General features: G+C 38.4%; 49 protein-coding genes and 1 pseudogene (1 of these 50 running past the window's edge). 36 read left to right on the top strand and 14 right to left on the bottom strand.

Annotation, left to right across the window (positions count from 1 at the left end):
- From ACJ004_RS09400 to ACJ004_RS09390, 3 genes are all read left to right on the top strand, one after another.
- Positions 1–241: hypothetical protein (locus ACJ004_RS09400; protein ID WP_410892640.1), on the top strand; the 241-nt coding region annotated here is incomplete at its 5' end.
- A 366-nt stretch (positions 242–607) separates the two neighbouring features.
- Positions 608–1477, top strand: coding sequence for an Hsp33 family molecular chaperone HslO (locus tag ACJ004_RS09395; protein ID WP_410892639.1), 870 nt, complete (start codon positions 608–610; stop codon positions 1475–1477).
- Positions 1478–1522: 45 nt separating this feature from the next.
- Positions 1523–2245, top strand: a complete 723-nt coding sequence (locus ACJ004_RS09390) for a MerR family transcriptional regulator (RefSeq protein WP_410892638.1) — start codon at positions 1523–1525, stop codon at positions 2243–2245.
- A 335-nt stretch (positions 2246–2580) separates the two neighbouring features.
- Here the strand turns inward: ACJ004_RS09390 and ACJ004_RS09385 are convergent, their stop codons facing one another.
- Complete coding sequence (locus ACJ004_RS09385; RefSeq protein ID WP_410892637.1) at positions 2581–3303, bottom strand: DUF421 domain-containing protein; 723 nt, start codon at positions 3301–3303, stop codon at positions 2581–2583.
- A gap of 263 nt (positions 3304–3566) precedes the next feature.
- On the opposite strand from ACJ004_RS09385, the gene ACJ004_RS09380 reads away from it, so the two are divergent.
- The 12 genes from ACJ004_RS09380 to ACJ004_RS09325 all read left to right on the top strand — a co-directional run bounded on the left by ACJ004_RS09380 (position 3567) and on the right by ACJ004_RS09325 (position 15658).
- Complete coding sequence (locus ACJ004_RS09380; RefSeq protein WP_410892636.1) at positions 3567–3944, top strand: Gp49 family protein; 378 nt, start codon at positions 3567–3569, stop codon at positions 3942–3944.
- 327 nt (positions 3945–4271) lie between these two features.
- Positions 4272–5096 carry a M55 family metallopeptidase gene (locus tag ACJ004_RS09375; protein ID WP_410892635.1) on the top strand — a complete coding sequence of 275 codons (825 nt, stop codon included), beginning with the start codon at positions 4272–4274 and terminating at the stop codon, positions 5094–5096.
- A 13-nt stretch (positions 5097–5109) separates the two neighbouring features.
- Positions 5110–6042, top strand: a complete 933-nt coding sequence (locus ACJ004_RS09370; RefSeq protein ID WP_410892634.1) for an ABC transporter permease — start codon at positions 5110–5112, stop codon at positions 6040–6042.
- The gene (locus tag ACJ004_RS09365; RefSeq protein WP_410892633.1) at positions 6043–6996 is read left to right on the top strand and encodes an ABC transporter permease; all 954 of its coding nucleotides are present in this window, start codon (positions 6043–6045) and stop codon (positions 6994–6996) included. It abuts the gene before it with no gap.
- Between the two features lie 4 nt (positions 6997–7000).
- Positions 7001–7999: an ABC transporter ATP-binding protein gene (locus ACJ004_RS09360; protein ID WP_410892632.1), complete on the top strand. Its 999-nt coding sequence runs from the start codon at positions 7001–7003 to the stop codon at positions 7997–7999.
- 26 nt (positions 8000–8025) lie between these two features.
- Positions 8026–9660 (top strand): peptide ABC transporter substrate-binding protein, encoded by a 1635-nt coding sequence (locus ACJ004_RS09355; RefSeq protein WP_410892631.1) that lies wholly within the window; start codon positions 8026–8028, stop codon positions 9658–9660.
- 125 nt (positions 9661–9785) lie between these two features.
- Entirely contained in the window at positions 9786–10709 is a 924-nt protein-coding gene (locus ACJ004_RS09350) for a S66 peptidase family protein (RefSeq protein ID WP_410892630.1), read from the top strand.
- Positions 10710–10723: 14 nt separating this feature from the next.
- Positions 10724–11824, top strand: coding sequence for a dipeptide epimerase (locus tag ACJ004_RS09345; RefSeq protein ID WP_410892629.1), 1101 nt, complete (start codon positions 10724–10726; stop codon positions 11822–11824).
- A complete protein-coding gene (locus tag ACJ004_RS09340) occupies positions 11817–12731 on the top strand; it encodes a C40 family peptidase (protein WP_410892628.1) in 915 nt (304 codons plus the stop codon). Before ACJ004_RS09345 ends, ACJ004_RS09340 begins: the two co-directional genes overlap by 8 nt.
- Before the next feature lie 2 nt (positions 12732–12733).
- The gene (locus ACJ004_RS09335) at positions 12734–13738 is read left to right on the top strand and encodes an ABC transporter ATP-binding protein (protein WP_410892627.1); all 1005 of its coding nucleotides are present in this window, start codon (positions 12734–12736) and stop codon (positions 13736–13738) included.
- 3 nt (positions 13739–13741) lie between these two features.
- On the top strand, positions 13742–14518 hold the full coding sequence (locus ACJ004_RS09330; protein ID WP_410892626.1) for a serine hydrolase: 777 nt from the start codon (positions 13742–13744) through the stop codon (positions 14516–14518).
- A gap of 186 nt (positions 14519–14704) precedes the next feature.
- Positions 14705–15658 carry a glycine-rich domain-containing protein gene (locus ACJ004_RS09325; protein WP_410892625.1) on the top strand — a complete coding sequence of 318 codons (954 nt, stop codon included), beginning with the start codon at positions 14705–14707 and terminating at the stop codon, positions 15656–15658.
- Between the two features lie 324 nt (positions 15659–15982).
- Here the strand turns inward: ACJ004_RS09325 and ACJ004_RS09320 are convergent, their stop codons facing one another.
- Entirely contained in the window at positions 15983–16864 is an 882-nt protein-coding gene (locus ACJ004_RS09320) for a LysR family transcriptional regulator (RefSeq protein ID WP_410892624.1), read from the bottom strand.
- 102 nt (positions 16865–16966) lie between these two features.
- Here ACJ004_RS09320 and ACJ004_RS09315 point away from each other — a divergent pair, with 102 nt between their 5' ends.
- The 9 genes and pseudogenes from ACJ004_RS09315 (at position 16967) to ACJ004_RS09275 (ending at position 22850) form a co-directional block, all read left to right on the top strand.
- Positions 16967–17557 (top strand): DJ-1/PfpI family protein, encoded by a 591-nt coding sequence (locus tag ACJ004_RS09315; protein WP_410892623.1) that lies wholly within the window; start codon positions 16967–16969, stop codon positions 17555–17557.
- 32 nt (positions 17558–17589) lie between these two features.
- The gene (locus tag ACJ004_RS09310) at positions 17590–18150 is read left to right on the top strand and encodes a cysteine hydrolase family protein (RefSeq protein ID WP_410892622.1); all 561 of its coding nucleotides are present in this window, start codon (positions 17590–17592) and stop codon (positions 18148–18150) included.
- 80 nt (positions 18151–18230) lie between these two features.
- Positions 18231–18311: pseudogene (locus ACJ004_RS09305) on the top strand (sigma-70 family RNA polymerase sigma factor); the annotation flags it as partial.
- 116 nt (positions 18312–18427) lie between these two features.
- A complete protein-coding gene (locus tag ACJ004_RS09300) occupies positions 18428–19009 on the top strand; it encodes a TetR/AcrR family transcriptional regulator (protein WP_410892621.1) in 582 nt (193 codons plus the stop codon).
- Between the two features lie 88 nt (positions 19010–19097).
- On the top strand, positions 19098–19541 hold the full coding sequence (locus ACJ004_RS09295) for a PaaI family thioesterase (protein ID WP_410892620.1): 444 nt from the start codon (positions 19098–19100) through the stop codon (positions 19539–19541).
- Positions 19542–19565: 24 nt separating this feature from the next.
- Entirely contained in the window at positions 19566–20822 is a 1257-nt protein-coding gene (gene fabF / locus ACJ004_RS09290) for a beta-ketoacyl-ACP synthase II (RefSeq protein WP_410892619.1), read from the top strand.
- 208 nt (positions 20823–21030) lie between these two features.
- Positions 21031–21621: a molybdopterin-dependent oxidoreductase gene (locus ACJ004_RS09285; RefSeq protein WP_410892618.1), complete on the top strand. Its 591-nt coding sequence runs from the start codon at positions 21031–21033 to the stop codon at positions 21619–21621.
- Positions 21622–21659: 38 nt separating this feature from the next.
- Positions 21660–21935: a hypothetical protein gene (locus ACJ004_RS09280; RefSeq protein WP_410892617.1), complete on the top strand. Its 276-nt coding sequence runs from the start codon at positions 21660–21662 to the stop codon at positions 21933–21935.
- Positions 21936–22022: 87 nt separating this feature from the next.
- Entirely contained in the window at positions 22023–22850 is an 828-nt protein-coding gene (locus ACJ004_RS09275; RefSeq protein ID WP_410892616.1) for a DUF2935 domain-containing protein, read from the top strand.
- Between the two features lie 101 nt (positions 22851–22951).
- On the opposite strand, the gene ACJ004_RS09270 is transcribed toward ACJ004_RS09275, so the two are convergent.
- The 3 genes from ACJ004_RS09270 to ACJ004_RS09260 all read right to left on the bottom strand — a co-directional run bounded on the left by ACJ004_RS09270 (position 22952) and on the right by ACJ004_RS09260 (position 26011).
- Positions 22952–23863 (bottom strand): EamA family transporter, encoded by a 912-nt coding sequence (locus tag ACJ004_RS09270; RefSeq protein WP_410892615.1) that lies wholly within the window; start codon positions 23861–23863, stop codon positions 22952–22954.
- A 262-nt stretch (positions 23864–24125) separates the two neighbouring features.
- Complete coding sequence (locus ACJ004_RS09265) at positions 24126–24857, bottom strand: GTP cyclohydrolase II (protein ID WP_410892614.1); 732 nt, start codon at positions 24855–24857, stop codon at positions 24126–24128.
- Positions 24858–24910: 53 nt separating this feature from the next.
- On the bottom strand, positions 24911–26011 hold the full coding sequence (locus ACJ004_RS09260) for an FAD-dependent monooxygenase (RefSeq protein WP_410892613.1): 1101 nt from the start codon (positions 26009–26011) through the stop codon (positions 24911–24913).
- A gap of 203 nt (positions 26012–26214) precedes the next feature.
- On the opposite strand from ACJ004_RS09260, the gene ACJ004_RS09255 reads away from it, so the two are divergent.
- Positions 26215–26529 (top strand): winged helix-turn-helix transcriptional regulator, encoded by a 315-nt coding sequence (locus ACJ004_RS09255; RefSeq protein WP_410892612.1) that lies wholly within the window; start codon positions 26215–26217, stop codon positions 26527–26529.
- Between the two features lie 81 nt (positions 26530–26610).
- Here ACJ004_RS09255 and ACJ004_RS09250 read toward each other — a convergent pair whose 3' ends face one another.
- On the bottom strand, positions 26611–26769 hold the full coding sequence (locus ACJ004_RS09250; RefSeq protein WP_410892611.1) for a hypothetical protein: 159 nt from the start codon (positions 26767–26769) through the stop codon (positions 26611–26613).
- 206 nt (positions 26770–26975) lie between these two features.
- Here ACJ004_RS09250 and ACJ004_RS09245 point away from each other — a divergent pair, with 206 nt between their 5' ends.
- From ACJ004_RS09245 to ACJ004_RS09230, 4 genes are all read left to right on the top strand, one after another.
- Positions 26976–27101 carry a hypothetical protein gene (locus tag ACJ004_RS09245; protein WP_410892610.1) on the top strand — a complete coding sequence of 42 codons (126 nt, stop codon included), beginning with the start codon at positions 26976–26978 and terminating at the stop codon, positions 27099–27101.
- Positions 27102–27297: 196 nt separating this feature from the next.
- The gene (locus ACJ004_RS09240) at positions 27298–27723 is read left to right on the top strand and encodes a DMT family transporter (RefSeq protein WP_410892609.1); all 426 of its coding nucleotides are present in this window, start codon (positions 27298–27300) and stop codon (positions 27721–27723) included.
- A 50-nt stretch (positions 27724–27773) separates the two neighbouring features.
- Positions 27774–28469 carry a Crp/Fnr family transcriptional regulator gene (locus ACJ004_RS09235; RefSeq protein ID WP_410892608.1) on the top strand — a complete coding sequence of 232 codons (696 nt, stop codon included), beginning with the start codon at positions 27774–27776 and terminating at the stop codon, positions 28467–28469.
- Between the two features lie 35 nt (positions 28470–28504).
- Positions 28505–29017 carry a DMT family transporter gene (locus ACJ004_RS09230; RefSeq protein WP_410892607.1) on the top strand — a complete coding sequence of 171 codons (513 nt, stop codon included), beginning with the start codon at positions 28505–28507 and terminating at the stop codon, positions 29015–29017.
- 196 nt (positions 29018–29213) lie between these two features.
- On the opposite strand, the gene ACJ004_RS09225 is transcribed toward ACJ004_RS09230, so the two are convergent.
- The 6 genes from ACJ004_RS09225 to ACJ004_RS09200 form a co-directional block, all read right to left on the bottom strand.
- Positions 29214–30179, bottom strand: a complete 966-nt coding sequence (locus ACJ004_RS09225) for a nuclease-related domain-containing protein (protein ID WP_410892660.1) — start codon at positions 30177–30179, stop codon at positions 29214–29216.
- A gap of 575 nt (positions 30180–30754) precedes the next feature.
- Positions 30755–31738, bottom strand: a complete 984-nt coding sequence (gene guaC / locus ACJ004_RS09220; protein ID WP_410892606.1) for a GMP reductase — start codon at positions 31736–31738, stop codon at positions 30755–30757.
- 183 nt (positions 31739–31921) lie between these two features.
- The gene (locus tag ACJ004_RS09215; protein ID WP_410892605.1) at positions 31922–32971 is read right to left on the bottom strand and encodes a sensor histidine kinase; all 1050 of its coding nucleotides are present in this window, start codon (positions 32969–32971) and stop codon (positions 31922–31924) included.
- A 13-nt stretch (positions 32972–32984) separates the two neighbouring features.
- Positions 32985–33668 carry a response regulator transcription factor gene (locus tag ACJ004_RS09210; RefSeq protein WP_410892604.1) on the bottom strand — a complete coding sequence of 228 codons (684 nt, stop codon included), beginning with the start codon at positions 33666–33668 and terminating at the stop codon, positions 32985–32987.
- A gap of 18 nt (positions 33669–33686) precedes the next feature.
- The gene (locus tag ACJ004_RS09205; protein WP_410892603.1) at positions 33687–34253 is read right to left on the bottom strand and encodes a class I SAM-dependent methyltransferase; all 567 of its coding nucleotides are present in this window, start codon (positions 34251–34253) and stop codon (positions 33687–33689) included.
- 45 nt (positions 34254–34298) lie between these two features.
- Positions 34299–34913 (bottom strand): DedA family protein, encoded by a 615-nt coding sequence (locus tag ACJ004_RS09200; protein WP_410892602.1) that lies wholly within the window; start codon positions 34911–34913, stop codon positions 34299–34301.
- A gap of 589 nt (positions 34914–35502) precedes the next feature.
- Between ACJ004_RS09200 and ACJ004_RS09195 the strand changes: the two genes are divergently transcribed.
- From ACJ004_RS09195 to ACJ004_RS09180, 4 genes are all read left to right on the top strand, one after another.
- Positions 35503–36963 (top strand): HAMP domain-containing sensor histidine kinase, encoded by a 1461-nt coding sequence (locus ACJ004_RS09195; protein WP_410892601.1) that lies wholly within the window; start codon positions 35503–35505, stop codon positions 36961–36963.
- Complete coding sequence (locus tag ACJ004_RS09190; protein ID WP_410892600.1) at positions 36960–37652, top strand: response regulator transcription factor; 693 nt, start codon at positions 36960–36962, stop codon at positions 37650–37652. The genes ACJ004_RS09195 and ACJ004_RS09190 overlap by 4 nt, the downstream gene beginning before the upstream one ends.
- A 174-nt stretch (positions 37653–37826) precedes the next feature.
- Complete coding sequence (locus ACJ004_RS09185; RefSeq protein WP_410892599.1) at positions 37827–38348, top strand: hypothetical protein; 522 nt, start codon at positions 37827–37829, stop codon at positions 38346–38348.
- An 82-nt stretch (positions 38349–38430) separates the two neighbouring features.
- Positions 38431–39096, top strand: coding sequence for a DUF2306 domain-containing protein (locus ACJ004_RS09180; RefSeq protein WP_410892598.1), 666 nt, complete (start codon positions 38431–38433; stop codon positions 39094–39096).
- A gap of 41 nt (positions 39097–39137) precedes the next feature.
- On the opposite strand, the gene modB is transcribed toward ACJ004_RS09180, so the two are convergent.
- Positions 39138–39794 (bottom strand): molybdate ABC transporter permease subunit, encoded by a 657-nt coding sequence (gene modB, locus ACJ004_RS09175; protein WP_410892597.1) that lies wholly within the window; start codon positions 39792–39794, stop codon positions 39138–39140.
- Positions 39795–39799: 5 nt separating this feature from the next.
- On the bottom strand, positions 39800–40609 hold the full coding sequence (gene modA, locus ACJ004_RS09170; RefSeq protein WP_410892596.1) for a molybdate ABC transporter substrate-binding protein: 810 nt from the start codon (positions 40607–40609) through the stop codon (positions 39800–39802).
- Between the two features lie 156 nt (positions 40610–40765).
- On the opposite strand from modA, the gene ACJ004_RS09165 reads away from it, so the two are divergent.
- From ACJ004_RS09165 to ACJ004_RS09155, 3 genes are all read left to right on the top strand, one after another.
- Positions 40766–41701: a substrate-binding domain-containing protein gene (locus tag ACJ004_RS09165; protein ID WP_410892595.1), complete on the top strand. Its 936-nt coding sequence runs from the start codon at positions 40766–40768 to the stop codon at positions 41699–41701.
- Positions 41702–42072: 371 nt separating this feature from the next.
- Positions 42073–42861: an aliphatic sulfonate ABC transporter permease SsuC gene (gene ssuC, locus ACJ004_RS09160; RefSeq protein WP_410892594.1), complete on the top strand. Its 789-nt coding sequence runs from the start codon at positions 42073–42075 to the stop codon at positions 42859–42861.
- Between the two features lie 35 nt (positions 42862–42896).
- Positions 42897–43664: the 5' portion of an ATP-binding cassette domain-containing protein gene (locus ACJ004_RS09155; protein WP_410892593.1), read on the top strand. 6 nt of this gene lie beyond the right edge of the window; only the first 768 of its 774 coding nucleotides appear in the window; its start codon is at positions 42897–42899; its stop codon lies beyond the right edge, outside the window.

Genomic DNA, 43664 nt, shown 5'->3' with positions numbered 1-43664 from the left:
CATGGGCATGGGTGGCTCTCCTGGCATGGGCATGGGAGGTTCCCCTGGCATGGGCATGGGCAGTTTCCCTGGAATGAGTATGGGAGGTTCCCCTGGCATGGGCATGGGAGGTTCCCCTGGCATGGGCATGGGCAGTTTCCCTGGAATGGGTATGGGAGGTTCCCCTGGAATGAGTATGACAGGTTCCCCTGGCATGGGCATGGGTGGTACTCCTAGAATGGATTTTCCAGGTTATCTATAACATCGATTAACAATACTTTAGTAATATTATTGAACTAACAGATGCGAGAATTTAATACAGCAACGCTTTTTCGAAGCGTTGCTTTTTATCGTGTTACCAGGGGAATATCCTAAAACAATTATCAACCTTTAGTTATGTTTGAATCAATTAAATTAACTTAATAAATACCAAACGATTACTCTTTTTAAAATTGGGTATTCGGATTATCGTTTAGAAAACTACAATAATTAATTTAATGTTAAAAACATATAAATCGGATAATCATGTGGAAATCGATCAAACAAGAAATTTTTTTTGCACTTGAACCTTACGTAAGGTTATGTTTTATAGTGTACTTAACAGTGAATAAGAGAAAGGAAAAGTTAAATGGAAAATACAATTGTTAAGACACTAATTTATGACAAACAAGTTCGATTATTTTTTGTTGATAATACAAAATTAATTAATGAAATTCTTTGCCTTAACAAAGAAACAAACAAAATATTTAAACTTACATTAGGAAAAACCATTTCAGTTGTGAGTTTAATTTCAGGAACCTTAAAAGGGGATCAAAGAATAAGTCTTCAAATGACAATGAGTGACCCAAAATATAAAGTTTTTGCCGATGCGGATGCAAAAGGAAATGTTCGTGGTTATCTCAACGGAGAATTACTGAAAGCCCCTTATGATTATATTAATAAAATATCGCTTGATCGTCTTATTGGTAATAAAGGAACTATTCGTGTGATAAAAGGCTCGGGTATGAATCAATTTACTGGAATAACTGATATGCCATACCGAAACATTGTTGATGACATTTCACATTATTTTATTCAGAGTGAGCAAACTCAAACATATATAGGAGCCAATATTGGATTTGGAAATGGCAATTGTGTTCTATTCAGTAATGCTATATATGCTCAATTGCTTCCAGGTGCTCCTCCTGACCTTATTGATGAAGTAGAACACAGGGTTAATACGAATCGAGAGTTCTTTACCAGCTTGAATAAATATAGCAAGAACAATATTGAAGAAAAGCTAAGTGAGCTATTTAAGGATGTAAAAGTAATAGGATATAGTCCTGTCCAATTTTTCTGTGGATGCTCAAAAGAAATGTTCTACGGGATGCTCCATTCTTTAAGCGAGAATGAATTAAAACAAGCAATTAATAATAAAGAGGCTATTGATACAGCTTGTCATATCTGTGGAAGGACATATCGCTTCAATTATAATGAAATTCAAGGGCTTTTGAAGTAAATGATAATCATGGTGATTAATACATTTTATAAGGATGAAATATGTATGAAAGAATACTGGAAAGTAGGAGAGCTCGCAACATTAACGGGCTTAACGATAAGAACTTTAAGATATTATGATCAAATTGATTTGTTTTCTCCTTCTCAATATACAGAGTCTGGACATCGGCTTTACACAAAATCGGATTTGTCCACACTACAACAGATCTTGGCGTTAAAACAAATTGGGTTATCTTTAGATGATATAAATACTGTCATTACGAACAAAGAAAAAGGTTTTGCCACCAACATTATAGAAACTCAAATAACTCGTATAAAGAGAGATATACAAGTTCAACAAAACCTACTATATGAATTAGAGAGTGCTTTAAAAACAATTCGTAGTAAAAAAGTAATGTCCGTAGAAGAATTAACAAAACTATTAGGAGCAATGAAAATGTATCAAGGGAAATACTTTACAAAAGAGCAATTAGACATGATGAAGAATTATTATGAACAATATGATGAAGATACTTTAAAAGAAGTAGAACAAGAATTTAGAATGATTTTGAAAAAAATACAATTAGAAAAAGAAAATGGAACACCTCCTAATAGTAGTAAGGTACAAGCATTGGCAAAAAAATGGGGTGACATTGTTTACTCATTCACAGGGGATGACCAAGATTTAAGGAAACAAACTGAAAAATTCCATGCTGAAAACCCTGATAATGGTTTGCAGTTTGGGATGGATGCCAAATTATATAAGTATATACAGGAAGCATTAGAATGAATATTACATTCTTCACTGACCAGGGCAATATTGGGAAGACGATAAGCTATTAGAATGCTTCTTTATTTTGTTATGCAAAGAAAGGAAATATAAATGTTAGACAATGTGCTTAACATCCAGAAACTTAATATTCTGGATATGAGAGAGTGTGAGGATGAATACCGATCTCTGGTTGAGACTACTTCTTCCCCCTCCCTCACACTGTCCAAAATGAGGTACTGTTGCAAATTTATATAAACACTGAAAGAAAAGACAGCTGTTCTATGACTTACCAATGCATGCTAAACGCAACACCTATTTCGTCTGCAGCGCAGGTAAACCTTAAAATTCAAGTTTCAGTTATCTGATTTATAATTATTAACACTATTATCATGGTCTTGTTCATTTTTTATATCAAATTCAACTATTCCTTTTTGGTTATAATCAGCTAATGTAATTTTATATATATCTTCTTTACTTAAATTTTTTGTTTGCATTTGAGAATACAGCCAATCTAAATCTTTATTAATAAATTTTAAATTATGTTGGACAATTTCCCCATCCATTATTAAGGGGATAGATACGAAGGTTGGACTTGGCTGAAGTTTTATATCACTGGGTTGTAAAGGGCGTTTGTCTGACTTAGGAAGTATACTTACCTGTCCTGACTCCTCCATAACAGCCATCTCTACATCTAATTTATTTGTATATCCCTGTGTTCGAAGTATACCTTGAAGTTCTTCAACAGTTAGTTTAACTTCTTTTAACCCCTGTTCGTCTATATCACCACCCCGTATTATAACCGTAGGACTATGAGTAATCCAATGCTTGAATTTGTTAACTAATGCAAGTCTTGATAAAAATATATAAAATAAAGCAATGGCAAAAGAATACCATGAAGCGACCCAGTTGTTTTTTGAAACAATTGGTTCTGTGATAGCTGTTCCAATAATCTGTATAAACATAAGGTCAAATGCTGTCATTTGAGCCACTGATCTCTTCCCAGCTATTTTTACTAATAAAAAACCTAAAGAAAACACCATAAAAGGTGTCCATAAATAATCACTTAAGAATGTCACTTTTTAATAATAGCCTCCTTTATTATCCCTAGTATAAGTAGGACTTAGAAATGTTATGTAGGTTGTTACGCGGATTTTTTTATTTCACAGCAGATGATTTTTCTCTTTAACACGGCCTTTGAAAATTAAAATTTAATTAAATTTAAAGTACCTTCAAATTTTAGAAGGTATTTTTTTTTTGATACGAAATATATAAAGTAACACAACCTCTATTCAAATAAGTTTTTATCCTAGTAATAAATAATGTAAAGGGAGTGCGGTAGATGGTAAATATGTTCATAGATAGTATTTGTCCTAAATGCGGAGAGATCAATCAAGTGGAGCATAAAGGGGAGAAAATTCTTATTGTAACTTGTAAGAATCACCATATGTATGACCATGTCGTTATCCCGTATTCTCGAACAATTCCGATTAAGGATGAAAAACGCTTGAAATTAGAAGAAATGCTTGTTGAGAAAAAGTTCCATCGTATGAGTGATAAATCAACCATATGTCTTCTTATTTTTAATAATGGGTATGAAATTGAAGGGCGTTCGACTGTCCGAGATGTTGCAGATTTTCGTACCGTGGTTGGTAAGGATAAAGCTTATGAACAAGCATTGAAGAAGGCAATGGTAGCGTTGGGTGGGTATTTAGTATAAAAAAATGCACATGAAAAAAACGATACTTCTAAGTCGCTTTTTCTTTTGTTTAAATGGAGTAGAGCAAAGCTGATTAAAGCTAATGGAAATTAATATTAGATGACAATTAAGTACCTTCAAAAGTTGAAGGTACTTTTTTCGACAATGAAATATATAAAGTAACACAACTTTGTTTATAGATCTTTTTATCCAAAAATCAATCTTCGATTAAAATTACGGAAAAATATGGTACTTTAGTAGTATTTTTTGATATTTTTGTAAAATGAAGGAAAAAGTATTTTATAATAATAGTAAGAAAATTATAAATTAATAGAAAGGGGTTCTGTGATGAAATTATACATTTCCGTTGACATGGAAGGGATAACTGGAATGGTTGATCATACCCAAGTTGATTCTGGCAAGCATAACTATGAGCGCAGCCGCGTTATTATGACGGATGAAGCGAATCATGTCATAACAGCTGCATTTGATTCAGGATGTAAGGAAGTAGTCGTAAATGACAGCCATTCTAAAATGAATAATCTATTAATTGAGAGGCTCCACCCTGAGACACAACTGATAACAGGTGATGTAAAACCATTTTCAATGGTCCAAGGATTAGATACATCCTTTACAGGAGCGGCATTTGTTGGCTATCATGCCCGCGCCGCATTAAAAGGGGTAATGTCCCATTCAATGATTTTTGGCGTCCGTAATATGTACATAAATGATGTAGTGGTAGGAGAACTGGGATTTAACGCCTATATCGCAGGGTATTATGATGTACCTTTATTGATGGTAGCGGGTGATGACCGCGCAGCTTTTGAGGCAGAGCAGTTGATCCCGGGTGTGACCACCGCAATTGTAAAAGAATCCATTTCAAGGTCTGCCGTCAAATCGCTAACGCCGGTAAAAGCGGGACAACTTCTCCGCGAAAAAACGGCTATCGCACTAAACCATAGAAACAAAGTGAAACCGCTTACACCGCCGGATAGACCACTTCTAGCGATTGAATTTACCAACTATGGGGAAGCAGAATGGGCAAACTTAATGCCGGGCACAGAAATAGTCCCAGAAACGACCATTGTTCGTTTTCAAGCGAAAGACATTTTGGAAGCATACCAAGCAATGCTGGTAATGACGGAATTGGCGATGAGAACAACATTCTGTTAGGAAGTGGACAAGCATGAATACATATTTCATTAAACGTGTTGCAGCTATGATAATCACGTTATGGCTCATTATTACAGCAACATTTTTCTTAATGCATTCGGTACCAGGATCACCATTTAATGAAGAAAGAACTACGAATGAAGCAGTTCAAAAGAACCTAGAAGCTTATTACCATTTAGATCAGCCACTCATAGCCCAATATGGTAATTACTTAGCAGCACTTGTGAAATTAGACCTTGGCCCTTCCATTAAAAAATCATCACAGACCGTTAACGACATGCTGGGAAGAGGATTTCCGGTATCTTTTGAACTTGGATTTTATACACTCCTAGTTGCCACTTTTTCAGGGATATTACTCGGTGTGCTTGCTGCCCTCCGACATAACGGAATTATCGACTATGCAGCGATGAGTATCGCGGTACTAGGAATCTCGATACCGAACTTTGTAATGGCTACTTTTTTGATTGAGGAACTGGCTGTAAGATTCCCGTTATTTCCAGTCGCTACATGGTCTAGCCCAAAACATATGGTATTACCGATTTTGGCTTTAGCAACGGGACCAATGGCGATTATCGCCCGCTTAACTCGCACAAGTATGCTTGAAGTATTAACACAGGATTACATAAAAACAGCGAAAGCAAAGGGATTGTCACCGGTAAAAATTGTCTTTAAACATGCCTTAAGAAATGCCTTACTGCCAGTTGTTACTGTTTTGGGTTCATTAGCTGCCAGTATCTTAACCGGCACTTTTGTTATTGAAAAAATATTCGCGATTCCCGGGATGGGAAAATATTTTGTTGACAGTATCAATACCCGAGATTATCCAGTCATTATGGGAACAACAGTCTTTTATAGTGCGATTTTGATTCTTATGCTGTTAATAGTCGATCTCGCATATGGGGTATTAGATCCTAGAATAAAGCTTCATAAGAAGGAGGCGAAATAATTGGAACTACGGAAACATGAAGAACGGAATATTTCGCCAGAGGTTCCAGATGAATGGTTTGTACCTAAAGTACGAAATCATACAGAGGCAGAAGCAGTCATACGACCGAGTTTGTCATACTGGAAGGATTCGTGGCTAAGGCTGTTAAAAAATAAATTGGCGATGGCAGGATTAGTTTTCTTAGCCTTCCTAGTATTATTGGCGATTTTCGGACCGATGATTTCACCACATACGGTGGAAAAACAATCGTTAACACTGCAGAATTTGCCTCCATCAAGTCAATATTGGTTTGGAACGGATGATTTAGGGCGAGATGTGTTTACAAGAACATGTTATGGTGCTCGAATATCATTATTTGTTGGATTAATGGCTGCCTTTATTGACTTTGTCGTGGGCGTTATTTATGGAGGGTTTTCCGGATACAAAGGCGGCCGAACCGATAACCTGATGATGAGATTTGTGGAAATCCTCTATGGCCTTCCATATTTACTAGTTGTCATTTTAGTAATGGTTGTTATTGGACCAGGTTTAACAACTATTATTCTAGCTTTGTCCATTACCGGCTGGGTTGGGATGGCAAGAATAGTCCGTGGTCAAGTCTTGCAAATTAAAAACTATGAATTTGTTCTAGCATCGAAAACGTTTGGTACGAGAACGGCACGGATCATCCGTAAAAATCTGCTGCCAAATACGATGGGTCCTATTATTGTTCAAATGACGTTAACAATTCCGTCTGCTATTTTTGCAGAAGCGTTTTTAAGCTTTATTGGCCTCGGAATCCAGGCACCGCATGCAAGCTGGGGGGTAATGGCTAATGATGGCTTATCTACTATTCTCTCAGGATACTGGTGGCGTTTGTTCTTTCCAACATTGTTCATTTCATTAACAATGTTTGCGTTTAATGTTTTAGGTGATGGATTGCAGGATGCTCTTGATCCTAAACTGAGGAGGTAGCATCATGGAGAAAATTCTTCAAGTTAAGGATTTACAAGTATCCTTTTCAACTTATGGCGGTGAAGTAAATGCCGTTCGCGGTGTTAGCTTTGACTTACATAAAGGTGAAACGTTAGCGATTGTTGGGGAATCGGGCTGTGGGAAAAGTGTAACTTCTCAAAGCATAATGAGGCTTATTCCCACTCCTCCCGGAGAAATAACGGGCGGAGAAGTCCTATTCAAAGGCATGGATTTAATTAAATTAAAAGAACCGGAACTGCGGAAACTCCGCGGTGCAAATATATCGATGATATTTCAAGATCCGATGACTGCGTTAAATCCAACGATGCAGATTGGTGAGCAAATCATGGAGGGAATCATCCAACACGAAAAGATATCACGGGACCAAGCAAAAAAAGCCGCTATCGAGATGCTTACTCTTGTGGGAATTCCAAGTCCTGAACAACGATTAAAACAATATCCTCATCAGTTTAGCGGCGGAATGCGGCAGCGAATTGTGATTGCCATGGCGCTTGTCTGTCAACCAGATGTATTAATTGCCGATGAACCTACAACAGCGCTTGATGTTACCATACAAGCTCAGATTTTGGAGTTATTTAGAGATATCCAAAAGAAAACAGGGGTATCCATTATTCTTATCACCCATGATTTGGGTGTAGTAGCGCAGGTTGCTGACCGAGTTGCGGTTATGTATGCAGGGAAAATCGTTGAAGTAGGGTCAAGGCGGGAAATTTTTTATCAACCGCAGCACCCATATACGAAGGGATTACTTCAGTCTGTACCAAGACTAGACATGGAAAAGGAAGAACTTGTTCCGATACCAGGAACACCGCCAGATTTATTTTCCCCGCCGGTTGGATGCGCTTTTTCAGCGCGTTGTCCGTATGCGATGGAAGTTTGTGATAAAGCCTACCCGTTTAAAACGCACCTTAGCAGCAATCATCAGGTTGACTGCTGGCTGTTGGACGAACGGGCTAAAAAATTGGTTTCAACATTTGTATAAATATAAAAAAACTGAGGGGGAAAAACATGAGAAAATTTATGACAATGTTGGTAACTTCTTTGCTAGTATTTGCTTTAGTAGCTTGTACTGCAAATAAAGATGCAGGAAGTGAGCCGAAAAAGGATGATGGAAAAGGAAAGTCAAGCGAAAAAGTAGAAAAAGTTGTAAATTGGAATAATGGACAAGAACCTACCTCCTTTGACCCGCCAATTGGCTTTGATGCGGTATCTTGGAATGCATTGAACAATCTTATGGAAGGTTTAACTCGTCTAGATCAGAGTCATCAACCCGCAGCTGCCACAGCTGAAAACTGGGATGTATCTTCGGATGGAAAAACCTATACCTTCCATATTCGTGAGGATGCAAAATGGTCGAATGGTGACGACCTAACTGCTGGTGACTTTGTATTTGCATGGAAACGCCTTTTAGATCCAAAAACAGGATCTTCTGCTGCATTCTTAGGCTATTTCATCGAGGGTGGAGAAGCATTCAACACTGGGAAAGGGACTGCTGATGCTGTGAAGGTAAAAGCCGTCGATCCCAAGACGTTTGAAGTAACATTAACAAGCCCACAGGCTTATTTCTTAAGTGTTATTGCAAATCCTGCCTTCTTCCCAATCAATGAAAAAGTAGCAACAGCAAATCCAAAATGGTTTGCTGAAGCAAGTTCATTCGTTGGTAATGGACCTTTCAATTTAACTGAGTGGAACCATGATAGTGATTTCACTTTTACAAAGAATCAAAAATATTGGGATGCGAAAAATGTTAAATTAGATAAAATCCATTGGGCAATGGTTGATGACGAAAATACTGAATATCAAATGTACACCACAGGTGAGCTTGATTCATCGGACGTTCCGCCTGAATTAGCTGAAAAGCTATTTAAAGAAGGGGACGTGAAGGTAGAAGATCAAGCGGGTGAGTATTTTTACCGCTTTAATCTTACAAAAGAACCTTTCCAAAACGAGAATATCCGCAAGGCATTCGCTTTGGCAGTTAACCAGGAGCAAATGGTTGATCTTGTAACAAAAAATAAGGAAAAACCAGCTTATGGTTTTGTCTCCTACGGATTTAAGGACCCAGCAGGTGAGGACTTCCGTAAAACAAGCGGTGACCTCATTAAAACTGATATTGCGAAGGCAAAAGAACTGTTGAAAAAGGGAATGGAAGAGGAAAAATACACAAAACTTCCGGAAGTAACCCTTACCTACAGCACAAGCGATGAACATAAGAAAATTGCTGAGGCTCTGCAGCAAATGTTTAAAGAAAATTTAGGTGTTGACGTCAAGCTTGCGAATATGGAAAGCAGTGTTTTTGCAACCGATCAAAAAGCATTAAAGTTCCAGCTATCACGAAGCTCATTCCTAGCTGATTATGCGGACCCAATCAACTTCCTGGAAAACTTTATTACTGGTTCTCCAATGAACCGGACAGGCTGGAGTAATACTGAATTTGACCAATTAATTAAAGATGCAAAAAATGAAAAAGATGAGAAGAAACGTTTTGAAATGATGTACAAGGCAGAACAAGTATTATTTGATGCAGCACCAATTATTCCACTTCACTTCTATAACCAAGTATATTTACAAAATAAAGATGTTACCGGTGTTGTTCGTCACCCAGTCGGATATTTAGAATTCAAATGGGCAGATAAAAAATAAAAAGCGAAAGCGTTTTGAATCCAAGTTATCTTCGCTCTACATTTTCAAATAAAGGGATGTTCTTTGAACATCCCTTTTACCCTAGAAACATAGACTTATATAGGGTTTAGAAAAGGGGGTTTTAAATGAACGCAGTAAAGCCAAATCGGCTAATAAAAGGAGATACCGTTGGTGTAATTGCCCCGGCAAGCCCTCCGAATCAAGAAAGTCTAGAACGTGGAATCGCTTTTTTGAAGGATTTAGGGCTAAAAGTCAAGGTTGGAAAACATGTTTCCCGAGTTAATGGTTATTTAGCAGGATTCGATCAAGATAGACTAGAAGATTTCCATGAACTTTTCATCGATCCCAAGGTTAAGGCTGTAATTTGTGCCTGTGGCGGTTTTGGAACAGGAAGAATTGCCGAGAAAATTGACTATGAACTAATTAAAAAAAATCCCAAAATATTTTGGGGTTATAGTGATATTACTTTTTTACATACGACCATTCGGCAACAATCGGGGTTAGTTACTTTTCATGGGCCGATGCTGGCATCAGATATTGGGAAAGAGGACACACACCTATTGTCAAAAGAAGGATTTTTGCAATTATTCAAACCCACTTCCTTAGTCTATACGGAACAAATTTCTCCATTAGAAGTTTTAGTGAATGGTGTGGCAATGGGAGAAATCGTGGGTGGGAATTTGTCTCTTCTAGTCAGCACTCTTGGTACAGCTTATGAAATTGATACAAAGGATAGGCTGCTGCTAATCGAGGATGTCAATGAAGAACCTCGGTCCGTTGATCGGATGCTTAATCAGCTTTATATGGCTGGTAAATTAAGAGATGCTAGCGGCATTCTAATTGGAGACTTTTGTGATTGTACGCCAAAAAGGAACCTTTCGTTATCACTCGACGAAGTCATCGCTCATTATGTTCAACTCGCAAATAAGCCGTCGGTAAAGGGATTTTTGATGGGACATTGTAATCCTCATATCGCTATTCCATTAGGAGTACAAGCATCATTGAATACTTATGAAAAAAATTTGATTGTCGATAGTGGCATCTTGTAAAGGATGGGTAACCCATGATTATTGAGCAAATTGAAACATTCCGAGTCGCTGTTCCGTTAATAAAACCGTTCAAAACGGCCCTTCGAACTGTGACGACAGCGGAATCAATTTTTGTGAAAATTACCTGTGATAATGGAATCGTTGGCTGGGGTGAAGCACCACCTACCGTTGTCATTACGGGCGATAGCCTTTCGAGTATTGAAACGGCAATCCACCATGTGATCAAGCCATTTTTACATAAGAAAAACCTTTTACAATATGAGGCAATTTTTCAGGCCTTAAAGACGCTTATGGTTGGAAATCCAAGCCCAAAGGCTGCCATTGATATGGCCATTTATGATTGTTTATCCCAATTTTGTAAACTGCCACTCTATCAATTTCTTGGCGGTCATAAAAAGGAAATGGAAACAGATTTTACCGTAAGCGTGAATGGACCAGAGGAAATGGGCGAGGATGCCGTTTCCTATATCCAAAAAGGATTTAATGTCCTTAAGGTAAAGGTAGGGAAGGATGATATTGCTTCTGATATTGAACGAATCCAGGAGATTAGAAGGCGAGTAGGTAAGGAGATTAAAATCCGCTTAGATGCGAATCAGGGGTGGACTGCGAAGGATGCAATCCGAGCTATCCGTAAAATGGAAGATAGTGATTTACGGATTGAACTAGTGGAACAGCCTGTAAAAGCAGACGATATTGAAGGTCTGAAGCAAGTAACGGACGCAGTCGACACACTCATTATGGCCGATGAAAGTGTGTTTACACCCAAACAGGCTTTTCAAGTATTAAAAACGAGAAGTGCCGATTTGATTAATATTAAGTTGATGAAGGCTGGCGGGATCTATCAAGCTCAAATCATCAACCATCTAGCTGAAACATGCGGAGTCGAGTGTATGGTCGGCAGTATGATTGAAACCCGTCTTGGTATTACAGCCGCTGCTCACTTTGCTGCAAGTAAGCAAAATATTAATCGATTTGACTTTGATGCACCGCTAATGCTAGCAAAGGAAATAGTAGAAGGCGGAGTCCACTATAATAGTAGGTTTATAACAATGCCTGAGGCTCCTGGCCTAGGGATTATGAGTATTGACGTTGAAGGAGGGGTCTTAATTGGCTAAATGGATTGTAAATGTTCCAGTAGCAACCGTATGGACATCATTTGATTCACCAAGAGAAATGGATAAAGATGCAGTAACCAATCCGGTGTCGATCGATTCTTGGTTAGAGGGTTTAACGTATGAAACAAGGCTTGAATTATGCAACGAAAACCTTGTTCAAACGCAGTTATTATATGGCGAAGAGGTTGTGGTTATCGAAGAGAATGGCGATTGGGCATATGTTACCATTCCTAGTCAGCCAACATCAAAAGAGGACCAAGGCTATCCAGGCTGGGTTCCTAAAGCTCAACTTGAGGAGGCTGCTGCTGGCTGGAATTTGGCAGATGTCCCTGTAGCAGTTGTGACGAGACCTAAGGGGAAATTGTTTAAAGAGAATCACGAATCTAGTATAGAACTCTCCTATTTAACATCCCTGCCTTTTTTATATGAACAAGAAGGCAAGATTTTCGTTAAAACCCCTGATGGGACTGGCGTGCTTGATTCAAAGGATGTCGTTGTTTCTGATTCTCCTGTTCAAGGAAATGGCCATGCGATTGTATCCGCTGGTGAACAGTTTTTAAATTTATCTTATCTCTGGGGTGGTATGAGTAGTTATGGCTATGATTGCTCAGGGTTCAGCTACGCGATGTGTAAGGCAAATGGGTATGTGATTCCTCGCGATGCACACGACCAAGCAGTTGCTGGAAAAAAAGTTGAAATAGCAGAAATCGAACCAGGCGATTTATTATTTTTTGCTTATGAAGAAGGAAAAGGGAGGATCCATCACGTCGGTATATATTACGGAGATGGAAAATTACTTCATTCTCCTAAAACCGGGAAAACAGTGGAAATTATTCCTTTAGAAGGAACGATATACGAGCGTGAATTATGTGCTGCAAGGCGCTACTGGGTTGAGACGGGGGCATAATCATGGAGAAGTTATTAGAGGTAAACAATCTTAGAAAGCATTTTAACTTAGGTAAAGATCAAATTTTAAAAGCCGTTGATGGAGTAACCTTTCACATTAATAAAGGCGAGACATTCGGAATTGTTGGAGAATCTGGGTGCGGGAAGTCTACAGCGGGCAGAACCATAATCGGGCTTTATGACGTAACCGATGGTGAGGTTGTGTTTAAAGGGAAAAATATACACAATTTTACTTCGAAAGAGCGATTTGCTTTTCATAGGCAAATGCAAATGATATTTCAAGATCCATATGCGTCATTAAACCCTAGGTCAACGGTAAGTGAAATCATTTCTGAGCCGATGGAAGTACACGGCTTGTATCCAAACAAACAAGAACGACTAAATCGTGTCTATCAATTATTAGAAGATGTCGGTTTAAATCGAGAACATGCCAATCGTTATCCGCACGAATTTAGCGGCGGACAGCGTCAGCGGATTGGAATCGCCCGGGCTCTTTCCCTCGACCCTGATTTTATTATCGCAGATGAGCCGATTTCTGCCTTGGATGTATCCGTTCAGGCACAGGTCGTTAATTTACTGATGAAATTGCAAAAAGAAAAAGGATTAACCTATCTATTTATTGCCCATGACCTTTCGATGGTGAAGCAAATTAGTGACCGTATTGGTGTCATGTATTTGGGGCAATTGGTTGAATTAACAACTAGCAGTCAGCTTTATAAGAAGCCTATGCATCCTTATACCCAGGCATTGCTATCAGCCATACCGATTCCTGACCCAGATATTGAGGACAAACGCGAACGGATCATTTTAAGAGGAGAACTTCCAAGCCCGATTAGCCCGCCTAGCGGATGTGTATTTAGAACCCGCTGTCCAATGGCCATGGATGTGTGCGCAATGGAGAAACCTGCCTGGCAGGAAGTTGAGAATAGCCATTATATTGCCTGTCATTTATATGATATAAATAAAACTGGTGATCATGATTATTCTCAGGTTGCCGCCACGAGGTGAGCAATGGATAAATTAAAGGTAAAAATTGAGGAAGAACTCCGTGGCATCCATGGCCGAATCGGTTTGGCTATTGAAATAGGGCCCGAGAGTTTTTATGTGAATAGCGAGGGAGTGTTTCAATCTGCAAGTCTGATTAAGGTTCCTATTTTAATAGAAGGATTTCGTCAGAGTGAGATAGGGGAACTAAGCGTCGATCAATTAGTATCGATTGCTAATCATGTAGGCGGATCCGGAGTATTGCAGGTATTTTCTAGTGAAGCTCAGCTGACATGGAAGGATCTCTTGACCTTAATGATTACGGTATCAGATAATACAGCCACCAACATGTTAATAGATCGATTGGGAATGGAAGCAATTAATAGTTCCTTTGGAAAAATGGGACTTCAACATACCTCACTTAATCGGAAAATGATGGACTTTGAGGCCATTAAACAAGGACTAGATAACTTTACAAGTCCTTTGGATATTTTGACATGTTTGAAAGTTATCCAAGAAGGGCCTTATTTATCAGAGGAAAGCCAAGCCGCTGCATTAAAAATAATGAGTTATCAGCAATTTCAAGATAGACTTCCAGGAATGATGGATCTTGGAAAGGTATTTGTGGCCAATAAAACAGGCAGTCTTCTTCACGTTGAACATGATTGTGCGGTGATTACCTATAAGGGGAAAACGGCCTATACAGCGGTCTTAATGGACCGACTTGACGATGTTTATACGGGAAAACAGAAAATAAATAGAATTGGTAAGCATATCTATGATTATTTATTGGAAGAATCATAGAATTACGAAGTTTTCACCTATCAAAATATATCCTGTGTATAAAGTAATGCTCAAGTAAAATAACGATACTTCGTAAAAGAGGTATCGTTATTTTTTAACAAGAAACGAAACTTTTACAAATTTTAACACGTAATAAGCTATTATGGGGTAAGGATGGTGATTCATTTGGTTGCAGGAGTTATAACTGTGGCACTTTTGCTAGCAGGTGTGGTCACAGGGGTGGTCGTGCTAGTAGTAAAGGACCGACCGAAATTGGCGAAAGAAAATATTCCTGAGCATTTGGGTGTACTTACCCATGCTCCAATGACACCATTGCTAGAAAAATTAGATTCCGCTTTGAATTCAGATTATGTTGAACAAGTGAAGCAGCGTTTTCTTCAAGAAAATCCGAAACGGACGGAAGATGAATTTGAATGGCGGCTTTTTGAATTAAAGCGTTATTTTTTGCTTGCAAATATGTTAAAGGAAACGCCTATGTTTAGTGAGGCAGTGGATGAAATCTGGCATACGATGTTGCTATTCACTCAAAAATATCAAACTTTTTCGGAGCGATTTGTGGGGAAAATGCTGCATCATACACCTAATACGAGTCCAACGCCTGCACCACAGGAACGTGCCTTTTTCGATTGGGTGTTTTCACAGTTGTTTACGATCACTGAATTTACTTGGAAATCGTGGGGCAGTTTTTTTAAATACCCATTAGATAAAAAGGTTTTACAAGAGTTCGAGGAAGTAAGTAATGAATGGCTGATTAATAGATACTTTAAAGTGAACGAGGATAATAAGGGTACGGTTGAATATCTCGTAAGACAAATGAAACAGCAGGTAAGTGATGCGAAGGATATGTATCAAGTGGACGAAAAAGGTCGATTTACTAAGCAGCGGACATATGGTGAGATGACCAATCTGTCGCTTGCTATGGTGTTTTTCTCTTGTTTTTACTTTGATGATTATTGGAAGTATGCGAGTGTGTATACGTATGCTCAAGCGGCGAATTACACTAGCGGCTGCTCAACTGCTATTTTTTGCGGGACTGCTTCGGATGGTTCTGATCATGGGGGTGGAGATCATGGTGGCGGTCATGATGGGGGCTCAAGCTGTTCAAGTTGTTCAAGTTGCGGTAGTGGATGTTCCTCTTAGGGGAGGATTTAGGTCATAAAGCCCATCCATCTAGAAAAAGAGGGTTTAATCTGGTTATCTGGTGGGCAAAGACCCTTGGGGGACCCAGTAAGAATAAATAGTAAATTTTCGTTAATGTATAGTGACGGGTGCTGTTCTTCATGGTACAAAGGTCTTAAATACCTAATCAAGCGTTTAAGTCAAATACTAGAATCCTAGGTGCGCATGGGCCGAAAAAGACCAAGACCCAAAATTAAGCCTCAATAGGTTTCAATTTTGGGTTATTTGTATGACTCTTACATTGAGGAAATATCTAATACAGTGAATGGGTGAAAAGTAAACTTTTTAACGATCTCCCAGAATCATTTCAATAAACTTTCTATGGGCTTTCGACAACCATTTGTTTTTATGATAGGAAACTTGCGCGTAGAATTTTGGATTCTCGGAAGAAGACTTTATAATCTTCATTTTTTTGTCTCGCAACAGCGCTTCGGCACTTATGAAGGGCAGCATGCTGATACCTAACCCACTTACCACACACTGTTTTATTGCTTCCATACTAGTAAACTCCAAATGATTATGAGTACTTATTCCCTTCTCAATCAAATACCCTTCAAAAAATTGCCTTAAGGCACACTTTTTCGGACTGAAAATAATACACTCTTCATTGGCTTCCTCAATTGTCTTGAAAGAATGGTTTCGTTCCCCAACAAAGACTAATGGTTCTTCCGACCAAGTTTTTGTAATTAAATGCGGAGCATTTACCTTAGGTTCTAATGTTATCGCAATATCTATCTCTCCTGAATGAAGTCTCTCTCGTAGTGGAAGACAGTCATCATTAATTAGCGAAAAAGTAACCTCGGGATAATTCTTTTTATACTCTGATAGTACTGAACCCAGCTTGTATACTGTTATCGATTCTGCTGCACCAATACGAATTTCCCCTTTCATTGACGTGTCGTCTGCTGAAATATGTTGGATCTTTGAATACACAGCAAGTAATTCTACTGCATAAAGATACAGCTCCTGCCCAACCATTGTTAATTGAATTTGCTTTCCCAAACGGTCAAATAAGGGAAGCCCAATCTCATCCTCAAGCTGTTGAATATGAGAAGTGATAGAAGCCTGGGAGTACTGAAGTGTTTGAGCGGCCTTTGTAAAGCTATTCAATTCGGCTACCGTTTTAAACGTTTGTAATTGACGGATTTCGATTGTTAATCCCCCCATCATTCAATTTTTATTATCAGAAATTCTGAACATTTTCTTTAGTTATTTCAATTTTACTGATGGTGAATTATAACATACAATTCTAGTAAGGAGATGATTTGAATGAAAAAAATATGTTTACTCTTACCGAATGGATTTGAAGCAATTGAGGCAAGTGTGTTTACAGATGTATTTGGATGGAACAAAGATGTTAGTGAGGGTTCAACTGAACTCGTTACGGTTGGAACCCGAAAAGAACTAAAATGCACCTGGAACTTTACTGTTTTACCTGAAAAGGTATTGTCAGAGGTAACCGCCCAGGAGTTTGACGCTTTAGCCTTACCTGGTGGGTTTGAAATGGCAGGTTTTTACGAGGATGCTTTTCGATCCGATGTGCTTGAATTCATCCGAGAATTCGATAAACAGGGAAAAGTCATTGCAGCTATCTGTGTCGGGGCATTAGTGCTTGGAAAGAGTGGCGTCCTACAAGGGAGGAATGCGACAACATATAATCGAAGTAATGGCAAGCGACAATTACAATTAGCACAAATGGGAGCTAATTTGATTCCAGATCAACCTGTCGTAATTGATAAAAATATTATTACATCATTCAACCCTTCAACATCATTTGATGTAGCTTTTACCCTTCTCGAAGCACTTACCTCCACAGAAAATGCAAACAATGTAAAAAGGCTTATGGGTTTCATGAAATAATTTCAATTTAAATTTAAATGAGGTGATGCTTTATGGAAATATCAGAAAACACTGCATTACTATTGATTGATGTTCAAAAATATTTTGATGATCCAGCACACGGTAGAAGAAATAATCCAAACGCAGAGGAGAATATGGCCCGATTGTTACAGATGTGGAGAAAATCGAATCGACCAGTCATTCACATTCAGCATATTAGTAAACCTTCCCTAGCCCATCATCCTGGAAGAGAGATTAAAGAGATTGTGGCACCTTTGCCTGAAGAACCGCTATTCATAAAAAATGTAAACAGTGCCTTTATTGGTACGAACCTCGAAAAGTATTTAAAAGATTCTGAGATTAATACACTGGTCATTGCCGGGCTAACTACAGATCATTGTGTTTCAACCACAACAAGAATGGCAAAAAACCTTGGCTTCACTCCAATCATTGTCTCTGATGCTACCGCTACTTTTGATAGAGTCAGCTTTGATGGAAAGCTGTACCGAGCTGAAGAAATACATCAATTGGCTTTGGTTAGTTTAAGTGATGAGTTTGCAACCGTATTGGATACGAACGGTATAGTAAGATTGAGTTGCAAGCAAAAAGGTTAATATGTTCCTTGAAGGAGCAGTGCTAGAGGATATAAAAGCTGCCAGTCGGCAGCTTTTTAGTGTATAAGCAGAAGGAATATTATGTAAATAATTGTACCATAGCAGATGACTTAACTCAGGATATATTTGTTAAGTGTTATAAGGGTCTCCATACCTATCGTGAATATCATTTAACTATCTATATATTTTAGTGATTCCAGGAACTTGACAGGAAAATTAACAAATATTATGATATAAAAAAAGACCGATTGTTCTCTTTTAGGGAGGTAGATAGAACTTGAATAAAGGAGAAAGGACTAAAAATTATATTATTGAACAATCATCTTCATTATTCAATAAAAATGGTTATAAATCGACTTCGATCTCTGAAATTATGATGGCCACTGGTCTAAAAAAGGGAGGAATTTATAATCATTTCGAAAACAAGGACGCCTTGGCAAAAGCTTCATTTTCTCACTCAATAAATGTCTTAAAAGATAAGTATATTGAAGCAGTAAGATCAAAAGATACTTCATCCGAACAATTTGATGCTTTTATTTCTGTTTTCAGCTCTTTAATTGATAACAATTTAGTAGTTGGTGGGTGTCCTATAATGAATGCTGCAATAGAAGCGGATGATTCAAAGGTTGATTTCGAGGATTCCATTAAAGAAGGATTTACTGGCTTAATTAAGTTGATTAAAGGCATTATCCAAAACGGGAAGAATCAAAATGAAATCAATAAAGAAGTTGATACCGAACAAATGGCTGTAATCATTCTTTCTTCCATTGAAGGAGCCTTAGCGCTCAGTCGTTTATTTCAGGATAAAATTTATTTAGAATTGGTTATCAAGCAGATCAAATCAATTCTTTTCGAATAAGGACTCTTTATTTTTTGATTAAAAAAGGACCGCTCGGTCTTTTTGGATCAGTATTCTTATATCTTACAAAAAGAGTGGAGAATGAGTAATGAACAGTAAAATTAATTTGAATGCAAATAGGGAAATATCAGCTCCTCCTGTGGCAAAACTTATTGGATTTGTTCCAGTTGAGATTAAAAGCGGAGAATCCATATTTATGTTAGAGACAAAGGAAGACCATTTTAACCCAATGGGGACAGTCCATGGCGGTATTCTTTGCGACTTGGCTGATGCAGCCATGGGTGTAGCTTATGCAACATTATTGAATGAAAATGAAACCTTCACAACAATAGAGCTAAAAATCAATTACCTAAAGCCTGTTTGGGAGACGAACCTAAAAGCCCATGCAGTAGTCATAAAAAAGGGAAATACCATTGGACTAATTGATTGTTCCATATTTGATGGAAATGAGGCATTGGTTGCAAAAGCAAGTTCAACATGTATGACTTTAAATGGAGAAACAGCCAAAAATAGATCGGTAAAAGTTCAGTAACTCTACATTAGGAGGGGTTAAATTATGAAGCGAAGAGTAGTGGTCACAGGATACGGTGCCATATCTCCATTAGGAAATGATGTGGAGACATTATGGAGTAATATTAAGTTGGGTAAATCTGGTATAAAAAAGATTCAATTTAGTGAATACGAAGACATAAACACAAAAATCGGCGGTTTTATAGATGATTTTAATCCTGAAGAATATTTGGATAAAAAAGAACTGGGGAAATATGATTTATTCGTGCAATATGCTTATGCTGCAGCTAAACAAGCATTAGATCAATCAAAACTAGACTTTACTAACAGTGACCCTCATCGATTAGGAGTTTACATTGGATCTGGGATTGGGGGGATAGATACTACTTTAGGTAATCATAAAACCCTCCTTGAAAAAGGTCCAAGAAAAGTATCTCCATTCATGGTCCCGATGATGATAAGTAATATGGCAGCTGGGATTGTTTCGATTAAAACTGGTTTTAAGGGTCCAAGTTTTTCTCCTGTATCTGCTTGTGCAACTGGAAATCAAGCCATAGGTGAGGCGTTTATAAATATCATGCACGGCTATTCTGATGCTATTCTAGCAGGAGGTGCTGAAGCCTCCATAAATCCTTTGGCATATTCTGGGTTTTCTAGGATGAGAGCAATGTCTACTTCCAATGAATTTCCTGAAAAAGCCAGCCGGCCATTTGATAGTCAAAGGGATGGATTTGTAATGTCAGAGGGAGCAGGAGTCCTACTGTTAGAAGAATATGAGCATGCAAGAAAAAGAGGGGCTACTATTTTAGGAGAAATTATTGGATATGGTTCCACAACGGATGCTTATCATATAACTTCCCCTGACTTTCATGGAGCGGAGAGAGCTATGAAGCTAGCACTGGAAATGGCAAGTATCCAACCATCAGATATAAATTATATTAACGCACATGGAACCAGCACTCCTGAAGGAGATAAATCCGAAACTAAGGCTATAAAAAGTGTATTCGGGTCCCATGCTTATAAATTAAAGGTAAGTTCAACCAAATCTATGACAGGACATTTATTCGGAGCGGCTGGAGGGCTGGAGGCAATTATCACACTTAAAAGTATTATGGAAGATATAATCCCTCCTACCATTAATTACGAAAATCCGGATGAAGAATGTGATCTTGATTATGTACCGAATCATAGTATTCAAGCTGAAGTGAACTATGCTATCTCAAATGGTTTTGGGTTCGGTGGGCATAATGCTGTTTTAGTATTTAAGAAATTCAATGAGGGTAACTTGCCGACCAGATCCTGAGGAAATGTTTCGGCTCTACGAAAAGCCTAAATGCTAATAACTGACTTTTCTTGTATACTCCAGTACCATTGGTGCTGGAGTATACTTGTCTTGATAACTAGAATGTAGTGTCTTAAAATAAAACGGTTTGATTACACTATTTTTGCAACATACTATTTGAAACTCTATGATTTATTTATCGCATTAGATATAGGAGGGATCGTGAATTATGGAAAAGCAGTTACCACCTGGTCAATTCGAAACAGAAAACTGGCCAATACTACACAAAGGAGATGTCCCCAAGTTTAATAAAGCCACATGGAATTTCAGACTTTTTGGTGAGGTAAAGGAAGAAAAGCTCTTATCCTATAAAGAATTCATGGAACTTCCGAAAACCATTTCAACCGTTAACCTGCATTGTGTTACTACCTGGTCTAAATTTGATACATCATTTGAAGGAATTGCATTAAGAGAGTTATTAAAATTTGTTGAAATCAATGAGGGTGTAAAATACATCAAAATTTACGGTTACTACAATGGGGACAGATTTGGTTATTCTGCAAACCTGCCCCTCGATCCACTATTAGGGGACGATTCTTTGTTTGTATACCGTTGGAAGGATAAAAATCATGATTGGCAGGATATTGACCCAAAACATGGTTATCCGCTAAGGTTTATTCCACCAGAAGTATTTTACCTTTGGAAAGGCTCCAAGTGGGTCTCAGGGATTGAGTTTATGAGGAAAGATGAGGCTGGATTTTGGGAAGAGCTTGGCTATTCGATGACAGCAAATCCATTTAAAGAAGAACGGTATCGTTAGCATGGTACGTAGAGTGTAATTGAGAGGGAGGTATTGAAATGAAATTTACTATTCGTATTTTCTACAAGGAAAACTTTAGTAATTCAATATTTGAAAGAGAGCTAAAAAAATCCCTAGAGGAAATTAGTGTATCTGTTTCAAGTATTAATTTTAATCAATTTGAAGAAAAATACTTACATAATAAAAGGACCATTATTGAGGTAGATATTGAAGTTAAAGGAGACTATATCGATTACAGAACTGTTTTCGGATGTGTCTTTTTAGTAGTAGATGAACTTTCATTAAAATTGTCTGGAATAGATATAAACGAATAATAGTTAAACTCTTAATTTTCGATAATAAATTTATTCTTCCATAGACCTCTTGAAAATATATATATGGATAGAGGGGGGAGAGAGCACTTGAACCGAAATGTAATTTCTTTATGGGAAGAACATTTATTTTGGCTAGAGATTTTACAGGATCATGCGTATTTTGTTCGAGATCATCTTTCTGTAAGCGAAGTTGAATATGTGAACACAGCCCAAAGTTATATCAATTTATTTGGGGATTTAATTGCGACATTAAGAACTATTCCTCGTTCAAGTAATTATACAGAGGAAGCTATGATTTATTTTTCCCAGAGAGTATGGCCGGTTGCGAAAGGATATTTCGAATTTGAAGGGAAACTGCAGTCGCTTAGAATAGACAATAAGGTGAACTTAAATTTATCGCCAACCTACCTGAACGGAACGTTAGCAGAAAATCAAGAATATCTGCGACTTTTACGTCAGTGGGTTCAAGGAAAAGAGCCTGCACCTCTACCTTTAGAAGATCTAATGGATTTATGGCTTGAGGACCAGCTGGGACATGCAGTCCTTTTTAAGAATATCATTGATCCAATTGAAATAAGGGCCAGCCATCAAGCGGATCTGTATATTAGCCAATTTCAAGTATTTATCATCCAAAATCACCACTTGAAAGGTTATTTGCGGTTCAAAGAACCGGGTTTTGCCCGTCAAACCGAATTCGCTTATGATGTCGGAAAAACAACCCTGGAAATGAGCCAATTTGTTTACAACATGGTGATTAAATATAAAGAAAATAAAATGTTAAATAAAACAACTCTACGATTTTTAGAACATCATTTTCCAGAAACGTGTTACTTTATTAAAAAGCTAAGTTTTTACGCCCCAGGATTGCAGGAGGAAGCAAGTAAATGCTCTCTAAAAAGGCCATCCTATCACTGAATCTACAGTTGGAAAGAAAGGGGATTTTGAGGGCTCTGAAGGAAAAAATCCCGGTGAAACGGGAATTTTATTATCGCTCCAAAGCTCTATCCCTGCTAACCTTAGTATACTGATTTACTTTCCAAAGAAGCTGACTTCATTTTTGTAATAGGCTTTTTAACATTCGCGAATACAATTCCGCCTAAAATGAGGATCACTCCGAACCATTGTGACAAGCTCACGCTTTCAGCTAGGACCAAGGAGGATAATATCACAGCAATTGGGAGCTCAGAGGCAGTCAAGATGGTTCCAAGTCCTGGGCCGACATGCTTCATTCCAATTGTAAATAAGAGCGGCGGCAAGGCTACGCCAAGTAACCCAAGGAATAATCCATAAGGAGCTACTCCCATAATGACTGGTAAATGCAATAAACTCGTAGGTTGAAAAATCAATAAAACCGTGATCAACCCGCCAGTGGAAAGGAGTGCACTTTTCTGTACAGGCGGTATATCTTTTCCCACGGAGCTGCTGAGAAAGATGAGAGCGGTATAGGTTAAAGCAGAAAGCAGTCCCCAAACTGTCCCCTGCCAGGTTAGTTTTACGCCTCCATCTGTAATAATGCCAGCTGCAAGAATGGAGCCAATGATTAGAATACCAATCGAAACCATTTTTCCGGTGCTTGGTATTTTTTTATAAACCATCCATTCAATAAAAGTGCCAATCCATACAAACTGAAATAAAAAGATGATGGCAAGCGAAGCATCAAGGGTTTGCAGGGACTGATAATAAAACACACCCGTTAAACCAACAGGAATTCCTGATAAAAGTAATTTACCGATGTTTGGTAAAGTAAGTTTTTTCTTTTTCGAAAAAAGAGCGACCATCCAGATGAGCAAGGTCCCAAGTAAGTATTGACTTCCTGTTACCTCTTTCACGGTAAACCCCGCCGAGTAAGCAAGCTTTACAAAGGTCGATAATACTCCGTAACAGCATCCTCCTAAAAAAACAATTAGTGCGTAGTGCCATGTTTTCATTTTTTCTTCCCCTTTCAATATTCAACCAAGGATGGAAAAATTAATTCTTCGACCCTTGGATCCTTTTTCAAACAACAAAAAAGCCACACAGCTCTCACATGAGAACTGTGTGGCGAAAATAGAGTTACCTCTAGAAAAGTCCACAAACAAATGAATTTTGTTATTTAATTTGACTCTGTTACTTTAAAATAAATGACATGAATTGTCAATATCAAATTGTTGCTAACAATAACAACTGTTCACACTCTAATCAGAAATGCTTCTACGCCATGTGTCCTGATTTTTTTACTTTTGTTTGTAAGTATTTTTCATTGTACTCGGAGATATCACCCCATAGAGGAGTACGTCCAGAGACCGATGCACCCGCTGCTTTCAATGCTTTGAGTTTTTTGGGATTGTTTGTGATGAGTGTGACGGGTTTTGTTCTCAGTGCTTTAAGCACTTCGATGGCGTCATCATAATTCCTTGAATCATCAGGAAAACCAAGTCCCTCATTGGCCTCCACAGTATCATATCCATTTTCTTGAAGAATATAGGCCATTGCCTTGCTAAATAAGCCTATTCCTCGGCCTTCATGATTGGCTAAATAAAATAATGCTCCGGTTCCATGCTCAGCAATCATTTTCAGCGATTGTTTGAGCTGAAAGCCGCAATCACAGCGCTTGCTTCCAAAGATATCTCCAGTGTGACAAATCGAATGCATTCTGATTAATGCATCTTCTCCATATTCAAAATCCCCATAAACAAGGACACTTGACTGTTGGTATTCAGCTAAGTTCGCAGAAGATAATTGATCAATGACTTGCTGGAAATCTTCCGTTACATTTTCACTCTTTAGCCAGCTGTACCATTTAAATTCAACCGTTTCTCCGTATAAATTGATTGGGAGTTTGATCGGTCCCACTAGGTAAATTGCTTCATCACCTTTTTTGACTAATTTTATTTTATCTTCTAAAAAAGAGAGAGCATTTGCTTTTAATTGAATTTGTTCCACTATGAATTCCCCCAAATCCCTATTTTCATAGATTTATTAGACTCTGAGCTCTCTTAAGAAAGGACAGGATCAGCAAAATTATCTTGATAGGTTGTTTCTTTTACTCTTTGCTGCTGCTGAAGCTTTTCTGTATGATCACGACGTGCTTCTTCGAATCTTTTTAATTGTGCCTCATTGAGATTCTGTTTGTCGAGTGCTTCGCTCAGCACCTCTGCTAAAACATCCGCATCTAATAGAGCACAATTTATCCCAAAGGCACCAGTGGGACTCATCGTATGTGCTGCGTCGCCCATAATTACCAATCCGTCCTTTACCCAGGTTGGGCAATGACAGCTTTGCACTTTTAATAAAGTAAAATCGTCCCATGTGCGTATTTGTGTACGGATGGTTTCAGCTAACTCAGGAAAAGCCTCAATCACTTTTTCTATAAATGGTGCACATGATTGCCTTTTCAAAGTGGGATAAGAATTTTCTTTAATATTCCAGCCAATTTGTATGAAACCGCCAGCCTGGGTAAACAAAGCCAACTGATCACCATTCACCAAGGCATTTTTAATCGTTGGCTCCCAGCCTGTTGGACTTAGAATTTTTGCCCAAAGCAAATCATATCCATGTGTTATCTTTGTATATGGCATCTTTGCCAGATTCCGTATCGTTGAGAACCGGCCATCGGCACCAACAACGATCTTGCTGTTTATCGTCACTTCTTGCTTGCCATTCATTGCTTTAAGCCCTGTTACACAACTGAGTTCATTAAATATTAACTCCGTTACCTTTGTCCCCATCATTAGCTTAAAATTCAGATAGGGTTCAGATGCCCTAAGCAACACACTTAACAAATTTTTTTGCGGAACATGAATGCCGACATGACGCTCCCCGACACCTGGTGCAACTGTCTTTATTACTTTTCCATGCTGCCAATATTCCACTCGTTCCATTAATAACAGTCCAGCAGCTTCAACTTGATCATAAAGACCATATTTTTTTAAGACTCGTTCTCCGTCCTGGTTGAGATGTTCACCTCTGAATTCCTTATCAATCCCTGTGTGCCGTTCGAGAACAATGGTTGAGATTCCTTTTTTCGCAAGCAAATATCCTAGCAAGGCACCTCCGGGACCGGCACCTACAATGCAAACATCTGCCTCAAGGTTCATAGTAATAACCACCTTATTTTATCTGACTATAATGATTGACGAATCGTAATTGATTAAAGTAAAATATTTATAGTTAATGAGTATTTATTAGTTAGTTACTTTATGTAAGTAATTATATTTTTTAAACTTAAATGTGTCAATCAAATTTGTTTAGCACGTTAATTATGTTGTTAAAAGGAATAGGCTAAGAGGGGGGAAGATCAATGGACGAGTCAGTCATGTGTCCTCGATTTGAAAAAGCGATGGGGATGATAAGCCAGCGTTGGACAGGAATGGTTATTTATCAGCTGTTAACCGGTCCAAAGCGCTTCTGCACCTTGGAAGCTTCTATGGGGATTAGCGGAAGGGTCCTTTCAGAGCGGCTGAAAGATTTAGAAAGCCAAGGGATTGTTAAACGTGAGGTGTTTCCGGAAACACCCGTCCGTATTGAGTATTCCCTTACAGAAAAGGGACTTGCGTTAAAGCCAATCGTTGAAGAACTGGAAAAATGGTCACAAACCTGGATAACAATCGAATAATGGATTCTTTAGGCAACTTTGGCTCGATTCGGTAACTGAGCCAGCGCTGCCTTATTTTTTTGATGTTAAAAAAGCAACCAATTACGGCTGCTTCTCCTGATTTGCTGTTTTTGATTTCAAATTAGTGCGTTCGATTTCCTCAGCAAATTCCTCTTTCATGGACTGGAGATTTTCTTCCGTTCGGGTATCCCAAATACTATAAGGGATTTTATTGGATAAATCCTTTCCATCATTTTGCATCCTTGCCATCACCTCTATTCCATATCGTCTCAATTAAATGAGGAACTATACGACAAGTGATAAAGTTTTAGGCAGGTGAATCGAAGAAGCATAGCCTGCCCAAAAGAAAGCAAACTAAAATCGAGGGTGCTGAATCCGAAGACATATGTAAAGTAGTCGGCATCCTTGAAAGAATAACTAAAGAAAACGATAGGAGTGGTAAGAGAATGACTAAAAATTACAATAACCAATCTAAGAAAAATAAAAATGCTCAATCAAATGCAGATGTAGAATTAGCGGGAGAAAAGGGACTTGAAAAAGTAGCAAGAATGGCTCAAAAAAAGCCAAAATAACGGGATAATTATTTTTCCGGTGTTTATTTAGGTATACTAAAAAGATCGTCTATGTGACGGTCTTTTTATATGAGGAAATCAACAAGACTAAGGGACCCTTCACACAATTTTTATAAGTTGAGGACATATGTCCTATCCAAAACACGTGGAGATATCTTTTAATAAAGAGAGAAAAACAAAAGTAGGGGAGAAGATTATGAAGGGAATTATCTTTGCATTTTTAGGCGGGGCATTTATTACCCTGCAAGGAATAGCTAATACACGAATTAGTCAGGATATCGGCACATGGCAAGCAGCAACGATTACCCAATTAACGGGATTCATAATGGCGTTCATCATCTTACTGATCGTTCGAGACGCTAAATGGCAAGGCTTCAAACAAGTGAAACCATTATATTTGATTGGTGGCGCCTTTGCAGCGATTGTCATCTTCAGTAATGTTCGTTCGATTGAAATCATTGGTGTGACCCTTAGTATATCGGCAATCCTGATTTCGCAGTTAACAGTGACTTTTATTATTGATAGTAACGGGTGGTTTGGACTGGAAAAACAGAAGATGAAGCTGCCACAGATTATTGGCATCGGAATGATGATTGCAGGCGTGGTCATCCTAAGGTCTTAATCGCAAAGGAGTTCCTGCCTGTTGCAGGTGAATACGGGGGGTGAAACTGAGTGAAAGAACTAAATGATCAAGAGCAGTTGCACGCTTATATCCGGACTTATCAACTAGAATCCATATTTCATGAACCATTGCTTCCGCATTTGTCACTATACAGTTTTGACCAAGGGGAACTGATCTGTTCCCAAGGAGAAACTTCACAGTATTTGTATGTCCTGATTAAAGGGAAAGTGAAAATCTATACCAGTTCGTCAGAAGGTAAAACACTTATTCTTTCGTTTAAAAAACCTCTTGATGTGATCGGGGATATTGAGTATGTCCGCGGCATTGATATTATCAATACGGTGGAGGCCGTATCGTCAGTTTGGATGATTGGTATTCATCATCGCTGGTTGAAGAAATATGGAAGCGACCACGCGCCGTTCCTGCAATTTTTATTGGATATTATCACGAAAAAGTTTCAACTGAAAAACAATTCGATGAGCTTCAATATTATGTATCCTGTCGAAGTACGCTTGGCTAGTTATCTATTGTCTGTTTCCTTTGATGATTCGGATTCACTGGAGAAAGACCAGCTAAGAATCAGCATCAAGGATGCAGCTAACTTAATCGGAACTAGTTATCGCCATTTAAATCGAGTCATCACCCAATTATGTGAAGATGGTTTGATTGAACGCAATCGAGGTTCCATCTTCGTTAAAGATAGGAACGGATTAAAGGATCTCGCGGGAGATAATATATATGAATAACCTTTAAAAATATCAACATAAGGGAGAGAAATTGGATGATTTTAGGATTATCATTTGCGATAATTGCCGGTTCGCTGGTAGGTCTGCAAAATATTTTTAATAGTAAAGTCAATGAACGGGCGGGATCTTGGGCGACGACGACCTTAGTATTAGGGATGGGATTCCTCGCTTCACTAACGTTCGGTCTTATCTTTGAAGGCGGACACTTATTCCATTTGGAAAATATGAAGACGTGGTATTGGTTCAGCGGGATGATCGGCGTAGGTGTGGTTGTTTGTCTCGTTCAAGGAATCAAGCGGCTCGGACCCACCTATGCCATTGCCATCGCGTTAACCTCACAACTGCTATTTGCATTACTGGGGGACACACTAGGCTGGCTGGGTCTCCATAAGGTCCCGTTTACTATCAATCAATTGATTGGAGTGCTGGTCATCGTTGGCGGAATTGTTGTTTTTAAATTTGGCGGCAGTGGCGAGGGTAAGAAATTGCTAAATTGGCCATTTGCAAAACGGAATAAAGTTTCTAAATTTCAACAGAGAGAAAACTAATAAACTGAGTAGTTAACACTAAAATGTGCAAAAGGCAGTGCGATTCCGATAGGAACCACTGCTTTTTTTGTAATTTACATATCATTTGAGAGGTTTATTTGCGAAACGAACCAGTTTATTTGCGAAAGCGAGTAATTTGTTTGCTAAACTAAGAAGTTTGTTTGCGAAACCGAGCAGTTTATTTGCGAAAACAATTTTACCAGGGAATGGTTTCAGGGGAATAAGAACGGTTCTTTTTCTCACCGGAACTAGTAAGCCCTGCAGATCGCAAATGTCTCCCCGCTGCATCGACAGATTTAATATGGGCAAAATTTCGAAACTCAAGATTTGTTATCCTTGAATCAAACAACAAAAAATAATCTAACAACGAGTCTGGAAGGGTATCACTAGTAAAGGTACAACAAGCAGGACAGTACCATTTTCTCTTCTTACGGATAATCGGAAGGTACTCACATAAAGGACAATGAAATCCTGTTAATAGTTCGATCTTTTTAATACCATATCTTTCTAGTATATGAATTGTTGGAGGAGTATTCTTTTTTACAAGGAATTTACTTAATTTCCGGAGCTCTTTTTCAGAGAGGATTTCATTTGTATACATTTTCTCAAACATAGAAATTTTTTTGAGGAGATTATGGGATTTGCACACACGTTGTTTAACTTCTGGATGGCCTCCGATGAAGGAAAGGATGGAATATGGATTACTGACGACTACTAAGTAATCCACCGACAATGAAGGGAAGTTATACGTGGATAGGAACTCTTTGATACAGTCCTTATGCATCTCTGCTTGTGCGATGGGATCGGTGTAGCCTTTATTATGTTCATCAAGTGTTTGGAAAAATTGTCCGTTTTCTAAATCGAATTTTAAGGTTCCTGTCATATTTTTGATTTCTAAGATAAGTGCGAGATTTTTTGTTAGAAGAAGCGTATCAATTTGGCAGTTATATTTTCCAAATGGAAGGTTTAAATCGTGGAAAATCATATATTTCTTATCAGGGAGCCGGGATAAATAGTAGTCTAGAGATTCTTCTCCGCGGTATCCAGCCTGCCGTTTTGAAAGTTCCTTAATTATTTGAGGACGCTTTTCATGGTTTTTGGGAAGTCGCCGCAAAAGAGCCATCAAAATCAGGATAGTTAATGGAACTTTCCTTTCTTTCATAATCAATAAAATCACTCCTTATAGTTTTATATACTAATTCTCAAAATGATTGGAAAATTCCTGCAGAATTTTGTAGAAAAAAATCATATTTTGCTTACAAATTTTTTATAAGTTTTATAATTCTAATTTATTTGCGAAGCCAGGGTGTTTGTTTGCGAAACGGAGCAGTTTATTTGCGAAACCAAGGTATTTGTTTGCGAAACGGACCTGTTTGTTTGCGAAACCACACCAGCCAGAACTGTATGAAAATAGATCTTTTAAGTGGGTGCAGAGTAAATGGGCTTGGTCTGTCTATTTTTAGGAAACCTTTATTTTACGATTAGGTAAAAAATTAACTATAAGAAGAAAGTTCGTTTGTGCAAATAACCCCCATGGCGAATATTTCTCTTCTTTTTATGGCCAAATAGATATATCCAGAAAAAATCAGCTACTACTGGTTCCCTTTGACTGGCCCATTTACTTCGTAGGCAGCAAAGTATTAGTAGAAGCAGGAAAGCCGACCTCAACTGAACACCAAGCTTAAACTCAATACAGATCAAAAAAGCAGAATGACTAATCATCATTCTGCTTTTTTGTTAATACACCTTATCACCGTTAAAGATCGAAGTCTTAACAATCACATAATCTACATAGCGGATGGCTTCTAATTTCTTTCCACCCGCATAGGAAATAGAGGATTGAAGGTCTTGCTCCATTTCTTTCAACGTATCTACTAAGGAGCCTTTGTGTTCGACTAAAATTCGCTTTCCTTCTACATTTTTTCTTTCTCCTTTTTGAAATTCCGAGGCAGAACCAAAGTATTCTTTAAAGAGTTTTCCATCGGTTTCGGTTGTTTCTCCTGGAGATTCTTCATGTCCCGCAAATAATGAACCAATCATAACCATGGTTGCCCCGAATCGAATCGACTTGGCGATATCACCATGTGTACGGATCCCTCCGTCCGCAATAATCGGCTTACTCGCGGCCTTTGCACACCAACGCAGTGCAGCTAGTTGCCAGCCACCTGTCCCAAATCCAGTCTTAATCTTGGTAATGCATACCTTCCCTGGACCGATCCCCACTTTAGTGGCATCCGCACCTGCATGCTCTAATTCTCTGACAGCCTCTGGTGTTCCGACATTTCCTGCTATGACAAAACTGTTGGGTATGTACTCCTTAATATGCTGAATCATCTTAATGACTGCATTGGAATGACCATGTGCGATATCAATAGTTATAAATTCTGGTGAAATCTGTTCTTCTGCTAATTGCTGGATAAATCGATACTCTTCCTCTTTCACACCAACACTAATAGAGGCGATTAAACCACGTGATTTCATATCCTTGATAAAAGATAATCGCTTATCTGGCTCAAAACGATGCATGATATAAAAGTAACCATTTTCGGCTAAGTAAATGGCTATCTTTTCATCAATAATCGTCTGCATATTTGCAGGCACCACAGGCAGTTTAAATGTATGCCCGCCTAGGGATATTGAAGTATCACACTCAGAGCGGCTATTTACCACACTTTTTGCCGGAATCAGTTGGATATCTTCGTAATCAAATACATTTTCCATCATTGCCCTCCTCAAAAACCAAACGGTAATAAACTTACATGTTTACCCATTGCAAAGATAGGGTTATCGGTTTCAATTGGTCTTATACATCGTTTCAACTATATAGTTTTTACTAGGCCTTGTAACCACTTAATAAGGCCTCTTTTGCTCCGTATATTACAAAACAAAAATAGATTCACGTTCTTAATGAGAAAAGGGAATTGACACGAGAAATGTAAAGTGACCAGATTCATGGGCAAGTTCTACCTTTCCACCGTGCTGTTCCACAATGGTTTTTGTAATGGATAAACCAAGTCCCGTACCTATTTGGAAAGTTTGATTACTACGGGATTCATCCACCTTATAAAAACGTTCAAATAAGTGTTTTTCTTGCTCTTTCGTAATAGGTGTCCCTTCATTTTCAATTGTAATCATGAAAAAATGCTCCTTGGATATCAAGGAGGCTTTTATTTTTCCATGCTTAACCGAATATTTCAGGGCGTTCATAAGCAAATTTTCGATAGCTCTTACGAATTTCTCACTATCGATTAAGGTGATGATCGGAGCCTCTCCGATATTCTTAACAATGGAAAGTCTGTTTTCCTGAACGAGCGGTTCCAATTCGAATAAGATTTGATCAAGAAGGTTTCGTATATCCACTTTTTGCAGATTCAATTGCACACTACCTGAAGTAAGCCGAGTATATTCAAATAAATCATCAATGAGCTTTTTTAATTGAATTGATTTATTATACGTGTTTTGGATGAACCGTTCGTATTCGCTCTGATCATGAAAGGATTTACTCCTTAATAAATCCAGGTAACCTATGATGCTTGTTAGGGGTGTACGTAAGTCGTGCGAAACACCCGTAATTAATTCCATTTTTGACTTTTCAAGGTCACGTTCTTTTTGAATCTGTCGTTCTAACTGTTCAGTCATACTATTGATACTTAAAGCGACTTTTCCTAATTCATCTTTACGCAAAATAGGGACGCGGTAATTTAAATTACCTCTTGAAATAATATCTATTCCTTCAGCTAAAGTAATAATATATTTAACAATTCGGCCGGATAACAAATAAAAAGAAAGGATGAATGCCACCGCGAATGCAGCAAGTGGGGCATATGAATAGGAATAAGCTTTTTCCAATCTATTCGTAAAATTGCCTACAATCCCCAGGCAAACCATGGCAATAATATAACTAGCAGCAAACACGGTAAATATTTCAAATCTGATACTTTTTTTTCCATTCATGAAAATCGTCCGTTTATTTATCAATTTTATAGCCAACTCCCCAAACGGTTTTGATATATCGTGGCTCCCTTGGATTCTCCTCAATTTTATCGCGAAGATTACGAATATGTACCATGACTGTATTTTCGGAGTAGCCAGAAGGCTCATCCCAAATTGTTTCATAAATTTTATCCGCACTAAATACCTGTCCTGGATAGTCGGTAAGCAATTCCAAAATGGAAAATTCACGAGGTGTCAGCGAAACCTCTTTTCCGCTGACAGAGACAAAATGCTTATGTTTATCAAAGACAAGGTCATGGAGTGTGAATACGGAACGATCCGTTTCCCGAGGAGTAAAATGTTGGCGCCTCAACTGGGCCTTCACTCTAGCTATTAGTTCCAATGGGTTAAAGGGTTTTGTCAGATAATCATCTGCCCCAGTGGTTAATCCCGTAATTTTATCAATGTCTTCTCCTTTAGCGGATAACATAATGATAGGTACCATTGAAGTTTCCCTGATTTTCATACAAGTCTTGATTCCATCAAGATTTGGCATCATTACATCCAAAATGATAAGTTGAATGGAGGTTGAATTTACTATTTCTAATGCCTGTACTCCATCCTCTGCTTCCAAAACCTGAAAGCCTTCATTTCGCAAATATATATGAATAACATCACGAATTTCCGCCTCGTCGTCAACAACTAGAACTATGTTCATTTCACTTCCTCCTTTTTCTCATGAATCTAATTTTCTTCGGCAAACATATACAAAGGCAGGCGGGAAATTAAGCGGGACAAGATTAATTCTTTCAATCTCAAATCGCTTTGAGAGATGTTTTTTCATTTGCAGAGAATATTGAAAGGCAATGAAGTGTCCTCCTGGTTTTAATGAATTCACGACTTGATTAAGTAAACTATCACGAATTTCAGCTGGAAAGTTAAAGAAGGGCAGTCCGCTTATGACACAGTCTAATTGCTGAACACCATGTTGATTTATTTCATTAATTAAATGAACTGCGTTATGGCAACACAAGAATTCCGGAAATTCTTGTTGCAGGTTATCCCTCATACTTTTTTCTTTCTCAAACATGAATACCTTTGCCTTTTTGGATACGCGTGATTTTATTTCTCTCGTAATCACACCCGTTCCTGAGCCGAGCTCTGCAATTACACTCACTTCATTCCATGAGATAGGTTGAACCATTTTGGTAGCCAAAAATCGAGAGCTAGGCCACAAGCTGCCGATTTGCTTTGGATTTTGGATAAACTTTTGGAAAAATAGCAATGATTGGTGACTATTCAAAAAAACCTCTCCCTTATTTCGCTTTTATTTTTCTCAGTTACAGTTTTATTCATGTACTAATGCTTGGCTGGCATCTTTAGGCTTGTGGATCTTGATCTTGCTTAGGGCTACTATTAAAACAGCAAGGAAAACGACAATCACAAGCGATTTTACATCTACTAATGACAGCAGCTGTGAAAGTTGATCGCCGTAAGCTTTTCCAATTGTAAAAAATAACGATGTCCAAACAATAGAACTGGTATAGGAAAACAAGGCAAATTTCTTGTACTTTACCCCATTTATACCGGCAAAGACCGGGACCACATATCGAACGACTGGAAGCAGGAATCCCACACACATCGCAATGTCACCGTACTTATTAAAAAGATTTTCAACCTTAATCCAATACCGATTCACCTTATTCTTTTGTAAAAAAACAACCATCCGTTGACCAAATAATTTCCCACATAAATAACCAATGGTAACTGCCGTCAATAAACCAAGAAGAATACACGCATATATAATCCACGGGTTAAGTGCCCCGTTATCCGCCAATATACCACCAGTTAAGATGGTCACTTCATTTGGAACAGGAATCCCAAAAGGTCCTAAGCAGAAGGCAAGATAGAAAATCAAATATCCATAATGGTCAACAAGGTGAAGAATCGTTCCGCTTATCATATCTCATGACCTCCTTTATTTGCTGATGAGGTAATATTAACGAAAAGATCTTAGGAACTCATGGGGATATTTCTAAAGAATTTCTGAAGAAGTTTATGAAGAGGGATGGTGTGTGAAGCTTCAAAGATTGTTATTAGCGAAAGTGAGGTGTTTATTTGTCGAAGTGAGGTGTTTATTTGTCGAAGTGAGATGTTTATTTGCGAAAGTGAGATGTTTATTTGCGAAAGTGGGGTGTTTATTTGCGAAAGTGAGATGTTTATTTGCGAAAGTGAGATGTTTATTTGCTTAAGTGAGATGTTTATTTGCGAAAGTGAGGTGTTTATTTGCGAAAGTGAGATGTTTATTTGCGAAACTGACATGTTTATTTGCGAAACTACCTCATTTATTTTTCTCTCAAATTTTATACTTTTTTTAGAATTAGTTTAGAGGCGGTTTAGACCAAGGGAGTAAAATGATAGATACCCGACAGCGTAATGTACGGTTGACGCCAAACCTATTTTTGAGGGAGGAATGGTTGGAATTTGGATATCCTATTGGAAGTAATTGAAATAAATTCTACTCGACAAAACAGCATGAAGGAGATTTGCCCATGTCTATCAAGACGAGACTAGTGCTATCCTATATTGCCATGACCTTTATTCCTATTGTGTTGTTTGCTTTGATTGCAACAACACTTGTATCAGCTTTTTATAAGGACATGATAGGAACTGGAGGCGGTAAGGGGATACCAGCCTTTTGGGAAACGGCCAATCAACGCCGTGATTTGATTGCCGGCGTGAAGTTTATGACACAAACGGACCCGGACCGGTTCAACAACAACGAGTTCCTAAAAAGCACAGACGGACAATTGAATCGTGTTCATGCAGGACTAGTGGTGATGGAAAATCATCAAGTTAGCTACACTTCCCCTTTCGTAAGCAGCCTTGATCTAAATACTGAGCTTCAAGAGTTGCAAACGAGTCAGTCCCAAAATCGATGGGGGAAAAGTCGTTTTTCAGTGGAAAAGTACGATATTACCTTTAGCAATCATACTTCTGGTACCGTATATATACTTTCTGATTTATATCCTTTTTACAAGGAGGCAAGGAAGTTTTTCCCGCTTTTGGGATTGTCGCTGCTACTCGTTATTGGCCTAACGAATGGTGTGCTTACCTTTTTAGTTTCTCGTAGTTTCATCAAACCTTTATATACTCTTAAGCAGGCTGCAGAACAAATTAAAAAAGGGAAACTAAATCATGAGGTGAAGTTGGATCGCAAAGATGAAGTCGGAGAATTGGGGGCTTCCTTTGAAGAAATGCGCGCCCGCTTGAACGAATCTATCCATCTTCAACTACAGTATGAAGAGAACCGGAAAGAACTAATTTCTAATATTTCACATGATTTGAAAACACCGATTACCGGAATTAAAGCCTGCGTTCAAGGCATTCAAGATGGAATCGCAAATACTGTTTCGAAAAAGGATAAATATATGAATATGATTGCAAAGAAAGCGGACGATATGGATCATTTAATTGACGAATTGATGTTGTATTCCAAGCTTGATCTCAATCGACTGCCATTTCATTTGGAACCTATGGACATTCATGTGTATTTGCGGAATTATATAGAAGAATTACGGCACGACCCACGTATGGAGGGAATCAGGATTACGTACTCTTCTGACAGCGACAGACCGGTTCTCGTAATGGGGGACCATGAAAAGCTGAGCAGGGTAATCATGAATATCATAGACAACAGCTTAAAATATATGAACAAGGCAGAAAAGGAAATTAAGGTGGAATTGTTGGACGACCAGGCAAAAGCAACAGTACACATACGGGATAATGGACCGGGAATTAACAGCGAGGAGTTACGTAATATATTCGATCGTTTTTACCGGGCGGACCCATCGAGGAATACGGATACTGGAGGCACAGGTCTCGGTCTTGCCATTGTCAAACAGATGGTGGAAGGACAAGGTGGAAACGTCTGGGCAGAAAGTCAATTAGGAGAAGGGACCAGCCTTTATTTTACGCTGCCAAAGATTAATCATGAGGGTGAACAAAAGTGAAAAGAATTTTAATTATCGAGGACGACCAGGTCATTGTGGAAGTGGAAAAAGATTATTTAGAAGCAAGCGGCTTTGAGGTGGAGCTTTCGACAAGCGGGGAACTAGGTCTCAAAAAAGCCATGGAAGAGGAATTTGATTTAATCATTCTCGATCTCATGCTTCCAAATACAGATGGATTTGAAATCTGCCGGCAAGTTCGCCAAGCAAAAAATATCCCAATTTTAATGGTATCCGCCAAGAGGGAAGAAATCGATAAAATACGCGGTCTCGGCCTTGGTGCAGATGACTATATCACCAAGCCCTTTAGTGTTGGAGAGTTGGTGGCCCGGGTCAAAGCGCATCTTGCCCGATATGACCGGTTAATGACAGATAACTTGGTGAGACAAAAGGATGAAATTCGAATCAGGGGTATTCGTATTGATAAGTTATCTCGAAAAGTGTTTGTGAATGAAACAGAAATCTCGTTTACTTCGAAAGAGTTTGACTTGTTACTATTTTTGGCCATACATCCAAATCGGGTGTTCAGCAAAGACGTGCTGTTTGAAAAAATCTGGGGATTGGATTCCATAGGGGACAATGCCACGGTAACTGTTTTTATTGGCAAATTACGTGAAAAAATTGAAACGAACCCCTCAAAGCCGCAGTATATTGAGACGATATGGGGCGTCGGGTATCGTTTTAATATTTAGTAGAAGGACAAAATGAAGCGGCCTAATCCCATTCGGGTGAAGGTCGTTTTTTATATTCACGAGGAGAACACATAGTTTATTTTTATACTTTTTTTAGAATTCGTTTAGAGTCCTTTTAGACCCGCCTATTATTATTAAAGGCAGAGGCAATATTGTAGACAAGGGGTGTATGGTTTGAGGAAACTGAATCTTACTCAGAGAAGATGGCTGATCATATTACATTTATTATTCGCATCGATCATGTTCGGTGTATCCATTGTTTTTTTGATTTTGAGCATAACCGCTGCCAGTACGAACGATGCAGGTGTGCTTAAGGCGTGTTATTCAAGTATGCATGTACTTGCCAAGACATCAGTTCGTGCTTCAACGATTGGCACTGTGGTGACGGGGATATTACTATCTTTAATGACCCAATGGGGATTGTTCAAATTTTACTGGATAATAGTCAAGGAAGGCTTAACAATCCTTTCGATTATATTGGGGCCCTTCGCTATGTATACCTTAACGTTAAAAGCGGTGACGCTGACATCTAAGGGAGGGCTAAACGCTCTTTTGGATCCATCATTCACAGTAAACAAGTGGCAGCTTTGGATCGGAATTATCCTTCAGATTGTTTCCCTTGTTGTAATGTTCGTGGTTTCGGTATTCAAACCATGGGGACAGCGAAAACAGAAAAAAGCAGCGAAACTTGCTTGAAGAGAAGGGGATAAGAGGTATGATCTATCAAGTGGGTAACGGAAAGTGTATTAATAATTGTAGAGTCTGGAGTGGATAAAAAGTGAAACCTAAAAAAAGTTGGTGGGTAATAGTAATTATCTCATGGGGAGTCATCATTCCTTTTATGGCTCCTTATTTGACACTAGATCCTGCAAACAGCCGTGTATCCATCACAACGACAGGCATACAATTTCCCTTATTAATTGCTCATATTATAACAGCATGTGTGGCGCTATTATCCGGTTTTTTTCAATTCATAGATTATTTTCGAATTAAAACACCCAACGTCCATCGCTATCTTGGCAGGGTATATGTGGGCAGTGTATTTGTAAGCGGAGGGCTTGCTCTCGTTTATGTTCCTTATATTGAAAATTTCTCAAAAGCCACATCTTTTCTTGTATTATCGATTCTCTGGCTTTTTACCTGCTGGAAAGGATATCGTACCGCAGTAAGAAAACAATTGGCAGATCACCGCAAATGGATGATTCGGAGTTTTGGTATCACATTAGTAGCAGTAAGCGGCCGAATAGTGGTGCCACTTTTACTGTTAACCTATTACATTGTGAATGGCTTCTCCCTTCCAGGCGGGAGAGAGAAAATGGTTGAAGAAGTCCTCAACGTAAATATATGGGTAGGGCTGATGATTAATTTCCTGGTCGTTGAGTGGGGGATTCTTCGAGATCGTAAAGGTGTCAGGCACCATGTGAAAAATTCACATGGTGCCTGACACCTTTTTTTGATTTAAATGTAAAACTAATTTGGATGCCATTAGGATTTAATTAAATGTACACATATTAGCATTAAAAAAGAAATACCAATCATACTCATTACCCATAACCAAGCCATCTCCATATTGCCTGAGTCAATAGCAACATATATAGCTGTTGGAATGGTTTGAGTTTTCCCTGGAATGTTTCCAGCGAACATTAAAGTGGCGCCAAACTCGCCTAATGCTCTTGCGAAACTTAATATGGTACCCGAAATGATCGCTTTAAGTCCTAGAGGAAGGGAAATACTCATGAATAATTTGAACTCATTTGCCCCGTCTACGCGGGCGGCATCCTCAATATCCTCATCAATGGCTTCAAACCCTGTTTTAGCTGATTGATACATAAGAGGAAAAGCTACAACAGTAGAAGCAATCACAGCAGCCCACCACGTAAACATAACCGGTTGTTCAAAGATCCATTCAATTAATTGTCCTATAGGACTATTCCTTCCAAAAATAACAATTAACAAGAACCCTACGACTGAAGGTGGTAATACTAACGGTAATAGGAAAAGCGTTTCTACAAAAGCCTTCCCTTTGAATTTCCTATTAGTCATCACCTTTCCAAAAAATAACCCAATAATTAATACGAATAATCCTGAGACAGTTGCAATCTCAATTGATAGTCTGACTGGTGACCAAAAGTTTGTTGCCATTGAATTTAATTTATCCTTTTAAATCCATACTTTTCTAAAGTCTTTAGTGATGTTTCATTTTGAAGATAATCGTAGAATAGTTGGGCTTCTTTTTGATGAGTACTATTCTTAATCACACCTAATGGATAGATAATAGGCGCATGAGTATTTTCCTCTGCTGTTGCTACAATTTTAACCTTTGGAGAAATCAATGCATCCGTTTTATAAACAATTCCCGCATCAACATTGTTCGTCTCTACATATGTAAGCACTTGGCGAACATCCTTGGCATAAATCACTTTCCCCTCGACAGATGACCAGACATTTAATTCTTCTAATGTGTCCTTAGCATATTGTCCTGCAGGGACAGCCTCTGGGGTACCAATGGAAATTTTATCTGTTTTAGTAAGGTCTTCGAATGTTTTGATTCCTTTATTTGAATCGTTTGGTACCACTAAAACAAGTTCATTTCCAACTAGATCTGTTCCTTTAGTCTTTTCGATTAGTCCGTCTTGCACCAATTTATCAAATTTGTCCTCTGCAGCTGAGAAGAAAAGGTCGACAGGCGCTCCCTGAGATATTTGTTGTTGAAGTGCTCCTGAAGCTCCAAAGTTATAGTTTACGGTCACATTAGGATTTTCCTTATCAAAGGTTGCTTTAATGTCATTTAACGCATTTTGTAAGCTTGCTGCTGCTGAAATCGTCAATTCCACTTTCTTTTCATCAAGTTCTTTTTTTTGTTCATCTGGCATTCTAGATTGTTCATTGTTCGAACAACCTGTCACTGCTAGTAAAAGTAGCATCATTGAGAAAAATAAAAGATTTAGTTTTTTCATCATTCATCTTCCTTTCATTCTAATTATAACTAATTATAACTTATTATAATTAGTTATAATGTGAAAGAATATGAAGAAAATCACATTTTCATTATTTTCATTTGGAATATACTTTTTAACAAACAGTAAGTTAAAATAAAGAATGGAGGGATGCAAATGTCAAAGGAGCTTTCCTATACGATTGAAGAGGTTTCACAGCTTTTAAAAGTCTCTAAATTAACCCTTTATGACCTTGTTAAAAAAGGGAAACTACCTGTATTCCGTGTCGGAAGACAGATGAGAATAGATGCAAAAGACTTGGACATTTATATAAATGATCATAAAACGAATCAGAATCCTACATTTCCAGCCCCTGTTGTCGATCATCACAGGAGCGAAACAAAGGATTCCCATAACATTGTTATTAGTGGACAAGACCTAGTTTTAGATATTTTAGGAAAGCACATTGAGAAAAATTCTACCTATAAGCCATTACGATCTTTTACCGGAAGTTTAAACAGCCTTATTTCTATGTATAACGGAGAATGTGACATTGTAAGCTTGCATCTATTTGATGGGGATACAGGCGAGTATAATCTGCCGTACATAAAAAAAATTTTGGTGGGTTATCCCTTTATTTTAATCAACCTTCTTTCAAGAAAAGCAGGTTTGTACGTCAAAAAGGGAAACCCTTTAAATCTCACTACTTGGACTGATTTAAACCGAGATGATGTGAAAATCATTAATAGAGAAAAGGGATCTGGAGCACGGATTCTTCTGGATGAACAACTCCGAATCAACAAAATTCCTTCTAGAAGCATTAATGGATATGAGCACGAGGAGACCAATCATTTAAGCGTGGCATCCGCTGTCTCTACTGGAATAGCGGATGTAGGAGTCGGAATTGAAAAGGCTGCAAAAATTGTTGGAATCGATTTTGTTCCAATAATAACAGAACAGTATGACTTGGTTATTCTTAAAACTCCCGAATCTGAACGACTCATAAGCATCGTAAAGGGAATTTTATCCTCCCATCAGTTTCAATCAGAAGTTAACTCTTTAGGAGATTATGATACTTCTCAGACTGGAAAAATTATATATGAGACTTATTAAAAGAAGGCTGTTGAATTCAATAGCCTTCTTATGTCTATAAAAAGGGATTTTTAGTAGGTTGAATGAAATATAAGGGGCAAGCGAGATTAAGAATTTTAAATTATTAAATTATTTATTGACAGGATAAATCAATGGGTGTTAATATCCTATTAGGTAATCAGATAAGTATGCTCGGAATTAAAAACAATGAATCGAAATTGGATTCCAACTTGTTAATAAATGAATAATAATTACCAGACAACTGGAGACACAAATTTATGTGTCTCCTTTTTGTTTATATATAATTCACACACTAGTCGACTATTCGCATAGAGACTTCTCGCACTAATGAGAGGTCTCTTTTTTTATCTTTATTAAAGGAGCTATTTCTAATGAGACGATTAAAAAATTCAATTGGTCAACAGTGGTCAACATGGGTGGTCCCGATCCTTGTCCTGGTTGTTTGGCAAGTGTTAGGACAAATCGGTCTAATAGGCCAAAATATTTTACCCACACCGCTTGAGGTATTACAGGCATTCATTCAATTAAGTAAGGAAGGTGTTCTATGGGAAAACATGGGGGTAAGTGCTAAACGTGCGTTTATTGGGTTTCTCATCGGCGGCAGCATTGGTTTTGTCCTTGGCATGGCAAATGGATTATCAAGAACTTCAGAAAAACTATTAGATAGTTCGATTCAAATGGTGAGAACCATACCTCATCTAGCCCTCATCCCCATCGTTATTTTGTGGTTTGGTATTGGGGAATCATCAAAATTGTTTCTTGTCGCACTTGGTGTTGCGTTTCCCATCTATCTCAATACCTTTCATGGGATCAGGTCCGTTGATAAGGGACTAATTGAAATGGGAAATGTGTATGGCCTCCAAACGCTCCATTTAATTATGATGGTGGTTCTTCCTGGTGCGTTACCGTCCATTTTGGTAGGACTCCGCTATGCCCTAGGGATTATGTGGTTGTCACTCATTGTGGCTGAAACGATATCAGCAGATTCAGGAATTGGCTATATGGCTATGAATGCAAGAGAGTTTATGCATATGGATATCGTGGTTGTCAGTATTTTACTTTATGCCCTACTTGGAAAGCTTTCCGATTCCGCTGCTAAGTTTTTGGAGAAGCATTGGCTGCAATGGCACCCTAATTATAACCGCGTGAAAAGTCGTTAATGTTCCTATTTTTATAGAAGGTGAGAGTGAATAAAATGGCAAGAAACCAAAATGGATTAAAGCTGGAGCTCACGAAAGTGGAAAAATCATTTGGAATGAACAAGGTTTTGAAGGAAGTGAATCTGTCGATCAAACCAGGTGAGTTTGTGGCTATCGTAGGAAGAAGCGGATGCGGGAAAAGCACATTACTCAGGCTGATTGCTGGCCTGGAATCCGTCAGTAATGGGTTTGTTCATGCAGATGAAGAGCTCGTTAAACGAAATCATACCGATTCAAGAATCATGTTTCAGGATGCACGCTTATTGCCATGGAAGAAGGTCCTGACTAATGTTCAGATTGGAACAAAATCTCGTTCCAAAGAAGAAGCCAAAGCAGCCTTGTCATTAGTAGGGCTCGAACATCGTGCCGATGAATGGCCAATTGTACTCTCTGGAGGACAACGGCAGCGGATCGCATTAGCCCGTGCCTTAGCAGGCGAACCACGTTTACTGCTGCTCGATGAACCGCTTGGAGCCTTGGATGCACTGACTAGAATTGAAATGCAGCAATTGATAGAAAAATTGTGGCTTGAACAAAAATTCACGGCCATTCTGGTTACCCATGACGTGAGTGAAGCAGTTTCTTTAGCGGATCGGGTCCTTTTGATAGAAGAGGGAGAAATATCTATGGATATTGCGATTACGCTCGATCGTCCCCGCGTAAAGGATAGCAAATTTGTCTATTTTGAGCGGCTCATTCTTGAACGAGTCATGGGAGGAAAAGAGCCTCGTATACAGGAGTCATTGCAAAAAAAAGTTCGTACC

Origin of the sequence: Neobacillus sp. 204, assembly GCF_046562815.1 — a bacterium.
Classification (GTDB): domain Bacteria; phylum Bacillota; class Bacilli; order Bacillales; family Cytobacillaceae; genus Neobacillus.
The sequence above is the reverse complement of the archived record's forward strand: the minus strand, read 5'-3'. Positions and strand labels throughout refer to the sequence as shown.

Coding starts and splice junctions, on each gene's coding strand:
- ACJ004_RS09395 (WP_410892639.1), top strand. CDS start 608: ATGGAAAATACAATTGTTAAGACACTAATTTATGACAAACAAGTTCGA.
- ACJ004_RS09390 (WP_410892638.1), top strand. CDS start 1,523: ATGAAAGAATACTGGAAAGTAGGAGAGCTCGCAACATTAACGGGCTTA.
- ACJ004_RS09380 (WP_410892636.1), top strand. CDS start 3,567: ATGGTAAATATGTTCATAGATAGTATTTGTCCTAAATGCGGAGAGATC.
- ACJ004_RS09375 (WP_410892635.1), top strand. CDS start 4,272: ATGAAATTATACATTTCCGTTGACATGGAAGGGATAACTGGAATGGTT.
- ACJ004_RS09370 (WP_410892634.1), top strand. CDS start 5,110: ATGAATACATATTTCATTAAACGTGTTGCAGCTATGATAATCACGTTA.
- ACJ004_RS09360 (WP_410892632.1), top strand. CDS start 7,001: ATGGAGAAAATTCTTCAAGTTAAGGATTTACAAGTATCCTTTTCAACT.
- ACJ004_RS09355 (WP_410892631.1), top strand. CDS start 8,026: ATGAGAAAATTTATGACAATGTTGGTAACTTCTTTGCTAGTATTTGCT.
- ACJ004_RS09350 (WP_410892630.1), top strand. CDS start 9,786: ATGAACGCAGTAAAGCCAAATCGGCTAATAAAAGGAGATACCGTTGGT.
- ACJ004_RS09345 (WP_410892629.1), top strand. CDS start 10,724: ATGATTATTGAGCAAATTGAAACATTCCGAGTCGCTGTTCCGTTAATA.
- ACJ004_RS09335 (WP_410892627.1), top strand. CDS start 12,734: ATGGAGAAGTTATTAGAGGTAAACAATCTTAGAAAGCATTTTAACTTA.
- ACJ004_RS09330 (WP_410892626.1), top strand. CDS start 13,742: ATGGATAAATTAAAGGTAAAAATTGAGGAAGAACTCCGTGGCATCCAT.
- ACJ004_RS09320 (WP_410892624.1), bottom strand. CDS start 16,864: ATGGGGGGATTAACAATCGAAATCCGTCAATTACAAACGTTTAAAACG.
- ACJ004_RS09315 (WP_410892623.1), top strand. CDS start 16,967: ATGAAAAAAATATGTTTACTCTTACCGAATGGATTTGAAGCAATTGAG.
- ACJ004_RS09310 (WP_410892622.1), top strand. CDS start 17,590: ATGGAAATATCAGAAAACACTGCATTACTATTGATTGATGTTCAAAAA.
- ACJ004_RS09295 (WP_410892620.1), top strand. CDS start 19,098: ATGAACAGTAAAATTAATTTGAATGCAAATAGGGAAATATCAGCTCCT.
- fabF (WP_410892619.1), top strand. CDS start 19,566: ATGAAGCGAAGAGTAGTGGTCACAGGATACGGTGCCATATCTCCATTA.
- ACJ004_RS09285 (WP_410892618.1), top strand. CDS start 21,031: ATGGAAAAGCAGTTACCACCTGGTCAATTCGAAACAGAAAACTGGCCA.
- ACJ004_RS09280 (WP_410892617.1), top strand. CDS start 21,660: ATGAAATTTACTATTCGTATTTTCTACAAGGAAAACTTTAGTAATTCA.
- ACJ004_RS09270 (WP_410892615.1), bottom strand. CDS start 23,863: ATGAAAACATGGCACTACGCACTAATTGTTTTTTTAGGAGGATGCTGT.
- ACJ004_RS09260 (WP_410892613.1), bottom strand. CDS start 26,011: ATGAACCTTGAGGCAGATGTTTGCATTGTAGGTGCCGGTCCCGGAGGT.
- ACJ004_RS09255 (WP_410892612.1), top strand. CDS start 26,215: ATGGACGAGTCAGTCATGTGTCCTCGATTTGAAAAAGCGATGGGGATG.
- ACJ004_RS09250 (WP_410892611.1), bottom strand. CDS start 26,769: ATGCAAAATGATGGAAAGGATTTATCCAATAAAATCCCTTATAGTATT.
- ACJ004_RS09245 (WP_410892610.1), top strand. CDS start 26,976: ATGACTAAAAATTACAATAACCAATCTAAGAAAAATAAAAATGCTCAA.
- ACJ004_RS09240 (WP_410892609.1), top strand. CDS start 27,298: ATGAAGGGAATTATCTTTGCATTTTTAGGCGGGGCATTTATTACCCTG.
- ACJ004_RS09230 (WP_410892607.1), top strand. CDS start 28,505: ATGATTTTAGGATTATCATTTGCGATAATTGCCGGTTCGCTGGTAGGT.
- ACJ004_RS09225 (WP_410892660.1), bottom strand. CDS start 30,179: ATGAAAGAAAGGAAAGTTCCATTAACTATCCTGATTTTGATGGCTCTT.
- guaC (WP_410892606.1), bottom strand. CDS start 31,738: ATGGAAAATGTATTTGATTACGAAGATATCCAACTGATTCCGGCAAAA.
- ACJ004_RS09215 (WP_410892605.1), bottom strand. CDS start 32,971: ATGAATGGAAAAAAAAGTATCAGATTTGAAATATTTACCGTGTTTGCT.
- ACJ004_RS09210 (WP_410892604.1), bottom strand. CDS start 33,668: ATGAACATAGTTCTAGTTGTTGACGACGAGGCGGAAATTCGTGATGTT.
- ACJ004_RS09200 (WP_410892602.1), bottom strand. CDS start 34,913: ATGATAAGCGGAACGATTCTTCACCTTGTTGACCATTATGGATATTTG.
- ACJ004_RS09195 (WP_410892601.1), top strand. CDS start 35,503: ATGTCTATCAAGACGAGACTAGTGCTATCCTATATTGCCATGACCTTT.
- modB (WP_410892597.1), bottom strand. CDS start 39,794: ATGGCAACAAACTTTTGGTCACCAGTCAGACTATCAATTGAGATTGCA.
- modA (WP_410892596.1), bottom strand. CDS start 40,609: ATGAAAAAACTAAATCTTTTATTTTTCTCAATGATGCTACTTTTACTA.
- ACJ004_RS09165 (WP_410892595.1), top strand. CDS start 40,766: ATGTCAAAGGAGCTTTCCTATACGATTGAAGAGGTTTCACAGCTTTTA.
- ssuC (WP_410892594.1), top strand. CDS start 42,073: ATGAGACGATTAAAAAATTCAATTGGTCAACAGTGGTCAACATGGGTG.